This is a genomic window from Actinoplanes sp. HUAS TT8 (assembly GCF_051380535.1).
Lineage (GTDB): Bacteria > Actinomycetota > Actinomycetes > Mycobacteriales > Micromonosporaceae > Actinoplanes.
Window position 1 is genome coordinate 807,714 of the sequence record NZ_CP195646.1, and the last position, 56,695, is coordinate 864,408.

At 70.9% G+C, this 56,695-nt stretch carries 53 protein-coding genes (2 of these 53 only partly in view); 30 read left to right on the top strand and 23 right to left on the bottom strand.

Annotated features, from left to right (window positions below; all coding sequences use genetic code 11):
- The 4 genes from ACSHV8_RS03575 to ACSHV8_RS03590 all read left to right on the top strand — a co-directional run.
- On the top strand, positions 1-676 hold the 3' portion of the coding sequence (locus ACSHV8_RS03575; protein WP_436529311.1) for a carbohydrate ABC transporter permease. 191 nt of this gene lie to the left of the window's left edge; the window shows 676 of its 867 coding nt (coding positions 192-867); the start codon falls outside the window, past its left edge; it ends in the stop codon at positions 674-676.
- Complete coding sequence (locus ACSHV8_RS03580; RefSeq protein WP_436529313.1) at positions 676-1,584, top strand: carbohydrate ABC transporter permease; 909 nt, start codon at positions 676-678, stop codon at positions 1,582-1,584. The genes ACSHV8_RS03575 and ACSHV8_RS03580 overlap by 1 nt, the downstream gene beginning before the upstream one ends.
- A gap of 194 nt (positions 1,585-1,778) precedes the next feature.
- Entirely contained in the window at positions 1,779-2,954 is a 1,176-nt protein-coding gene (locus ACSHV8_RS03585) for an ABC transporter substrate-binding protein (RefSeq protein WP_436529315.1), read from the top strand.
- A complete protein-coding gene (locus ACSHV8_RS03590) occupies positions 2,951-4,924 on the top strand; it encodes a beta-galactosidase (protein ID WP_436529317.1) in 1,974 nt (657 codons plus the stop codon). The genes ACSHV8_RS03585 and ACSHV8_RS03590 overlap by 4 nt, the downstream gene beginning before the upstream one ends.
- Positions 4,925-4,999: 75 nt before the next feature.
- On the opposite strand, the gene ACSHV8_RS03595 is transcribed toward ACSHV8_RS03590, so the two are convergent.
- Positions 5,000-5,929, bottom strand: a complete 930-nt coding sequence (locus tag ACSHV8_RS03595) for an AbfB domain-containing protein (RefSeq protein ID WP_436529319.1) — start codon at positions 5,927-5,929, stop codon at positions 5,000-5,002.
- Between the two features lie 183 nt (positions 5,930-6,112).
- On the opposite strand from ACSHV8_RS03595, the gene ACSHV8_RS03600 reads away from it, so the two are divergent.
- Positions 6,113-7,198 (top strand): hypothetical protein, encoded by a 1,086-nt coding sequence (locus tag ACSHV8_RS03600; protein ID WP_436529320.1) that lies wholly within the window; start codon positions 6,113-6,115, stop codon positions 7,196-7,198.
- A gap of 20 nt (positions 7,199-7,218) precedes the next feature.
- Entirely contained in the window at positions 7,219-7,821 is a 603-nt protein-coding gene (locus ACSHV8_RS03605) for an SAM-dependent methyltransferase (protein ID WP_436529322.1), read from the top strand.
- 3 nt (positions 7,822-7,824) lie between these two features.
- On the opposite strand, the gene ACSHV8_RS03610 is transcribed toward ACSHV8_RS03605, so the two are convergent.
- Together ACSHV8_RS03610 and ACSHV8_RS03615 are read right to left on the bottom strand one after the other, a co-directional pair.
- Entirely contained in the window at positions 7,825-8,742 is a 918-nt protein-coding gene (locus ACSHV8_RS03610; RefSeq protein WP_436529324.1) for a hypothetical protein, read from the bottom strand.
- Positions 8,739-9,272 (bottom strand): SigE family RNA polymerase sigma factor, encoded by a 534-nt coding sequence (locus tag ACSHV8_RS03615; RefSeq protein ID WP_436529325.1) that lies wholly within the window; start codon positions 9,270-9,272, stop codon positions 8,739-8,741. The genes ACSHV8_RS03610 and ACSHV8_RS03615 overlap by 4 nt, the downstream gene beginning before the upstream one ends.
- Before the next feature lie 85 nt (positions 9,273-9,357).
- Here ACSHV8_RS03615 and ACSHV8_RS03620 point away from each other — a divergent pair, with 85 nt between their 5' ends.
- Together ACSHV8_RS03620 and ACSHV8_RS03625 are read left to right on the top strand one after the other, a co-directional pair.
- Positions 9,358-9,897, top strand: a complete 540-nt coding sequence (locus tag ACSHV8_RS03620) for a GNAT family N-acetyltransferase (protein WP_436529327.1) — start codon at positions 9,358-9,360, stop codon at positions 9,895-9,897.
- Positions 9,898-9,972: 75 nt separating this feature from the next.
- A complete protein-coding gene (locus ACSHV8_RS03625) occupies positions 9,973-10,419 on the top strand; it encodes a hypothetical protein (protein ID WP_436529329.1) in 447 nt (148 codons plus the stop codon).
- Here ACSHV8_RS03625 and ACSHV8_RS03630 read toward each other — a convergent pair.
- From ACSHV8_RS03630 to ACSHV8_RS03640, 3 genes are read right to left on the bottom strand one after another with little or no spacing between them, the layout of a single operon-like run.
- Positions 10,416-11,705: a hypothetical protein gene (locus ACSHV8_RS03630; protein WP_436529331.1), complete on the bottom strand. Its 1,290-nt coding sequence runs from the start codon at positions 11,703-11,705 to the stop codon at positions 10,416-10,418. The two genes, ACSHV8_RS03625 and ACSHV8_RS03630, sit on opposite strands and share 4 nt — an antisense overlap.
- Positions 11,706-11,745: 40 nt before the next feature.
- Positions 11,746-13,161: a diguanylate cyclase domain-containing protein gene (locus ACSHV8_RS03635; protein ID WP_436529333.1), complete on the bottom strand. Its 1,416-nt coding sequence runs from the start codon at positions 13,159-13,161 to the stop codon at positions 11,746-11,748.
- A gap of 40 nt (positions 13,162-13,201) precedes the next feature.
- On the bottom strand, positions 13,202-14,398 hold the full coding sequence (locus ACSHV8_RS03640) for a YncE family protein (protein WP_436529335.1): 1,197 nt from the start codon (positions 14,396-14,398) through the stop codon (positions 13,202-13,204).
- Between the two features lie 57 nt (positions 14,399-14,455).
- Between ACSHV8_RS03640 and ACSHV8_RS03645 the strand changes: the two genes are divergently transcribed.
- Genes ACSHV8_RS03645 through ACSHV8_RS03655 form a run of 3 tightly spaced genes read left to right on the top strand, consistent with a single transcriptional unit; the run spans position 14,456 to position 16,740 of the window.
- Positions 14,456-15,013, top strand: a complete 558-nt coding sequence (locus ACSHV8_RS03645; protein ID WP_436529337.1) for an RNA polymerase sigma factor — start codon at positions 14,456-14,458, stop codon at positions 15,011-15,013.
- Entirely contained in the window at positions 15,006-15,728 is a 723-nt protein-coding gene (locus ACSHV8_RS03650) for a hypothetical protein (RefSeq protein ID WP_436529339.1), read from the top strand. Before ACSHV8_RS03645 ends, ACSHV8_RS03650 begins: the two co-directional genes overlap by 8 nt.
- A gap of 16 nt (positions 15,729-15,744) precedes the next feature.
- On the top strand, positions 15,745-16,740 hold the full coding sequence (locus tag ACSHV8_RS03655) for a glycoside hydrolase family 6 protein (RefSeq protein ID WP_436529340.1): 996 nt from the start codon (positions 15,745-15,747) through the stop codon (positions 16,738-16,740).
- 4 nt (positions 16,741-16,744) lie between these two features.
- Here ACSHV8_RS03655 and ACSHV8_RS03660 read toward each other — a convergent pair whose 3' ends face one another.
- The gene (locus tag ACSHV8_RS03660; RefSeq protein ID WP_436529342.1) at positions 16,745-17,281 is read right to left on the bottom strand and encodes a DUF4240 domain-containing protein; all 537 of its coding nucleotides are present in this window, start codon (positions 17,279-17,281) and stop codon (positions 16,745-16,747) included.
- Between the two features lie 85 nt (positions 17,282-17,366).
- On the opposite strand from ACSHV8_RS03660, the gene ACSHV8_RS03665 reads away from it, so the two are divergent.
- On the top strand, positions 17,367-17,621 hold the full coding sequence (locus ACSHV8_RS03665) for a hypothetical protein (protein ID WP_436529344.1): 255 nt from the start codon (positions 17,367-17,369) through the stop codon (positions 17,619-17,621).
- A 3-nt stretch (positions 17,622-17,624) separates the two neighbouring features.
- Here ACSHV8_RS03665 and ACSHV8_RS03670 read toward each other — a convergent pair whose 3' ends face one another.
- From ACSHV8_RS03670 to ACSHV8_RS03680, 3 genes are all read right to left on the bottom strand, one after another.
- Positions 17,625-18,449, bottom strand: a complete 825-nt coding sequence (locus ACSHV8_RS03670) for an SCO6745 family protein (protein ID WP_436529346.1) — start codon at positions 18,447-18,449, stop codon at positions 17,625-17,627.
- A 146-nt stretch (positions 18,450-18,595) separates the two neighbouring features.
- A complete protein-coding gene (locus ACSHV8_RS03675) occupies positions 18,596-20,545 on the bottom strand; it encodes a galactose oxidase-like domain-containing protein (protein WP_436529348.1) in 1,950 nt (649 codons plus the stop codon).
- On the bottom strand, positions 20,542-22,230 hold the full coding sequence (locus tag ACSHV8_RS03680) for a glycosyltransferase family 2 protein (protein WP_436529350.1): 1,689 nt from the start codon (positions 22,228-22,230) through the stop codon (positions 20,542-20,544). The genes ACSHV8_RS03675 and ACSHV8_RS03680 overlap by 4 nt, the downstream gene beginning before the upstream one ends.
- A 262-nt stretch (positions 22,231-22,492) precedes the next feature.
- Here ACSHV8_RS03680 and ACSHV8_RS03685 point away from each other — a divergent pair, with 262 nt between their 5' ends.
- The gene (locus tag ACSHV8_RS03685) at positions 22,493-22,768 is read left to right on the top strand and encodes a hypothetical protein (protein WP_436529352.1); all 276 of its coding nucleotides are present in this window, start codon (positions 22,493-22,495) and stop codon (positions 22,766-22,768) included.
- 127 nt (positions 22,769-22,895) lie between these two features.
- Positions 22,896-23,849 (top strand): alpha/beta hydrolase, encoded by a 954-nt coding sequence (locus ACSHV8_RS03690; protein WP_436529354.1) that lies wholly within the window; start codon positions 22,896-22,898, stop codon positions 23,847-23,849.
- Positions 23,850-24,497: 648 nt separating this feature from the next.
- Here ACSHV8_RS03690 and ACSHV8_RS03695 read toward each other — a convergent pair.
- On the bottom strand, positions 24,498-25,127 hold the full coding sequence (locus tag ACSHV8_RS03695) for an isochorismatase family protein (RefSeq protein ID WP_436529356.1): 630 nt from the start codon (positions 25,125-25,127) through the stop codon (positions 24,498-24,500).
- Complete coding sequence (locus tag ACSHV8_RS03700; protein WP_436529358.1) at positions 25,127-26,320, bottom strand: CaiB/BaiF CoA transferase family protein; 1,194 nt, start codon at positions 26,318-26,320, stop codon at positions 25,127-25,129. Before ACSHV8_RS03700 ends, ACSHV8_RS03695 begins: the two co-directional genes overlap by 1 nt.
- A gap of 56 nt (positions 26,321-26,376) precedes the next feature.
- Here ACSHV8_RS03700 and ACSHV8_RS03705 point away from each other — a divergent pair, with 56 nt between their 5' ends.
- The 5 genes from ACSHV8_RS03705 (at position 26,377) to ACSHV8_RS03725 (ending at position 31,243) form a co-directional block, all read left to right on the top strand.
- The gene (locus ACSHV8_RS03705; RefSeq protein ID WP_436529360.1) at positions 26,377-27,522 is read left to right on the top strand and encodes a hydroxymethylglutaryl-CoA lyase; all 1,146 of its coding nucleotides are present in this window, start codon (positions 26,377-26,379) and stop codon (positions 27,520-27,522) included.
- Positions 27,523-27,697: 175 nt separating this feature from the next.
- Complete coding sequence (locus ACSHV8_RS03710) at positions 27,698-29,185, top strand: class I adenylate-forming enzyme family protein (protein WP_436529362.1); 1,488 nt, start codon at positions 27,698-27,700, stop codon at positions 29,183-29,185.
- On the top strand, positions 29,182-30,027 hold the full coding sequence (locus ACSHV8_RS03715; RefSeq protein ID WP_436529363.1) for a DUF4437 domain-containing protein: 846 nt from the start codon (positions 29,182-29,184) through the stop codon (positions 30,025-30,027). Before ACSHV8_RS03710 ends, ACSHV8_RS03715 begins: the two co-directional genes overlap by 4 nt.
- A gap of 68 nt (positions 30,028-30,095) precedes the next feature.
- Positions 30,096-30,617 carry an RNA polymerase sigma factor gene (locus ACSHV8_RS03720; protein WP_436529365.1) on the top strand — a complete coding sequence of 174 codons (522 nt, stop codon included), beginning with the start codon at positions 30,096-30,098 and terminating at the stop codon, positions 30,615-30,617.
- Positions 30,614-31,243 (top strand): hypothetical protein, encoded by a 630-nt coding sequence (locus ACSHV8_RS03725; protein WP_436529367.1) that lies wholly within the window; start codon positions 30,614-30,616, stop codon positions 31,241-31,243. Before ACSHV8_RS03720 ends, ACSHV8_RS03725 begins: the two co-directional genes overlap by 4 nt.
- 178 nt (positions 31,244-31,421) lie before the next feature.
- On the opposite strand, the gene ACSHV8_RS03730 is transcribed toward ACSHV8_RS03725, so the two are convergent.
- The 4 genes from ACSHV8_RS03730 to ACSHV8_RS03745 all read right to left on the bottom strand — a co-directional run bounded on the left by ACSHV8_RS03730 (position 31,422) and on the right by ACSHV8_RS03745 (position 36,728).
- Positions 31,422-32,318, bottom strand: coding sequence for an endonuclease/exonuclease/phosphatase family protein (locus ACSHV8_RS03730; RefSeq protein ID WP_436529369.1), 897 nt, complete (start codon positions 32,316-32,318; stop codon positions 31,422-31,424).
- Between the two features lie 153 nt (positions 32,319-32,471).
- The gene (locus ACSHV8_RS03735; RefSeq protein ID WP_436529371.1) at positions 32,472-33,044 is read right to left on the bottom strand and encodes a histidine phosphatase family protein; all 573 of its coding nucleotides are present in this window, start codon (positions 33,042-33,044) and stop codon (positions 32,472-32,474) included.
- Positions 33,045-33,177: 133 nt separating this feature from the next.
- Positions 33,178-35,166, bottom strand: coding sequence for an acyl-CoA dehydrogenase family protein (locus tag ACSHV8_RS03740; RefSeq protein WP_436529373.1), 1,989 nt, complete (start codon positions 35,164-35,166; stop codon positions 33,178-33,180).
- A 128-nt stretch (positions 35,167-35,294) separates the two neighbouring features.
- Positions 35,295-36,728: a dihydroorotase gene (locus tag ACSHV8_RS03745; protein ID WP_436529375.1), complete on the bottom strand. Its 1,434-nt coding sequence runs from the start codon at positions 36,726-36,728 to the stop codon at positions 35,295-35,297.
- Between the two features lie 78 nt (positions 36,729-36,806).
- Between ACSHV8_RS03745 and ACSHV8_RS03750 the strand changes: the two genes are divergently transcribed.
- From ACSHV8_RS03750 to ACSHV8_RS03795, 10 genes are all read left to right on the top strand, one after another.
- Positions 36,807-37,994: a CaiB/BaiF CoA transferase family protein gene (locus ACSHV8_RS03750; RefSeq protein ID WP_436529377.1), complete on the top strand. Its 1,188-nt coding sequence runs from the start codon at positions 36,807-36,809 to the stop codon at positions 37,992-37,994.
- Positions 37,991-38,758, top strand: a complete 768-nt coding sequence (locus ACSHV8_RS03755) for a cyclase family protein (RefSeq protein WP_436529379.1) — start codon at positions 37,991-37,993, stop codon at positions 38,756-38,758. Before ACSHV8_RS03750 ends, ACSHV8_RS03755 begins: the two co-directional genes overlap by 4 nt.
- On the top strand, positions 38,755-40,158 hold the full coding sequence (locus ACSHV8_RS03760; protein ID WP_436529381.1) for an MmgE/PrpD family protein: 1,404 nt from the start codon (positions 38,755-38,757) through the stop codon (positions 40,156-40,158). Before ACSHV8_RS03755 ends, ACSHV8_RS03760 begins: the two co-directional genes overlap by 4 nt.
- A 211-nt stretch (positions 40,159-40,369) precedes the next feature.
- Positions 40,370-42,013, top strand: coding sequence for a WxL domain-containing protein (locus ACSHV8_RS03765; protein WP_436529383.1), 1,644 nt, complete (start codon positions 40,370-40,372; stop codon positions 42,011-42,013).
- Positions 42,014-42,134: 121 nt separating this feature from the next.
- Entirely contained in the window at positions 42,135-43,109 is a 975-nt protein-coding gene (locus tag ACSHV8_RS03770) for a WxL protein peptidoglycan domain-containing protein (protein WP_436529385.1), read from the top strand.
- Entirely contained in the window at positions 43,106-44,194 is a 1,089-nt protein-coding gene (locus ACSHV8_RS03775; protein WP_436529387.1) for an LEA type 2 family protein, read from the top strand. The genes ACSHV8_RS03770 and ACSHV8_RS03775 overlap by 4 nt, the downstream gene beginning before the upstream one ends.
- A complete protein-coding gene (locus tag ACSHV8_RS03780) occupies positions 44,191-45,513 on the top strand; it encodes an ABC transporter substrate-binding protein (RefSeq protein ID WP_436529388.1) in 1,323 nt (440 codons plus the stop codon). Before ACSHV8_RS03775 ends, ACSHV8_RS03780 begins: the two co-directional genes overlap by 4 nt.
- Positions 45,503-46,228 carry an ABC transporter ATP-binding protein gene (locus ACSHV8_RS03785; protein WP_436529390.1) on the top strand — a complete coding sequence of 242 codons (726 nt, stop codon included), beginning with the start codon at positions 45,503-45,505 and terminating at the stop codon, positions 46,226-46,228. Before ACSHV8_RS03780 ends, ACSHV8_RS03785 begins: the two co-directional genes overlap by 11 nt.
- The gene (locus tag ACSHV8_RS03790; protein WP_436529392.1) at positions 46,225-48,996 is read left to right on the top strand and encodes an ABC transporter permease subunit; all 2,772 of its coding nucleotides are present in this window, start codon (positions 46,225-46,227) and stop codon (positions 48,994-48,996) included. The genes ACSHV8_RS03785 and ACSHV8_RS03790 overlap by 4 nt, the downstream gene beginning before the upstream one ends.
- Positions 48,996-49,640 (top strand): neocarzinostatin apoprotein domain-containing protein, encoded by a 645-nt coding sequence (locus tag ACSHV8_RS03795; RefSeq protein ID WP_436529394.1) that lies wholly within the window; start codon positions 48,996-48,998, stop codon positions 49,638-49,640. Before ACSHV8_RS03790 ends, ACSHV8_RS03795 begins: the two co-directional genes overlap by 1 nt.
- Positions 49,641-49,802: 162 nt before the next feature.
- Here the strand turns inward: ACSHV8_RS03795 and ACSHV8_RS03800 are convergent, their stop codons facing one another.
- On the bottom strand, positions 49,803-51,239 hold the full coding sequence (locus tag ACSHV8_RS03800) for a septum formation family protein (protein ID WP_436529396.1): 1,437 nt from the start codon (positions 51,237-51,239) through the stop codon (positions 49,803-49,805).
- A gap of 323 nt (positions 51,240-51,562) precedes the next feature.
- Here ACSHV8_RS03800 and ACSHV8_RS03805 point away from each other — a divergent pair, with 323 nt between their 5' ends.
- Positions 51,563-52,093 carry a macro domain-containing protein gene (locus tag ACSHV8_RS03805; protein ID WP_436529397.1) on the top strand — a complete coding sequence of 177 codons (531 nt, stop codon included), beginning with the start codon at positions 51,563-51,565 and terminating at the stop codon, positions 52,091-52,093.
- Here the strand turns inward: ACSHV8_RS03805 and ACSHV8_RS03810 are convergent.
- The 6 genes in view from ACSHV8_RS03810 to ACSHV8_RS03835 are tightly spaced (at most 1 nt apart) and all read right to left on the bottom strand, a layout consistent with a single transcriptional unit that may run on beyond the window.
- Positions 52,073-52,816 carry a maleate cis-trans isomerase family protein gene (locus ACSHV8_RS03810; protein WP_436529399.1) on the bottom strand — a complete coding sequence of 248 codons (744 nt, stop codon included), beginning with the start codon at positions 52,814-52,816 and terminating at the stop codon, positions 52,073-52,075. The two genes, ACSHV8_RS03805 and ACSHV8_RS03810, sit on opposite strands and share 21 nt — an antisense overlap.
- Positions 52,813-53,499, bottom strand: coding sequence for a hypothetical protein (locus ACSHV8_RS03815; RefSeq protein ID WP_436529401.1), 687 nt, complete (start codon positions 53,497-53,499; stop codon positions 52,813-52,815). The genes ACSHV8_RS03810 and ACSHV8_RS03815 overlap by 4 nt, the downstream gene beginning before the upstream one ends.
- Before the next feature lies 1 nt (position 53,500).
- A complete protein-coding gene (locus ACSHV8_RS03820; protein ID WP_436529403.1) occupies positions 53,501-54,274 on the bottom strand; it encodes an SDR family NAD(P)-dependent oxidoreductase in 774 nt (257 codons plus the stop codon).
- Positions 54,271-55,191, bottom strand: coding sequence for a hypothetical protein (locus ACSHV8_RS03825; protein ID WP_436529405.1), 921 nt, complete (start codon positions 55,189-55,191; stop codon positions 54,271-54,273). Before ACSHV8_RS03825 ends, ACSHV8_RS03820 begins: the two co-directional genes overlap by 4 nt.
- A complete protein-coding gene (locus ACSHV8_RS03830; RefSeq protein WP_436529407.1) occupies positions 55,191-55,880 on the bottom strand; it encodes a hypothetical protein in 690 nt (229 codons plus the stop codon). Before ACSHV8_RS03830 ends, ACSHV8_RS03825 begins: the two co-directional genes overlap by 1 nt.
- Positions 55,877-56,695 carry the 3' portion of an aromatic ring-hydroxylating dioxygenase subunit alpha gene (locus ACSHV8_RS03835; protein ID WP_436529409.1) on the bottom strand. The gene runs 384 nt beyond the window's last position, so only the last 819 of its 1,203 coding nucleotides appear in the window; its start codon lies off the right edge, out of view — the gene reads right to left on this strand; it ends in the stop codon at positions 55,877-55,879. Before ACSHV8_RS03835 ends, ACSHV8_RS03830 begins: the two co-directional genes overlap by 4 nt.

The following is a 56,695-nucleotide window of genomic DNA, read 5'->3' on the forward strand; positions in this document are numbered from 1 at the left end:
GGTCGGCCGGGTGAGCCTCTTCCTGGTCGTGCAGGTGCCGATCATGCTGTTCCTGGCGCTGCTGGTGGCGCTCGCGATCGACAGCGGACGGCTCTACGGCTCGTCCTTCTTCCGAGTCTCGATCTTCCTGCCCTATGCGGTGCCGGCCGTGGTGGCCACCCTGATGTGGGGCTTCATGTACGGCAACCAGTTCGGGCTGATCCGCTACTTCAACGACTGGTTCGGGCTCTCGCTGCCCGACCCGCTCGCCCCGAACCTGGTCCTGGCCGCCATCGGCAACATCAACACCTGGGAATTCGTCGGCTACAACATGATCATCCTGTACGCGGCGCTGCGGGTCGTCGACCCCTCGCTCTACGAGGCGGCGGCGATCGACGGAGCCGGCCAGCTCCGGATCATCCGGGCGATCAAGCTGCCCGCCCTGCGCGGCCCGCTGCTGATCACCACGATGTTCTCGATCATCGGCAGCTTCCAGCTCTTCACCGAGCCGGTGGTGCTGCGGACGATCGCCCCCAACGCGATCCTCACCTACTTCACGCCGAACTACTACGCCTGGCAGCTGTCGGTCGGCGGCCAGCAGTTCAACTACTCCGCCACTGTCGCGGTCGTGATGGGGCTGCTCACCATGCTCGTGGCCTACCTGGTGCAGGCCCGTGCCGTACGAAAGGCGGGGTGATGGTCTCCGCACCCACGATCCGCCCGCAGGCGCGCCGCAAGGCGCAACCGGCCGCGGCCTCGCGGAAGTCGACCAAGAGCTGGTCGCTCACCGCGATCACCACCGTCATGCTGATCTACACGTTGCTGCCGCTGGCCTGGCTGGTGATCAGTGCGACCAAGACCCAGGACAGTCTGCTCGGCACGTTCGGGCTGTGGTTCGGGGGCGACTTCGCGCTGTTCGACAACATCGGCAAGGTCTTCACCTACCAGGACGGCATCTACCTGCGCTGGCTCGGCAACACGGTCTTCTACGTGGTGGTCGGGGCCGGCGGCGCCACCCTGCTCTCCACCCTGGCCGGGTACGGCCTGGCCAAGTTCGCCTTCCCCGGTCGCCGGGCCGTCTTCGCCGTGATCCTCGGCGCGGTCGCGGTTCCGCCGACCGCCCTCGCCGTGCCGACGTTCCTGCTGTTCGCGAAGGCCGGCATCACCGACACGGTGTGGGCGGTGATCATCCCGTCCCTGATGGTCCCGTTCAGCCTCTACCTGATGTGGGTGTTCGCCCGGGACGCGGTGCCGGACGAGATCCTCGAATCGGCCCGGGTCGACGGCGCCGGCGAGTTCCGCATCTTCTTCAAGCTGGCCGTCCCGCTGCTCTCGCCCGGCCTGGTCACCGCGTTGCTGTTCAACATCGTGGTGACCTGGAACAACCTCTTCCTTCCGCTGATCATGCTGAAGGACCGCAACCTCTACCCGATCACGCTGGGTATCTACAGCTGGAACCAGCAGGCGCAAACGGTCGGCGGCGACGTCGTCTTCAACCTGGTCATCACCGGGTCCCTGCTGGCCATCGTCCCGCTCATCGCCGCCTTCCTGCTGCTCCAGCGTTACTGGCAGTCGGGCCTCGCGGTGGGCAGCGTCAAACAGTGAATCCCCTCGGAGAAAAAGGAAAGCGCATGGAAATCTCCCGCCGGCGCCTGCTTCTCGGCGCCGCCTCGTCCTTGGCCCTTCTCGCCGCCGGTTGTAGCTCCTCCGACGACAGCGGCGACGACACGAAGGCGGCCTCCACCACGGTCTCCGACGCCGACGTCGAATCGGCGCTGCAGGCCGGAGGCAGCATCACGGTGTGGGCCTGGGAGCCCACGCTGACCAAGGTGGTCGCCGACTTCCAGGTCAAGTACCCGAAGGTCAAGGTCAACCTGATCAAGAACGGCAGCGGCAACGACCAGTACACCGCGCTGCAGAACGCCATCAAGGCCGGCACCGGCGTGCCCGACCTGGCGCAGATCGAGTACTTCGCGCTGCCGCAGTTCGCGCTCTCCAAGGCGGTCACCGACCTGAACACGTTCGGCGCCAAGTCGCTGGACGGCACGTTCACCCCCGGCCCGTGGAGCTCGGTGCACTCGGGCGACAAGATCTACGGCCTGCCGATGGACTCCGGCCCGATGGCGCTGTTCTACAACAAAGAGGTCTTCGACAAGTACGGCATCCAGGTGCCGACCACGTGGGAGGAGTACGCCGCCGCGGCCGAGAAGCTGCACACGGCCAACCCGAAGTCGTGGATCACCAGTGACAGCGGCGACGCCGGCTTCACCACCAGCATGATCTGGCAGGCGGGCGGGCGGCCGTACAAGGTCGACGGGACGAACGTCGGGGTCAACTTCGCCGACGCCGGCACCCAGAAGTTCACCGGCCTCTGGCAGGGCCTGATCGACAAGAAGCTGCTCGCGCCGATCGCCGGCTGGAGCGACGCCTGGTACAAGGGTCTCGGCGACGGCACCATCGCCAGCCTGGTCATCGGCGCCTGGATGCCGCCGAACCTGGAGTCCGGCGTCAAGGCCGCCTCCGGCAAGTGGCGGGTCGCGCCGATGCCGCAGTGGGCGTCCGGCGAGAAGGTCACCTCGGAGAACGGCGGCAGTTCCCTCGCGGTCACCGAGGCCAGCCAGAACAAGACCATCGCGTACGGCTTCATGAAGTACGCCACGGTCACCGACGGCGCGCAGAGCCGCACCGACCAGGGCGCCTTCCCGGCGACCACCGCGCAGCTCAACGCCGACGCCTTCAAGAGCAAGGAGTTCCCGTACCTGGGCGGTCAGAAGGCCAACGAGGTCCTGGCCGAGGCCGCCGCCGAGGTGGCCACCGGCTGGTCCTACCTGCCGTTCCAGGTCTACGCGAACAACGTCTTCAACGACTCCGTCGGTAAGGCCTACACCGGCGGCAGCACACTCCAGGACGGCTTGAAGGCCTGGGGAGACGCCTCCGTCAAGTACGGCCAGGAACAGGGCTTCACGATTTCATGACAACGGACAACACGCCCCGGCGCTGGCTGCGCCGCGCCGGGGCGCCCCGCCTGGAGTACGGTGCCGACTACAACCCGGAGCAGTGGCCGCGCGAGGTCTGGGCCGAGGACGTCCGCGCGATGCGCGAGGCCGGAGTCACCATCGTCTCGCTGGCGATCTTCTCCTGGGCCAGGATCCAACCCCGGCCCGAGGTGTACGACTTCGCCTGGCTGGACGAGGTCATCGACCTGCTGCACGCCGGTGGCATCGCGGTCGACCTGGCCACCGCCACCGCGTCCCCGCCGCCGTGGCTGACCGCCCGGCACCCGGAGATCCTGCCGGTCGACAAGTTCGGCAACACGGTCTGGCCGGGCGGCCGTCAGCACTGGCGGCCGACCTCACCGGTCTTCCGGGCGCACGCGCTGCGCCTGGTCCGGGCCCTGGCCACCCGGTACGGCAAGCACCCGGCCGTGGTCGCCTGGCACGTCAACAACGAGCTGGGCTGCCACAACGTCTACGACTACTCGGACGACGCCGCGACCGCGTTCCGCACCTGGCTGCGCGACCGCTACGTCACGCTGGACGGGCTGAACGAGGCCTGGGGCACCGACTTCTGGTCGCAGCGCTACTCCGACTGGGACCAGATCATCCCGCCCCGGCAGGCCGCCACCCACCCCAACCCGACCCAGAACCTGGACTTCAAGCGGTTCTCCTCGGACGCGCTCAAGGACCACCTGCGGGCCGAGCGGGACCTGCTGCGCGAGCTCAGCCCGGACGTGCCGGTCACCACCAACTTCATGGTGATGGGCCTGATGAACACCATGAACTACGCGGACTGGGCCGCCGAGGTGGACTTCGTCTCCAACGACCACTACGTGCTGCCCGGCCCGCAGTCCCGCGACGAGCTGTCCTTCTCGGCCAACCTGACCGGTGGGCTGGCCGGCGGCAAGCCGTGGTTCCTGATGGAGCACTCCACCAGCGCGGTCAACTGGCAGCCCATCAACGTGGCCAAGAAGCCCGGTGAGCTGCACCGGGACTCGCTCACGCACGTGGCCCACGGCGCCGACGCGGTCTGCTTCTTCCAGTGGCGGCAGTCCCGGGCCGGTGCCGAGAAGTACCACTCGGCGATGCTGCCGCACGCGGGGGAGGACACCGCGCTGTTCCGCTCGGTCGCCGAGCTGGGCGGGCGGCTCCGCGACCTGGCCGATCTGGCCGGCCGCGACCGGGTGCCGGCCGACGTGGCGATCCTGTTCGACTGGGAGTCGTGGTGGGTGTCCGAGCACGACTCGCACCCGACCGATCGGCTGCGTTACCGGCAGGAGGCGCTCGACTGGTACACCGCGCTGCTCGACCTCGGCATCCGGGCCGACGTCGTGCCGGTCGGGGCGGCCTGGGAGAGCTATCGGATGGTGATCGCGCCGGTCCTGCACGTGGTGCCGGGCGAGCTGGCCGAGCGGGTCCGGTCCTACGCGGCGACGGGACATCTGGTCACCACGTACTTCTCCGGAATCGTGGATCACAACGATCAGATCTGGCTGGGCGGTTACCCGGGCGCGTTCCGCGACGTGCTGGGCATCCGGATCGAGGAGTTCGCCCCGCTGCTCGACGGGGAGGACGTCGAGCTGGACAACGGGCTGACCGGCACGCTGTGGACCGATCGGATCGAGGTGACCGACCCGCAGGTCGAGATCATCGCCCGGTACAAGACCGGTGACCAGGCCGAACGTGCGGCGATCACCCGGCGCGCGGTGGGCGCCGGATCCGCGGCGTACGTCTCCACCCGGCTCGGCCCGGACGGCCTGACCACGGTGCTGCCCGCACTGCTGGACGCCGCGGGGGTGACCAGTGAGCTGCCGTCCCCGCTGCGCGGGCGGGTGGAGCTGGCCCGGCGCGGTGACCACCGGTTCCTGATCAACCGCACGTCCGAGCCGGTCGACCTCGGCCCGGACGGGATTCTCGAACCCCGCGGCGTGGTGATCCTGCGCTCCTGAACGGGACGGGACAGGCGCTGGGTGCTGCTTCGGGGGCCTTGAAGCAGCACCCAGCGCGGTCTTGTCGCGGTCAGCTCAGGCGACACCCGGCACGAGCGCGAGCGCCCGGTCCGCGGTGGTCTCGCTCAGATACAACCGGCCGTCGGATTCGGTGACGAACCGTTTCGGATAATTGGTGGAACGCAACACGAGTGCGGCCCCCGAGCGAATCGTGACCGGACAGAAAGTGGCGTCCTGCGCGTACAGATCCGACGGATCCTGCCGGTTCAGCTTTATTACGAAGTTCTGGTGCCGTAAGAAATAGCCGGGATAGTTTACAGATTCGAACGACACGCATCCGGAATTCCCTAGCCCGGTACGCACGGTGAACACCGAGTCGGCTCGGTCGGCGGCGTTGCTGGAGGCCCCGATGGCGTCTATCCGCCCGAGAAAATTGCGGTGCCGGACCCGGTGGTCGGGGTGGTCGGCCAGGGGCAGAGTGACCTGTGTGCCGACACGCAGGGTGACGGCCGGTGGCGTTGTGGTGGTCGTCGAGGGGGACGGGGTCGGCTTGGCCGCCGGCTGGTGCCGGACGTGAGTCGTGGTGGGAGCGCTCCCGGTAAATGGTGGGCGTGAACTGGGGGAAAGGGAACCGACACTGGGGATCGGGGCGACCACGACGGTCTGGGCGGGTGGTGGTGCTGGCGGGACACCACCGGCCAGGAAAGTCGGATCGCCCTCTTTCTCGGCGCTGCCGAGAGAAGCGGCGGTCACGCCGGCCACCCCGAGGGTGGCGATCGCGACGGCCACCAGGGCGGCCCGCCGGCGGAACGGCCCGGACCTGCGATTCCAGCCCGGGAAGCCGGGGATCGGCGCGGGTGGGAAGGAGGCGGGCGGGGTGGACCGGACCGGCGCTTTGCGGGAGTTCGCATCGGGGGAATACGGCGGCAACCAGCCGCCGACCCGCAACCCCTCTGGGGAGTCGTCTTCCGGCATGTAATTCGCTTCCTGCAGAACCTGACGCAAACGAACTTAATGAAGCGATAAGGATCTTTGTCGGACGGGTGCCGGATATCAAGGGTTTCACTGCAAACCGCGTACAAATCTTTTCTCCCGCCGGCCGAACCGAACCAGCGATCGTTGCGTATACCTCAGCGGACCACCCGGCGTGGACATGGGGTGCCGGCTGGCCGCAGCGAGGAGACGTGCGTGGAAAGTCCAGTTCCGAAGACCGGCGACCCGTCGGCCACTCCACCGGGGTGGTGGCCCCGGATCTCCGACTACTGGCCCGAGGCCCCGCACCGGTTCGGGCCGCCCGCCGACCACTACGAGCTGCCCGGGGTGGACGCCACCCGCACCGGACCGGCCCTGCACACCGGGCCCCCGGCCGAACCGGCGCCCGACGGGGCCGACCCGGCCGGTACCCGATGGATCGGGGACCCGGACCGCCGTACGGGAATGGATTGGAAGCCTGTCGTCCTGTTGGCGGCAGTCGCTGTCCTGGCCGGTGGCGCCGTCTTCGCCGCGGTCTCCTACGCCCGTTCCGACCGGGGGAGCCCGGCCGCCCTGCCCGCACCCCCGATCTCGGTCCCGACCGCCGTGCAGACCCCACCGGCCACCCCACCGGTCTTCGTCGGCACCTCCCCGCCGGCCGCCCCCTCCTCGGCCCCGCCCACCACCACGGCCGCCGCCCCACCGGCCCCGCCCACCACCGCGCCGGCGATCCCGGACACGGCCACCCTGGAGCTCGTCAACGGCGTCAGCCAGCTGCGGGTCACGATCGGCGACGTCGGCAGCGGCTTCTTCAAGGTCGGCGTCGCCGACGACAGCACGATCACCGCCAAGGCCGCGTTCACCGACGGAACGCTCAAGGTGAGCGTCGCCCCGAACGGGAAGAAGAACGGCTCGGCCCGGGTCGACGTGCTGCTCAGCGACGACGTCAAGTGGTCGTTCCGGATGCGCGGCGGCGTCAGCGAGGCCGGTCTCGACTTCACCGGCGGCCGGATCGGCGCGATCGAGCTGATCGGCGGCGCCGCAACCGTCGACATGTCCGTTCCCGATCAGATGGAGACCATCCCGATCACCGAACGCGGCGGCATCGGCACCTGGCGGATCGTCACCGACGGGAAGGAGAAGGTCCGCGCGTTCTTCCGCAAGGGCGCCGGCACGGTCACCCTCTACGGCGACACCGACAAGACCGTCGACAAGGGCGACACCCTGCGCAACGGCGACGACGCCGACATCAAGATCGACTCCGAGGGCGGGGTCGGTGCCCTGACCGTCCAGTCCGGCTGAGCGCGGGGGACAATCGGCGGGTGACACGTACCCAGGGTGACGCCCAGCCGCCGGAGGCGTCCTTCTCGCTCGACCATTTCATCGGCCTCTACGAGGCCAAGGACGACCCCTGGGACAACGAGACCAAGTGGAGCGACCAGCGTAAATACGCGGTCGCCATGGCCAGTCTGCCCCGGGAACGCTACCGCCGCGCCTACGAGCCGGGCTGCGCCGTGGGCGTGCTCAGCGTGATGCTGGCGGCCCGCTGCGACTCGCTGCTGGCCGTCGACTGCGTCGACGAAGCGGTGGTCCAGGCCCGCTCGGCGGTCGCGGAGCTTCCTGACGTACGGGTCGAACGCGCGCTGCTGCCCGTCGAACTCCCCGACGGCACGTTCGACCTGATCGTCATCGGCGACCTGCTGTACTACCTGTCCGCCGCCGACCTGGACCTCATGCTCGACGGTGTCCTCACCCGCCTGGAGCCGGGCGGCGACCTGCTCGTCACCCACTTCCGCGACCGGGAGAACCCGGGCGGCTACGACGGTTTCAACGTGCACGCCGAGGTCGCCGCCCGGTCCGGTCTCGACCGTCTCATCCACCACGAGGACGAGTGGTTCGTCCTCGACGTGTTCCGCAAGCGGTGACCGTCACTCGGTCGGCAGGCCGTTGTCCTTCAGGATCAGGTCGTACAACTGCTTGACGAGCCCGGCCGGGACCCGCACGCGCCCGCCGTGGTTGGAGACCGCCTGCGGGCAGGTCGCGTTCCCGAGCACCACGATGACGTCGTCGTCCAGCACGAACCCTTCCGAGCCGGGCTTGCGCAGCGTGCACTCCTGCCCGGCCGGCACCTGCTCGTGCAGCCCGGTGAGGGCCGTGCGGACCTGGGCGATCGTCGCGGCCTTGGTCGCGGTCGGAATGCCCGGCCCGTCCACGGTGACAGTGGTGATCTTCGCGGGCAGTGCCAAGGGCCCGGCGGGCGGCCCGGCCGGCCAGGTGACCCGCGCGAGCAGCCGCTCGCGGTTCTTCTCGTCACCGGAGACGGTCACCACCGGCTTCGTCTCCTGGCCGTCGAAGGCCCGGTAGTTCCAGATCCCCGGCAGCGACTCGTCGCCCTGGATGACGTTGTCGTCCTTGACCGTCAGCAGGCTCGGGGAGATCGCCCCGCCGAACGTCTCCGGCGCGATCCCGATCCAGTCCGAGCTCCTGGGCGTGCACGGGTCCGGCACGATCTGCTTCCCGGCCAGGTAGACGGTGTTCGGCTCGGCCGTGCACGGATCGAAGGTCGCGACCTGGACCGACTTCCAGCCCTCGGGCACCGCGACCCGCAGCCCGTCGAAGGTGACCGCCGCCGGTGATGCCGGGGCCGGCGGCGCCGCGCCCGGCCGCGACAGCGCGAACGGCACCGCCGTGGCCACGACCAGGGTCGCGAGTGCGGCCCCCCAGGCACGGCGGCGCTGCACGCTGCGCCGCCCGAGCCGGACCATCCGGGAGACCGGGTCCGGCCGGGCCGGCGTGACCGTGACGGCCGCGCGATCGAGCAGTTCACGGACCTCGTTCGGGTTCACGGCGTCTCCTTCCGGGCCGGGCCGGCCTCGGTGAACAGGCCACCGGCGCGCAACGCGGCCAGCGCCCGATGTGTACGACTCTTGACCGTCCCCACCGCGATGCCCAGGATCTGCGCCGCCTCGGCCTCCGAGGCGTCCGCCCAGAACCGCAGCACCAGGACCACCCGTTGATCCACCGGCAGTTGCCGCAGCACGGCGAAGACCTGCACGCTCAGCTCGGACCCGTCGGCGAAATCCGGCGGCCCGGCCGTGTCCGGCAGGTCCGCGGTCGGCACCTCACCCCGCCAGCGCCGGCGCCGGGCCCGCATCGCGGCATTGATCATCACCCGGCGTACGTAGGCCTCGGGCTGCCCGTCCGGCCGGCTCAGCCGATGCCACGACCGGTAGGCCGCGATCAGGCCTTCCTGCGCGAGATCCTCGCCGAGCAGGCCGTCCCCGGCCAGCAGCGCGCCGAAACGCACGATCCCGAGGTAACGATCGGCCACGAACTCCTCGTAGCCGGCAAGCTCACCCCGTCGTATCAACCCCATGCCCCATCAAGGTTCCTGGACCCCGCGTTCGGTTCCCTCGTTTCATTCATCGGTACGAATTCTGACCTTCGCGTACGGTGGCGGGGTGGTGACATGGTCCTTCCGGCGCGTGGTGGCCGCCGACTTCGGCCTGCTCGCCCGCTGGTTGTCGCAGCCGCACGTCGCCCGCTGGTGGAACCACGAGTGGTCCCCCGAGGCGGTGGACCGCGACTTCGGCCCGTCCGCGCGCGGCGAGGAGCCGAACCAGGACTGGCTGGCGTCACTGTCCGGCCGCCCGGCCGGGCTGCTGCAGCGCTGCTGGTGGACCGACTATCCGGAGTACCTGGCCGAGATGGCCCCGGTCTACCCGGTCCCGGCGGGCGCGGTCAGCCTCGACTACCTCCTGGGCGAACCGGGCGACGTCGGCCGCGGCCTGGGCCCGTCCATGATCGCGGCGTTCACCGCCCGCACCTGGACCGACCTGCCCGGCGCGACGTGCGTCGTGGTCCCGGTCGTCGCGGCCAACCGGGCGTCGTGGCGCGCACTGGAGAAGGCCGGTTTCGTCCCGGTCGCCGAGGGCGATCTGGAACCCGACAACCCCCGCGACGATCCCCGCCACCGGGTGTTACGGCTGGACCGCCCGTGACCGCCGGGGCCATTGATCGACATCCCGGCCGGACGGCCGAGCGCGGCCACAGGGATTTGTCTCTACCGTGCCCCCATGCGGCCTGTGCAGATCCTTACGATGACGATCGCCCTGATGTCCGTTTCCGCCTGCGGCCCGGCCGATCCCGATCCCGCCGCGGCACCGGCGTCACCGGCGGCCGTCGCAACGCCCGCGGCCACGGCTGAAGCGGCCACGTCGGAACCGGCCGCGTCCGAGGTGGCCACGCCCGAGGCCGGCCAGGCCTGCAAGCTCGCCGCCGCGGCGCCCCGGGCGGGGGAGGCGATCGACGTCGACGAGCCGGCGATCAAGGCCATCATCGACAAGGCCGGGAAGTCCGGCGTGGCCGGCATCGAGCAGGCCGGCACGCAGGTGCGGGCCCGCTACGACGCCTGGCTCACCGCGACGATCGGCGACGAGTCGGCGCAGGCCATGGACGAACTGCTGAACGCGGTCGGCCAGGTCGGCCGGGCCTGCACCGCCGCCGGTGTCCCGGCCGCCTAGAAGTGCACCTTGAGCCAGGCGCGGTAGCGTTCGGTCGCCGTCCGGTTCCGGGGCGGGCGCAGGTTGGCGAGGATCTCGCGGTCGGTCGCCGGGCGGGCGGCCAGCACCGTACGGTGCAGGAGCTGCCGGTCCACGGCCTCGCCACCGGTGACCATGACCTGCCCCTGGGCGACCGGCCGCAGATAGGTCTGCGGCTGATCACCGTCGGCCGGGCGGTAGATGCTGCCGTCCGTCTCGGTCTCGCACCTGGCGGCCCCGCAGAAGTCCTGGACGGTCCCGTACAGACCGGCCATCAGCTGGATCCGGTACGCGTCCGGGCCCCCGTTGGGACCGATCGGAAGGTACTGCATCCCCCGGCCGCCCTCGATCGGCTTGCCGTGGAACCCGGCCAGGTCGGCGCTGAAGACGGGCTGGCCGACGGAGTCGACCTGGCCGGTCCGGTGCAGGGTCTTGGCGCCGCCGCGCAGCACGTCACGCTCGGCCCCGGCCGTCCCCATGATCACCACGTGATCGTGGCCGAGGTCCACCTCGTAGCCGAGCTCGGAGTAGCCCTGGAAGAACGTCAGACCGCCCGGCTCGGCCGAGCAGGTGAAGTTGGCCAGCGTCACGGTCTTGGTCGGCCGGCACGGCGTCGCCTCGTCATCGCCCGGCCCGTGCCCCTCGACGTTGATGAACACGTACGGCTTGATCGCGGACGCCTCGGCGGGCAGGTAGGAGTCCTGACCGGGGGCGCTGTCGACGCTCCGCCCGTACCCGGGAATGTCGACCAGGTAGTAGGTGGTCCGCCTCAGGTTCGCGGCCTGCAGCCGCTCCTCGACCTCGTCCGGGCCGCTGGCCCGCAGCAGCGCCGACCCGGCGACGACGAGCGCCAGCAGCACCCCGGCGGTGACTGCGCGGGGCCGCCAGCCGCGCAGCAGCAGCCCGGCCACCAGCGCGAACGGCAATCCGGCGAGCAGGGTCAGGGACGGCCGCGAGTCCAGCGAGTCGACCACCGACCACCCGACCCGCAGCAGCACCGCGCCGCCGCCCAGCACCAGCAGTGTCCACCCCCAGCGGCCGGTGCCGGTCTCGCCGAGCGGCATGGCGCTCTTGGTGGCGCCCGCGATCACCCGGAACAGGACGGCCACGACGACGAGCGCGGCGACCATCACCAGTGCGATCGCCACGCCCGGGGCCTGCGCGAACGCGGCCGCGATGACCAGGACGACCGCACCGTACGGGACGATCGAGCCGACGAGCCACACGAGCAGCAACTGGGACACGGCCTGGACACGGGGTGAACTCACGGCGGAAGTGTGCCCGAACCGGGCAACCCGCGCGACCCGGTCAGGCGGCCAGGACCAGGGTCAGGGCGCCGACCCGCTTGGACTTCTTGGCCTCGTACATGGCCAGGTCGGCCCGGCGGATCACGGTGTCGACGGTGTCGTCCGGGCGGGCCTCGGCGGCGCCGACGCTGACGCCGATGCGGACCTGCTCGCCACCGGCGGTGAACGGTTCGGCGGTCATCGCGGCGATCCGGGTGGTCACCGCCTCGATCGCGTCCGGGCCCTGGCAGATCAGTACGAACTCGTCGCCGCCGAAGCGGCTGACCAGGTCGTTCTCCCGGACGCAGCCGCGTAGCCGGTCGGCCACGGCGATCAGCAGCTCGTCGCCGGCGGCGTGGCCGAGACGGTCGTTGACCGGTTTGAACCCGTCGAGGTCACAGAACAGCACGGCGGGCCCGTCCGGTTGCAGGGCGGCGCTCAGGTGGTCGAGGCAGGCGGCCCGGTTCGGCAGGCCGGTGAGGGAGTCCCGCGTCGCCAGCCGGTGCAGCGCCTGCTCGGCCGCGCGGCGCTGATCGGCCAGGCGGGCGATGCGGACCATGACCAGCGGGACCACGGCGGCCGAGGAGAGCGCGATCAGGGTGCCGTCGACCGGCCGCCCGAGCATGGCCCGGCCGCCGCCGACCAGCGGGGTCAGCGCGAGCATCGCCCCCAGGAACGTCATGCGCCCGCGGCTCAGGTCGTCCTGCGGGGCCTGACCGGGAGCGATCGCCGAGCCGACCGAGGGGTGCACGGCCGCGCAGCCGACGGCCGCGTAGGCCGCCAGGTACACCATGTTCGTCCAGTCGGCGCGCTCCCCGGCGGCGTTCACCGCCAGCACCGACACCACGTCGCCGACCAGGGTCAGGGCGACCCCGCCGGTGAACAGCCACACCGACACCGACCGACCGGCCGACAGCGAGATCCGCAGCATCGCGCCGAGCGCACCGCTGACCACCATGACGCCGACGAACATCGACACCTGGCGGGCCGCGGGCTCCTGGTGGTGGGTCATCACCGGCCACAGCAGCGCGTCCCACAGCACCCCGCCGAACGCGACCGCGGTGATCACCGAGTCGATCACGCCGCCGACGTCCCCGCGACCGCGCAGGCGGACCAGCGCGACCGCGGCGATCAGCAGGAACAGGCCGCCGCCGGAGTAGAAGAGCTCGGCCAGACTGCCGTCGCCGGTGTTCTGTTGGCCGACCGTGGCCAGCCAGATCCAGATGACGTTGCCGGTGTTGTAGAGCGTCATCGCGACCAGCATCAGCCACCACGGCGCGCGGGCGCCGACCGGTGCGCGGCGCAGCGCGTGGACCACGGCGGGCTGCACCGCGCCGAGCGTCACCAGCAGGAACGGCCACTGCCGCAGGTCGTACGGCCACGCCAGGTACGTCGCCACCAGCACGGTGGTGACGAGGGCGTAGCAGCGGAGCAGCACGTGCGCCCTGATCGGCCGGCCGGGCCCGATCCTGACCGCATCAGCCGACCGATCTCAGACCGGTCAGGTCCGGGACCGCCCGCGACCCCAGCGCGCGACCGTCGGCGGCCGAGAACCAGTGCACCGCGCCCGGCGTCCCCGCGTACAGCCGCGCGCCGTCCCGGCTCAGCCCCAGCCCCCGCACCACGCCCGGGACCGGCCGGCTGGCCTCGACCACGTCGGTGTCCCGGTTCAGCACGGTGATCCGATCGCCCGCCCCGGCGTAGATCCGCCGGTCCGGTCCCATCACCAGCGCCGACGACGCCCCGGCCGGGATCGGCGCCGCCACCACCCGGTCCACGGCCAGGGACTCCAGGTTCGCGTAGGCCATCCGCCCGCTCGCGCTGTCCACCACCGCGGCGCCCCACGAGTCGGCCGCGATCGCGTGCCCCTCGGGCGGACCCTCGCCGAACGGGTGCGGCAGGTCCACGCAGTAGGCCCAGCCCTCGGCCAGGTTGAGCACGTGCACGAACGCGTGGGCGTTGCCCGGCCGCCCGGAGAGCAGGTCACGCGTGTGCTGATGTCCGGGCTGATGCGTGTAGAGCGTGAGCAGCAGCCGCCCGTCCGCGCTGGGCACCGCCTGCCGTCCCTCGCCGCGCATCTCCTCCTCGGCCCCGTTCGGCACCGGTGACTTGTCCCGGGTGAACAGCGGCTGCAGCGTTCCGTCGGCCAGGTCGAGCCGTCGCACGCGATAGTGGTCGGGCGCGGCCGCCGGCAGCCAGTCCAGGACGAACAGTCCGGTCGCGTCCAGGGTGAACGCGTCCGGCTCGATCGCGCCCGGGAGGTCGTACACCCGCGGGTTCTTGTCGATGACGACGAGCAGTTCGGTGCGGGCGCGACCGGACGGGATCACCGACGGCGGGGTGCGGGTCAGGGCGCCGGCGCGCCCGTCCGGTGAGATCACCCGGGGCAGCCATCCGGCGGGCAGGCGGGTGGTCCCGGTCGCCACGCCGGTCCCGGTCGCGATCTGCGTCAAACTTCCCTCCCGTACGGTCATGATCCGCGCGTTGTCGCTGCTCAGCACCGCCTCTGTCCCGTACGCCAGCTCGCCCTGCGGCGTCAGCCGCACCAACCCCCGGCCGGTCCCGGCCAGCAGCAGATCGGGCGCGGCCGTCGATTCCGGGGTCTCGCGGCAACCGGCCAGCGCGAGCCCGGACGCCGCTGCGGCGAGGGTGAGGAAGTTCCGGCGAGTCGTCATGCCCCGATGACACCGCTCGATGCGGAACCGGTTCCCGATCGGTGGTGTCCTATCTGTGTGGCAGCAGACGAGGCGGCCGTCGTGGCGCGAGCGCGCGCGGGGGACCTGGACGCCTACGAGATCCTGGTCGAACGCTGCACCGCGCCCGCACACCGGGCGGCCGTGCTGCTCGGCGCCGGCGCGGACGCGGACGACGTGGTGCAGGAGGCGTTCGTGAAGGCGTACCGGCAGCTCGGCCGTTATCGCGGCGACGCCGGGTTCAAGGCGTGGCTGCTGGCGATCGTCGCCAACGAGACCCGCAACCTGGTGCGCTCGCGGCGACGCCGGGACGGGCTGCTGCAGCGGGCCGGGGTGCGGGCCGGCCCGGAACCGCACGAACCCGATCCGGCCGAGTCGGCGGTCGCCGGGGAGCGGCGGCGGTTCCTGCTCGACCGGTTGCGCGCGCTCGACGCCCGCGACCGGGACGTGCTGGTCTGCCGATACCTGCTCGATCTGTCCGAGGCGGAGACCGCGATGACCCTCGGGCTGCCCCGCGGCACCGTCAAGTCGCGGACCGCGCGGGCCCTGGGCAAGCTGCGCGACCGGATGTCGGTGGAGGAGGTGCCCGGTGTCTGACCACGAGTTCAACGAGCTTGTCGCGGAGCTTCGTGAGCTGGGGCGTTCCTACCCCGTACCCGAGGCGATGGATCAGCGGGAAGCGGTCCGGCGGCGCCTGGCCAGGCCGGCCCCGCGCCGTCATCGCGCCCGTTTCTATCTGTCCGCGATCGTCGCGGCGCTGGTCATCGCCGTGGCGGCGATCTCGCCGGCCCGGGCCACGGTGGTCGGCGCGATCCTGCGACTCGCCGGGGTCGAGGTGCGGCAGGACCAGCCGCGCGGGCCGCTGCCGGCCACGCCCAGTCCGATTCCGTCCGTCCGGAGCGCGGATCTCGACGAGGCCCGTCGGGTGGCTCTCTTCCCGGTCGGGGTGCCGGACGCGCTGGGGTCGCCCGACCGGGTGCTTCTCGCCGATTCGGACAAAAACGGCGGGCCGCGTGTGGTCTCGCTGCTCTATCGGGACGGTACGGTGCGTTTTGACCAGTTCGACGGGGCGCTGGACCCAGTGTTCCTGAAGGCGACGACGAACGCGGAGTGGGTGACTCTCGGTGATGGCGCGCTCTGGCTGTCCGAGCCGCACCCGGTCACCTACGTCGGGCGCGACGGCGTGAGCCGGACCGAGACCGCCCACCTGGCCGGGCCGACGCTGATCTGGGTGAACGGGAGCGTCACCTACCGGCTGGAGGGACTGACGACGCTCGAGGAGGCGCTGACGGTGGCCCGCTCGGTGCGCTGACAGGCTTGAAGGGGATATGAGAGTTCGTTTTGTGGTTCTGGCCGTCGTCGCCTGCACGGTGCTCGTGGCCTGCTCCGACGACCCGGAACCCAAGCCCGCCCCGACGACGGCCAGCCCGTCCGCGTCCGTCGAGCAGTTCTACGCCGAACCGTCCGGGCCGGCCGTCGCCCAGGTCCAGCAGTGGACCGCGGAAGGCCGGACCGCGGACGCCACCGCGGTGAAACGCATCGCCGACGCGCCGACCGCGGTCTGGTTCGCCGACGCCGACCCCGGCTTCGCCGACAAGGCCCGCGACCTGGTCACCTCGGCCCAGGTCGCCGGGCGGACGCCGGTGCTGGTCGCCTACTACGTCCCGCAGCGCGACTGCGGCGGCCACTCGGGCGGCGGCGCGCCCGACGCGGACGCCTACCGCCAGTGGATCGCGCAGCTGGCCGCCGCAGTCAACGGCTCCCCGGCGCTGGTCGTCCTGGAACCGGACGCGGTCACGCACGTACTGCAGAATTGTCTTTCCCCGGAAGCGACGCAGGAACGCTATCAACTCCTCGGGGAGGCCATCCGGGCGTTCAAGGCCGACCCGTGGGTGCGCGTCTACCTCGACGGCGGCAATCCGGGCTGGGTCAAGGACGTCGACCGCGTCGTCGATTCCCTGCGCAAAGCGGGCGTCAGCGACGCCGACGGGTTCAGCCTCAACGTCGCCAACTTCGAAACCACCCAAGCCAACATCGATTACGGTACGGCCATCTCCGACCGTCTCGCCGGAAAGCACTTCGTCATCGACACCAGTCGCAACGGCAACGGCCCGGCCGAGACCGCGGGGTCCGGGGACGGCCACTGGTGCAACCCGCCCGGCCGCGCCCTCGGCCCGGCCCCGACCACCCAGACCGGCCACGCCCGCGTCGACGCCTACCTGTGGGTCAAACGCCCCGGCGAATCCGACGGCGCCTGCGGCGGCGGCGCCCCCGAGGCCGGCCGGTGGTGGCCCGAGTACGCCCTCTCCCTGGCCACCAGCTGAGGCGTCAACGCAGTTCGGGGCGGCCGAGTTCGGGGTGCCGCTCCCGGAAGGCGGTCAACCTCGGGAACCGCTGCCGGGCGACGTCCTGATCGGCGACGTCCACATGCTCGCCGGCCCGGTCGTCGGGCTCATCCGGGTCGTAGCCCAGCGGCCAGGTGCCGCTGACGACGATGTGCGCCTCGGTGGTGAACTCGCCGAACCACTGCGCGCGGGCGTTACCCGCATCCGCGGCGAGCTCGACGAGGCTGTCCGGGTCCGCGACCACGCGCCCGGCCACGGTCTGGCCGTACGAGATGATCCAGTCCAGAATCGGGTCCAGGTCCTCCTCCTCGACGGCACCGAGCAGCAGGCAGACCGCGTCGGTCACCGGCCAGGTGTCCAGGCGGGTTCTGATCCGTTCCCAGATCCGGACGAACTCCACGACCTCGGGTGCGTTCAGCACGCGGAGGCGGCGGAACAGGAGACGCGAGGTCAGCTCGGTGTCGTCGCCGCTCTCCCGCCGGCTGTCGGCGACGAGTTCCCAGAACCGTTCCTCGTCCATCGCCGGACCGCTCCTGCCGTGACGGTGAATCAGGGTCGAACGGATGATCCTCCATGGTTGATCGTGGCGCCTAGCCTCGGCTGTCATGGGATGGATCAAGGATGCCAAGGCGAACACGCTCGGCGCGGAAGCGCAGAAGGCGTTCGCGAACGGGGACTGGTATTTCGCGCCGCGGCTCAACTCACCGGCCACTGGTCACCAACTGTCCGGGAACATCAGCGACTGGACCATCATGCTTGAGGCGATCACCAAGGCGGGCTGGGTGCTGCAGCACTGGAGTGTCGCCCAGGACAAGGGCGGCCGCCCCGAGGCGTACCCGCTGTTCGTGCGCCGTCAGTGACGGTCAGTCCTCGGCGGCGCGCAGGGCGGCGGCGATCGGTTCGAGGCCGGCGATCAGCTCGTCCAGCTCGTCCGGGGTGAGCACGTCGTAGGCCGGCGCCGCGAGATCGTCGGTCAGGGACTCGATGCGTTCGCGGGTCTCGCGGCCCACGTCGGTGAAGCCGCCGTCGGCGTTCACCAGGCCGCGGGCGCGCAGGCCGTCGATGACCGCGGCCAGCTGTTTCTTCGGCAGGTGGTGGATGCGGCCGAACTTCTCGGCCCGCATGCCCATGGTGAGCGCGAGCAGGACGTGCGATTCGGTGCCGCTGATGCCGTGGGCCAGCAGGACGGCGTTGTGGCCGTCCCCGCGGTGTTCGCGCAGCAGCGTCGCCGAGTGCCAGAGCCGGGCCAGGGGCTCCTCGGGCACGGCGAGCGCCCGCAGCCCGGCGTAGAGCGCGCGGCCCTCGGTCGGCGCGCTGAGTCCGGCCCGGGTGGTCAGGTCGGCGAGCCGGGTCAGGTTCGGTGCGTCGGCGAGTTCGCCGATCCGCCGGCGCATCGCGTCGGTGCTGCCCCGCTCGCGGACGGCGATCGCCTCCTGCGGGGTGGTCTTGCCCCACACCCACGGGATGTGCCGGGCCACCTCGCCCTCGGCGAAGTTGTAGAAGACCGCGTGCACGACCTCGGCCGGCGCCGTCCCGAGCGGCGCGGCGCGACCGGCGAAGTAGCCGTCCCAGTAGTTGCGCATGCCGATGGCCAGGAACGCCTCGTTCGGCACGTCGGAGAAGGTGACCGTGCCGATCGGCTCGACCAGCTCGGACATCCGGTGGATCTTGGACTGCGGGTGCGGCATCGGTCTCTCCCTCGGTGGTGGCTTTACCCGACCTACGAACGGCGAACCCCGGATCCGACAGCCGTGCCCGAACTGATTGCCGGGACGCGGGCCGGCCGGTGGAGATCCCGGCCGGCCCGCGTATGTCCGTACCGAATAATCGTGTTTCAAGAAACGTGGACCCACTTGGCGGGGGAGGGGACGCCGCCGGTGTCGGTGAGGAACAGCATGTACCAGCCGGGCGGGATCAGGCCGCGCTCCTTCGGGATCTGGACCATGACCCCGCCGGTCGTGCGGCGCAGGGCGAGCGCCACCGACCGCTGATCCACATCGGTCGCGTGGGTGACCGCGGCCGGCCGGATCAGGCGGGCCGTCTCGATGCGGGCGGCGTCCGGGGTCGCGTACTGGACGACGGCGCCGCGGGCGACCTCGGACGGGCCGCCGACGATGGACGGGCGGGCGCCCTTGAACAGATACGGCGGGCTGTAGATCTCGATGCGCTGCTCGAAGACTCCCGGATTCTTTCCCGTACGGTCGTAGATCGGATCACTGCCCATGGTGATCACCCGACCGTCCGGCAGCAGCAGCGCCTCCGAGTGGTAGTCGCGGCCGACGGTCGGCGCGGCGGCGGTCCGGAACGCGTTGGCCCCCACGTCGTAGATCTGGGCGGTGAGCAGGTCGCTGCGCATCTGCCCGTGGTACGGCCCGCCGCGATATCCCTCCGAACCGCCGCTGGTGAAGACCGTGTCGTCGGGCAGGATGACGGCGTTCAGGTAGCGCGTCGGGTTGGGCAGGTCCGGCCCGGGTTCGTAGACCGGGTGTTTGGCCGACAGGTCGGCGATCGCGGTCCGGGCGGTGGAGACCGGGGAGTCGCCGACCGCGCCGCCGCCCAGGATCATGACGCGCTGCTTCTGGGCCGGGGGCAGCAGGACGGACGCGCTGGTCTCGGTCATCGTGCCGTCGCGCAGGCCGGGCACCGGCTGGAAGTCGTTGTTGCGCATGTTCCAGAGGCCGGGGGTGCGGCCCTCGGTGGCCGAGCCGTACCCGGCGTTGGACCCGGAGAAGAACAGCCGCTCGTCGCGGGTGACGAACAGCGCCGGATACGTCGGGAACATCCGGGTCAGTTTGGGGGCGGCGACCCAGCGTTTGTCCTTGGCGTAGTAGACCTCGTTGCGTCCGGGCAGCATCCGGCCGAACTGATCGAGACCGGACACGGCGATCACGTTGCCGCCGGACAGGGGAGCCAGGGTCGGGTACCACCGGTGGTCGGTGAGGTTCCCGGTCCGGACGTACTGCTCGGTCTTCGGGTCGAACTCGTAGGACGTGTTGTCCCCGCCGTACTCCTGCTTGTCCCGGCTGATCTTGTCGGCGACCCCGTACAGGTTGCGCCCGGCCACCCCGGTCAGCCCGGCGATCCGGTACTGGGCCGGCTGCTCGATGACCTGGCTGTTGCCGGCGATCAGGGCGTCGACCCAGACCTCGACCTCGCCGGCGTGCACCATGGTCTGCCCGGCGTGGACCATCTTCATGGCGGCCGGCACGCTCACGTCGGCCCGGGTGGCGTACTGCTTGCCGTCCGGGGCGAGGAAGACCGTGCCCTTCTTGACCGGCCGCGGCCCGCCGTCCGGCGACTCGTTCTTGATCTTCATGACGCCGGCCGCGAACTTGATGTTCTCGGGCAGCACCTCGTACGACTTGGTGCCCCCGGCCACCAGCAGTTTGCCGTCGGCCAGGAACGTGTGCCCGCCGCAGAACATGTCGGTCGGCGTCGGGACCAGCGAGTACTTGTCGGTGGCGGGGTCCCAGAGGATCGTCTTGAACGTGCCGGCCTCGAAGTTCTGCCGGTTGTTGCCGGAGCCGGCGACGATCAGGACCTTGCCGGTGCTGAGCAGAGCGGCGTGGATTGCGTTGATCTTGAAGGCGTCCGGCACGGTCAGCATCGACCAGTGGCCGTAGGTCTCCTTGTAGGCCGGTCGATCGATCTTGTACTCGTGGTACTCGTCGGCGGCGAAGACCACGATCGGGCGGTTGGCGATGGCGACCGCGGCGACGGCCGGGAGCACGGCGGCGCCCCGGAGCAGGCGGCGGGCCAGCGTGGGTTTGGGTCGGGGGATCATGCGTACGTCCTAATCGGCTCTTTTGTTCGTTGTTGTGGGATGCGCGCGGGCGTGGGCGATGGGCCGCGCCCGCACGCCCAGAGGACCGGCGGGGCCAGGCAGAGCGCCAGGTTGAGGCTCGGCCAGAGCCACATCAGTCCGTGTGTGCGACCGGTGACGACCGCCGTGACCAGCAGGAACGCGAAGAACGCGGCCCAGTTGAGGTGCGACCGGAACGTGGCGATCCGATCGGGGCTGGCCGAGTCGCCCTTCGGGGTGACGACAAAACCGGCCCGTTTGCGCAGCAGCGTCTGCCGGAACGAGGCGACGTAGACCGGCGCGCACAGCGTCGACAGCAGCATCCCGGTCAGCCCGGAGGAGCCGGCCTCCTCGTGCGGGCTGACGTTGTGCCGCCGATTCCACAGGTAGAGGCCGACCTGGAAGAGCGCCGCGTCGACGTAGAGCATCGACCACACCTGCTGCGGCACCTGCACGCCGCGGAAACCGAGCACGATGTGCCCGAACGCGGTCGCGGTGCCGAGCAGCCAGGCCACCGCGGTCAGCGGGTAGTAGGCCATCAGCAGCCCGTAGTGCAGCGACCGGCGGAAACCGAGCCCGCGGATCCGCTTCCAGAACCCGGCCACACACACCTCGTCGGTGCCACGGGACCAGCGGTGCTGCTGGCTGAACAGGTCGGTCCAGGACGACGGGCCCTCGCCGACCGCCAGCACGTCCGGCGTGTAGACCGAACTCCAGCGCCGCCCGGTCGCCGGGTTACGCGCCGAGTGGATCGCCAGGCTGGTCGCCATGTCCTCGGTGATCGAGTCCTGAAGACCACCCACACTGCGAAGAGCCTTGATGCGTACGGCGTTGTTGGTCCCCACCAGCATCGGCGCGCCCAGCTTGTTCCCGGCCCGCTGCAGCAGCGAGTGGAACAGGTACTGCTGTGATTCCGCCCAGCGGGTGACCAGGTTGTCGTAGTTGCCGTAGATCTGCGGCCCGACCACGAACGCCACGTCCGGGTCCCGGAAGTAGCCGAGCAGCCGCTCGCAGAACGACGGCAGCGGCACGTGATCCGGGTCGACCGAGACGAACACGTCGTACTCGTCGCCGTGCGCGTCCATCCAGGCGTTGTAGTTCCCGTGCTTGGTCTTCGCCTTGAAAGCACCGCCCTCGGCGTTCCATTTGAGTACGCCCTTACGGCTGAAGTGGTTGGCCCCGACCCGCTTGCACATCTGTTTGACCTGGTCGTCGTCCCCCTCGTCGAGCAACCAGACGTCCGGGCCCTCGTAGATCCGGCGGGCCGCCCGCAGAGTGCCCTCGACCATCTCGATCGGCTCCTTGCCGGGCACGATCGTGGTGAGGAAGGCGACCCGCAGCCGCCGGTCCGGCGGGACCGGCACCGGGTCACGCGCCCGCAGCGTGGCCAGACACAGGGTCACCACGTTGACCAGGCGGAACAGTTCGATCAGGGCGATCGCGGCGACCATGATCATGGTCGGGACGGTGAGCCCGCCGGCCAGGTCGGCCGAGGTGAGCAGCCAGCCGAAGAACGTCGCCTCCAGCGTGAACGCGAATCCCGCGATCAGGAGGCTGCGCACCGGGCGATGGCGGGTCAGGCGCTTGAGCCGGACCCGGTAGTCGCCCTCGGGGGCCGGATCCGGGGACCCGGCCAGGCGGCTGAAGCTGTCGTAGTCGTAGGGCATCGTGCTCCCTGAGCAATGTGGACAGACGGCCCGGTCGCGCACAGCACGCATTTACTGTTATTTCAGAGGTGAACCGGATTTTCCGGGCACAACTGGACAGTAGTCAGTGATCACCGGCCGTGGACATCCCCGCTACCCGATCGTGGGAGGGAGCGACCCCGTGGAGATCGTCGGGAAACCGTCGAACCGATACGCCCTGTGATCCGTTTTCACTGACAGGCGGACGAATTCAGCCCGCTTCTGATCCGACAAGGCGGTGGCGATGCTGATCCTGTTCCTGCTCATCCTGGTCCTGGTCGCCGCCTGCGTGCTCGCAGTGCGGGGGGTCCGTGCCGAGGCGCGGAAAACGGAAGAACCGCTGCTGGTGCCCGAGGCCTTCTTCGCTCCGCAGAGCCTGGAAGGCGTCCTCTGCACCCAGCTGATGGAGGGCGAGATCACTCGCCGCCAATACGCGCGATCGATGGAGGGCATCGCCGCGCGGGACGAGGAGCGTCACCCGCTCGTCGTCCCGTGGCATCTCGGCGCCGGCGAGGAGTGACGCAGCGCGACGAAGCCCGGCGCCTCAGGCGCCGGGCTTTTTTGTGCCCGGCCTTGACACTCGAACATCGAAACACGTTAATGGAAACACTGTTTCGGAGAGTGTGACGGCTGACCCTGGAGGTCTCGTGTCCCTGTCCCGCCTGCTCGCCGCCGTGGTCCTGACCTCGGCGGCACTGCTCACCGTCCCAACGCCCGCGTCCGCGGCCGCGACCGTCGTCACCAACACGGTCGACGTCCCCTGCGGCAGCGGGACGCTGCACCCGGCCGCCGACTGGTACTTCCCGGCCACCACCAGCCCGAAGGCGCTGGTCTACCTGCAGCACGGCTTCTCCCGCTCCAAGAGCAACATGGCCGCACTGGCCGGCAAGTACCAGGCCGACGGATTCCTGGTCTTCGCGCCGACCCTGCCCTCGTCCAACTCCTCCGGCTGCACGGTCAACAACACCGGCAGCAACCCGGCCTTCCTGGCCGGCGTCGCCGCCTGGTTCGGCAGCCCCACCAGCAACCTCGCCACCAGCTACGCCGCCGCCGCGACCACCGCCGGGCGCACCGGAAGCACCCTGCCCACCAAGTTCGTCCTGGCCGGGCACTCGGCCGGCGGCGACGCGGTCACCTACGTGGCCGGGCTCATCAAGACGACCTACCCGGCCGCGTTCACCAACCTGCGCTACCTGCAGCTGCTCGACCCGGTGAAATCCCCGTCCGGCACCAACATGGCGACCGGGCTGGCCGCGCTGGCGAGCACCTCGCTGCCGATCTACACGATCTCGTCGCCGCCCTACACCGCCAACAGCAACGCCAGCGGCACCGCCCAGCTGATCACGTCCCTGCCGTCCCGCACCTTCCTCGGCGTCCGCCTGACCACCGGCAGCCATTGCGACGCCGAAGGATCCAGCACCAACTTCCTGTGCACGCTGACCGCCGGCTCGTCCAAGGCGGCCAACGTGACCGCCCTGCAGACCCTGGCCGTCGCCTGGACCAACGACGCGGTGGCCGGCACCATGACGTCCTCGTACTACCCCGGCGGCACCTACTACCAGTCCCTGCTCACCGCCAACACGATCGTCACCCTCCCTTAAAACCCCTTTCCGGTACGTCCGTGAGCCGCCCGTGGGGATGGGCGGCTCACGCCCCACCCTCACCCCAGCCGCAACGCGCTCTCCCGGCGGGGCCCGCCAGCCTGCGGCCCACTCCCGCCCCCGTCCGCGACCCACTCTCCCGGCGGGGCACGCCAGCCTGCGGCCCACTCCCGCCCCCGTCCGCGACCCACTCTCCCGGCGGGGCACGCCAGCCTGCGGCCCACTCCCGCCTCCGGCCGCGACCCACTCTCCCAGCTGGCGCTCACGGTTGCTTCCCGGGCCGTGAGACAGCCCTGGCGACCAGCCGACGGCTCGCGGCTGGTCGCCAGGGCTGCCTCGGGCCTGGGGAAGCAACCGTGAGAACCAGCTGCGAGGCCTAGCGGTGAGGCTGCGGGTCCCGGCTGGCGCTGAGGGTTGTCTCCCGGCGCCGGAGGCAGCCATGGGCGCCAGCTGCGTGCCGGCGGCTGGTGCTGGTGGTTGTGTTGGGGGCCTGGAAGCAGCCATGGGTGCCAGCTGCGTGCCGGCGGCTGGTGCTGGTGGTTGTGTCGGGGGTCCGGAGGCAGCGGTGGGCGCCGGCTGCGGGAGGCTGGCTGGTGCTGAGGGCTGTTTCCCGGGGTCCGGGACAGCCGTGAGCACCAGCTGGAAGGGTCAGCGAGCGGCGAGTTCGGTGAGGGCGTCGTCGAGGGAGAGGACGTCGGCGTACTTGGCGTCGAGGTCGAACAGGTTGGACTCGTGCGGGCCAGGCGCGCGGTCGGCGCAGGCCTCGCGGACGACCATCGGGCGGAAGCCGTGCTGCAGCGCGTCCAGGGCCGACGCCCGGACGCAGCCGCTCGTCGAATACCCGCCGATGACCAGGGTGTCGATGTGGTGCGAGGCCAGCCAGGCGGCCAGGGACGTGCCCGCGAACGCGCTCGCGTAATGCTTGACCACCACGAGCTCGCCCGGCGCGGGGGCGAGCGGCGGGGTGAACCCGGCGAACTCGCTGCCCTCGGCGAACGCCTTGAGCGCGGGCACCTTGGCCGCGAACAGCGGTGCTTCGGAGCAGGACGCGTCGGCGAAGTGGACCCGGGTCCAGATCACCGGGACGCCGGACGCGCGGGCCGACGCCGCCAGCGCGGACATGGCCTGCGCGGCGATCTCCCCGGTGCCCAGGTAGAGCGGCGAGTCGGGGTGGGTGTACGCGACCGCCGGGTCCACGAGTAGCACCGCGGGCCGGTCTCCCCAGCCCAGCCTGCGGGCGAACCCGGCGGTCGCGTAGTCCTCGTCGAGCCCGGCCATCAGATGATGCCGCGCTCGCGCAGCCCGGCCAGGTCGTCGTCGCCGAGGCCGAGAATGCCCCGGTAGATCTCGTCGTTACTGGCTCCCAGGGCCGGCCCGGGCCACTTCACCGCGCCCGGCGTCTCGGACAGTTTCGGGGCGACGTTCTGCATCTTCAGCGGCCCGAGTTCCGGATGGTCGACGGTCACCACCGCCTCGCGGGCCTGCACGTGCGGGTCGGCCAGGATGTCCTCGGCGGTGTAGATGCCGCCGGCCGGCACACCCGATTCGTGCAGCAGCGCGAGCAGTTTGGCCGCCGGAACGGTCACGGTCCACTCGCTGATCAACTGATCGAGTTCGGTCTGGTGTTCGCCGCGGGCGCCGTGCGTCGCATACCGTGGGTCGGCCGCCAGGTCGGGGCGGCCCATCACGTCGGCCAGGCGTCGGAACACCGTGTCCTGGTTGGCCGCGATCAGCACGTCGGAGCCGTCGGCGCTCGGGTAGACGTTGCTCGGCGCGACGTTGGGCAGGATCGGGCCGGTGCGCTCGCGACGATATCCGGCGACGTTCCACTCCGGGATCAGCGACTCCATCATGGCGAGGACCGCCTCGTAGATCGCCGAGTCGACGACCTGCCCGCGGCCGGTGCGCTCGCGGGCGTGCAGGGCGGCCAGGGTGCCGAAAGCCGCATAGGTCGCGGCGAGGGAGTCGCCGATCGAGATGCCGCTGCGTGACGGCGGCCGGTCGGCCTCGCCGGTCACATACCGCAGACCGCCCATCGCCTCACCGATCGACCCGAACCCGGCGCGAGGCGAGTACGGCCCGGTCTGACCGTAACCGGTCACCCGTACGAGAATGAGCCTGGGATTGATCTTGGAAAGCTCGTCGTAGGACAGGCCCCAGCGCTCCAGCGTGCCGGGGCGGAAGTTCTCCAGAAGCACGTCGGCGTGCTCGACCAGTCGCCGGACCAGCGCCTGCCCCTCGGGCTCGCGCAGGTTGCAGGTGACCGACTTCTTGTTCCGCGCGACGACCGGCCACCACAGCGACTGGCCGTGCGGCTTCTCCCGCCCCCACTGGCGCATCGGGTCGCCACGACCCGGATCCTCCAGCTTGATCACCTCGGCGCCGAAATCCCCGAGGAGCTGGCCGCAGAACGGGCCGGCGAGCAGGGTTCCGGTTTCCAGGACGCGAATGTCGGCGAGCGGCGCGGTCATGACAGCACCCTATCCTTGTGAAACGATGTTTCGCTAGACGGAACAGGGGGTGTCGGGTGGAGATCGTCGAGGTCGGTCCCCGGGACGGGTTGCAGAACGAGAAGAAAGTTCTTTCAACCAAGACCAAAATTGCTTACGTACGGCGGGCAGTCGCGGCCGGCCTGCGCAGACTTGAGGTGGCGGCGTTCGCACGCCCGGACCGCGTGCCGCAGATGGCCGACGCGGAGGACGTGCTGCGGGGCGTCCCGCGGTCCCACGACGTACGTTATGTCGCTCTGGTGTTGAACAACCGCGGCCTGGACCGCGCCTTGGCGCTGGGGGACGCCCGGCCCGACGAACTCAACTACGTCGTCGTCGCCACCGACGAATTCTCCCGCCGCAACCAGGGCGTGTCGACCATGCAGTCCCTCGCGGCGTTTCGCGACGTGGCCGCCCGTGCCCACGACGCCGGATTTTTCGTGACACTGACGGTGGCGGCGGCGTTCGGCTGCCCGTTCACCGGCGAGGTCCCGATCGACCGGGTCCGGTCGATCGTCGACGAGGCCGGCCCGCTCGACGAACTGTGCCTGGCCGACACCATCGGCGTAGGCGTCCCGCCCCAGGTCACCGACCTGGCCCACGCCGTCCGCGACACGTCACCATTCCGAGCCGCCACCGCCGCTGCCACTGCCGCCGGCCCCACCGCCGCTGCCACTGCCGCCGGCGCCACCGCTGCCGCCACCGCTGCCGCCACCGCCACCGCCACCGCCGCCACCGCCGCGGCCAGCGCCGCCGCTGGTGGCCCGTCGTCGCCCGGCGCGCCCGCAGGTGCTGGTCGTGACGCGGCACGGCCGCTGGTGCCGCACGGTGTCGCGTCGGTTCGGGCGCCTGCCGGGGTGACTGTGGTGGTTCCGCGACTGAGGGCGCACTTCCATAACACCCGTAATACCGGTTACGCGAACGCGATGGCCGCCGTCGCCGCGGGCTTCACCGCACTGGACAGCAGTATCGGCGGCATCGGGGGTTGCCCGTTCGCCCCCGCGGCCACCGGCAACATCGCGACCGAGGACCTGGCGTATCTGCTGGACCGTTCCGGCCTGGAAACCGGAGTCTCGGCGCCGGCCGCCGCGGAAGTCGGCTCCTGGATCGGCGCCGAACTAGGCATTAGCCCCGTTCCCGCCCAACTCGGGCGTGCCGGAAATTTCCCTTCTAAGGGGTTTTAGGGTATTGGTCGGCCCAACTGAACATGACCCACCCACCCTGAGGGGGGCCACCTCCACAGCCGTCAGTGTGGCGTGGATGGCCAAGATCGTGCTCGCGGGCTGTGGATAAGTCGCTGCTGTGGAAAACCTCCGCAGACCTTGCGCCCAGAATGGAAACGGTGTTTCCATTCTGGGCATGCTACGGGCGGGTGGGGCGGATCTGACGATCGCCGGCGGGATTCGGGAGTTCGGGCGGGCCACCCCGGGTGTGGTCGCGGTGCGCGACGGCGATCGGGACATCACCTACGCGGCGTTGGACGAGCGGTCGAGCCGGGTCGCCTGCGGCCTGCTGGCGATGGGTCTGCGGCCGGGCGAGCGGGTGGCTCTGCTCTGCGGGAACCGGTTGGAGTATCCGGAGGTCGCGGCCGGGGTCGCCAAGGCCGGGCTGGTGCTGGTGCCGGTCAATCCGCGGCTGGCCGGGCCCGAGGTCCGGTTCATCCTGGAGCATGCGGGGGCGCGGGCGCTGCTGGTGGACGAGGCGCTGGACGGGGCGGTTCACGACGTACGCATCAATAAGGTGTTGATCGGTCCTTCTTATGAGGCGTGGCTGGACGCGTCGGCGAGTGTGGATCCGTGGATCGCGGTGGATGAGCGGGATCCGTTCTGCATCGCCTACACCGCGGGGACGACCGGGGATCCGAAGGGTGTGCTGATCTCGCACCGGTCGCGCTGTCTGACGTTCTACGCGACGGCGCTGGAGTGGGGGATCGGGCCGGGGCGGCGGACGATCGCGGTGGCGCCGATGTATCACGGGGCCGGGTTCGCGTTCGCGTATGCGGCGGTCTACTGCGGTGGCACGGTCAGCATGTTGCGGTCGTTCGATCCGCACCGGCTGCTCGACGTGATCGAGCGGGACGGCGCGCAGTCGGTGTTCCTGGTCCCGACGCACGCGCAGCTGATCAGGCAGAACGTGCCCGAGGTGAAGCAGCTCAAGACGCTCGACACGCTCTACTTCAACGCCGCGGCCCTGCCGAAGGTGCTCAAGGAGTGGGTGTTCGAGGCGTTCCCCGGGGTCGGCGTGCACGAGCTGTACGGCTCGACCGAGGCCGGCGTGGTCACGAATCTGCGGCCGCCGGACGCACGGCGCAAGGCCGGTTCGGTCGGGCACCCGTGGTTCGCGACCGAGGTGCGGGTGGTGGGCGAGAACGGTCAGCCGGTCGAGGCGGGCGTCCCGGGCGAACTGTTCAGCCGATCGCCGTACCTGATGAATGGTTATCACGAGAATCCGGAGGCGACCGCGGCCTGTGTGACCGCGGACGGCTTCCTCACGTCGGGCGACATCGTGATCCGCGACGAGGAGGGCTTCATCTCCGTCGTGGACCGGGTCAAGGACGTGATCATCACGGGCGGGGTGAACGTGTACCCGCGCGACGTCGAGGAGGTCCTCCTCGCGCATCCGTCCGTGACCGAGTGTGCGGTGGTCGGCGAGCCCGACGACCGTTGGGGGGAAAGGGTTGTCGCTTACCTGGTCGGTCAGGGCCCGATCGAGCCCGACGTACTCGAGGCGTATCTGCGCGAACGGCTGGCCGGTTTCAAAGTCCCCAAGCAGTACCGGGCCGTCGCGGCGCTGCCCCGCAACGCCGCCGGCAAGATCCTGAAACGCGAGCTGAGGAGTACGCCGTGAGGGCACACGTCGAGCTGATCCACGAGGACGACTACATCTTCCACACCGGGGAGTTGCCGTTCGGCGAGGGCAGGATCCTGGAGCGTCGGCTGTCGACCGACGAGGAGGACGGCTCCTCGTCGCTGTCCCTGCACGCGACCGCCGACTGGGGTCGCAGCGCCGGGATCCCGCACGCCGACACCGAGTTCTACGTGGTCGAGGGGTCGCTGATCTATGGCGGTCAGGAGCTGGGCCCGGGTGGGTACATCCAGGTCCCGAAGGGCGCCCCGATGGACTGGATCAAGGTGCGGGAGGGGTCGCGGATCCTGCACTGGCGCGAATACGGAGATGCCGGATTCGACCCGCTGGTCTCGGTGAAGGAGACCGACGCCGAAGGAACCGCGACGGTGATCGACGCCACCACCATGGACTGGGTCGAGGCGCCGTCGGTCGGACCGCTCACCCCGCTCTACATCAAGCTGCTGCACCGCGACCCGAAGACCGGCTTCTACACCCGCCTGATCCGCGCCAAGAAGGGCTGGACCGACCACCGGCTGGCCCATCACCCCTGCTACGAGGAGTTCTACACGCTCGGCGGGAAGATGGCCTACAACTTCGGCGACATCGACGAGGGCACCTACTGCTTCCGCCCGGCCGGCGTGAAGCACGGCCACTTCATCGCCGAGACCGACATCGACTGGATCATCCGCTCGGACGGTGAGCTGATCAACTGGTACACCACCGAGGAGTGGGTCAAGTGGGGCGGCCACGCCGAGAACTACCCGCACGAGCACGCGCCGGTGATCTCGACGATGCCGGTCCGGTCCCGTTCGCGAGGTGAGTGGTCCGGCGACGGCATGTAAAAAAACCAATTATTCGGTACGGGGTGAAAGCTCCGCCCCCGTGCCGGACATGACGCAGGGTGGAGCTCGTGAACGTGGATCACCGCCGGGCGCGGTTCGAGGCGATCGCCCCGGCGGTGATCGACGCCGTCCGCCGTTACCTGGCCCGGCGCACCGACCCGGCGACCGCCGACGACGTGCTCTCCGAGACCTTGCTGATCTGCTGGCGTCGCCTCGACGAAATACCCGACGAGCACCTGCCCTGGGCGTACGGCGTGGCCCGCAACTGCCTGGCCAACGCCGAACGGGGCCGCCGCCGTCAGGCCCGGCTGGCCGCCCGGATCGCGATCCTGGACCCGCCCCCGGAGACGGCCGCCGAACCCGCGCCGACCGACAGTGATCTGACCGCGGTGCTGGCCGCGATGCGCCCCGAGGACGCCGAGTTGCTGCGCCTGTGGGCCTGGGAGGACCTCACCCCGCCGCAGATCGCCCTGGTCCTGGGCGTCTCCCCGAACGCGGCGACGATCCGCCTGCACCGGGCCAAACAGAAGCTGCGAAAGCTGATCGAGGCTGCCGGACATGAGGAGTCGAACGAAGGGAGCCGGCCGTGACCGACGACGATCTGCGCACCGAGCTGCGCCGCGCCGATCCGGCGGCGTCGCTGCCGCCGCTGCCTCCCGCCCGCGTCGACCACCTCCTGGAGCAGACCATGGCCACCCCGTACGCCGAAGCCCCCGTCAAGTCCGTGACCCCGGCGCGGTGGCGCCGCCCGGCTCTCCTCGCCGCCGCGGCCCTCGTCCTGATCGTCGGGGCCGGGTTCGGCTGGCTGGCCCTGCGGCCGTCCGACCCGGCGCCCACCACGGCCGGGGCACCGTCGGCACCGGCCGGAGCGCCGTCGGTCACCCGGCTCACCGGCGCCGGGATCGCGGCGAAATGCGTGGAGCCGACCGCGCCGGTCCTGGCCTCCCGGGCCGACCTGGCCGTCGCCGCGACCGTGCGCGACATCGCCGGGGACACCGTGACGCTGCAGGTCACGCACGTCTACAAGGGCACCGCGACCGACCTGATCGAGGTGCCGCAGGCCCCCGGCGCGTCCGAGGGGCTGATGGGCAGCGGCTCGTTCGAGAGCGGCAAGAGCTACCTGGTCGCGGCCTCCCAGGGCGGGATCATCACCTGCGGTTACAGCGGCGAGGCGGACGTGCCGGGCCTGCAGGCCCTCTACGACGCGGCGTTCTAGCCCGGATCGATCCTGGCGGCCCACGCCCCGGGCCGCCAGGATCCGCGGCATGCGAGCTACAGGTGCCCGACGTCAGTGAAGCTGACCAGGGCCGGCGGCCGCTCGGAATCCCACTGCCGGCGGCGCGGTCGTCGCCGACGTGCTGCTCCTGCCGCGCCGCCCGGTTTCCAGCTCCAGCTCAAGAGATCTTCATGCTGTAGATGACGGCGGCGTGGTCCGAGTACGCGTTGTTGTCGACCACGCACCAGCGCCACGGCTGGGTGCTGAAGACGTGGTCCAACTTGACGTTCCACACCGTCGTCGACCGGCCGGTGCGCACCGGGTTCGCGGCGTCCGACTGGTCACACTCGCGGTATCCGGTGGTGCCGTTCCAGTACAGCCCGGCCGGCCACACCCAGGCGCGGGTGTTGCCCGGCCAGTCCGGCGGCGTCACGTTGAGGTCGCCGCCGAACGCCACGTGCTCGTACTTGTCGACCTCGGCCTTGACCTCGGCCAGCTGGTCGTCGGCGTAGTCCCAGTCCGGGTGATCCTCGTTCACCCCGAATCGGGAGATGTGCAGGTCGCAGAGCCGGATGTCGTTGAAGTACGTCGCCGTGGCGCACTGCTGCACGGTGTTCTGCCCGACCCACGGCTGCGTGGTCGGGAGGATCTTCGGGTTGGCCAGCCCGGCGTGGATCACGATGGCCGTGCCGTACCGGTCCTGCCGGCTGCTGTCGTCCTCACCGCACTTGCTGTTGGACAGCACGCCGTAGTTCGACCACTGGTACGGCGCGAAGCTCCTGCTCCACCCGGAGCCGAGCCGGCTCATCAGCGTGGTCAGGTCGTTCTCGCAGATCTCCTGCAGCAGCATGGCCTGCACGTAGTTGACGTCCACGTGGTGCTGGATGACGGCGAGCTTGTCGGCGAACGTGCCGTACTTGCCGCAGTTCCAGCTGGCGCGCTGCGAGTCGCACATGTTCCAGGACATCAGCTGCAGGTTGGTGCCGGCCGGTGCGGCCGCGGCGGCCGGACCGGCCGGCAGCAGGGTGGCCAGCAGAAGCAGGGCGCCGGTCAGGGCGGCGCGAAGCTTTCTCAAGAGTCTCTCCCCGTGACAGTGGATCTTCGTCTGTGGATCTGATCGACCACGATAGATCAACCGCGGTGGCGCTCCCGGAGGGCGGTGGTACGGGCCCGGTTCTGGCCGGTGAGCGAGCACACGCCCCGGCCGCCAGGATCCGCGACACGCGAGCTACAGGTGCCCGACGTCGTTGAAGCTGACCAGGGCCGGCGGCCGCTCGGAATCCCACTGCACGACGGTGATCCCGCAGTTGGCCTGGTTGAGGCCGAGCCAGCGCCACTCGGGAGCGTCGAGCACGTGACGGACGAACCAGCCGATCACGAAGTTGTGCGTGATCAGCAGCTCGTGACGGTCCCGCTCGCCGGTGACCCCCAGGCCGTCCACCGCGGCGCGCAGGGCCACCGCGTCCTCGTCGCGCTCGTCGGCCGGCACACCGTCGAACCAGGCGTGCCACCGCTGCGGGTACACCCCGAGCCGCTCGGGCGACGGCACCGGCGTGCGGTCGACCACGAGATCACAGCCGTGCCTCGGCACCAGCGGCAGGTGACCGCCGACGATCTCGGCGGTCTCGGCCGCCCGGGCCGACGGGCTGTGGTGGACGACGTCGAACGGCACGGTGCTGAGCCGCTTGCCCAGCCGGTCGGCCTGCTCACGACCGAGCGGCGACAGGCCACCGTCCGGGTCGTGATCGGCCGCCGGGTCCTGCTCGCCGTGGCGCACCAGGTACAGCAGCGTTCGAGCCATCGACACACACCTCCGGATCGGTTCGGAGCCGTGCACGGTAGATCACCCGAGCCAGCGCCGGACACCACGTGACCCCGGACCGTGGCAAGGTCCACTGCGCGCCCTCGTCCGGCGGCTGACCGGGCCGCCGGCTTCACCCGTGCGAAGACAGCGTGTCGGTGACCCGCGCGTCCTCCTCGGCCATCGCCTGCTGGCGGCCCGGCTCCTCGCGCAGGATCGCCGCGTTGAGCCATTCGTCGGGGATCGCGAACGCGTCGACCAGCGTCGACAGGTGCGGGCGCAGCTCACGCAGCAGGTCGTTGACGACCGCGGTGACCGCTTTGGAGCGGGCCGGGGTGAGACGGCCGTGTTCCAGGAACCAGCCCTTGTCGGCTTCGATGGTGGTCAGCGCGTACAGGTCGCAGACCCGGTTGAGCAGGGCTTTCGCGCCCGGGTCGGTGGCCCGGTCGATGCCGGCGACGAATGCTTCCAGGGTGATCCGGTCGATGTGGGCGGTGGCCGTCTTCAGGACGTGGTCCTGCACGTCGTTGAAGATGTCGAACGGGTGGTCCTTCTTGGTCGCGGCGCCGTTGCGCAGGCGGCGGATCGCGCCTTCGAGGACGTGTTTCTCGCGGTCCTCGAACATGGTCAGGTGCCAGCCGCGGTCGGTGACCGCGACTTCCTCGTCGCGGCCGGGGACGGCGCTGATCAGGCGCTGGATGAGCCCGCGGGCGGCGGTGCGTTCCAGGACCATCTCGCGGACCTGCTCGGCGACGAAGGTGGCGCGGCCCCAGCCGTCGAGCGAGCCGAACGCGTCGCGATAACCGGTGAGCAGGCCCTTGGCGACGAGCTGCAGCAGTACCGTGTTGTCGCCCTCGAACGTGGTGAACACGTCGGTGTCGGCCTTCAGCGCGGGCAGCCGGTTCTCCGACAGGTAGCCGGCGCCGCCGCAGGCCTCGCGGCACATCTGGATGGTGTGGGTGGCGTGCCAGGTCTGCATGGCCTTCAGGCCGGCCGCGCGGGACTCCAGTTCGCGCTGGCGGTGCTCGTCGACCGGGCCGGGACCGGACTGCACGTCGGCCAGGGTGCCGACCAGCTCCTCCTGGGCGAAGACGTAGGCGTACGACGTGGCCAGTGCCGGAAGCAGTTTCCGCTGGTGGGCGAGGTAGTCGTTGAGGACCACCTCACGGTCGTCGCCGGGCACCCCGAACTGGCGGCGGCTGTCGCCGTACCGGATCGCGATGGTCAGGGCGGCGCGGGTGGCCGCCGACGCCGCGCCGCCGACCGTGACCCGGCCCCGGACCAGCGTGCCCAGCATCGTGAAGAAGCGCCGCGTGTCGTTCTCGATCGGGCTGGTGTACGTGCCGTCCTCGGCGACCTGGCCGTACCGGTCGAGCAGCATCGCCCGGGGCACGGTCACGTGGTCGAAGCTGATCCGGCCGTTGTCCACGCCGAGCAGCCCGGCCTTGTGCCCGGCGTCGCCCAGGGTCACGCCGGGCATCGGGTTGCCGTCGGCGTCGCGGATCGGGACGAGCCACGCGTGGACCCCGCGGCTGCGCCCACCGGTGATCAGTTGTGCGAAGACGACCGCCATTCGGCCGTCCCGGGCCGCGTTGCCGATGTAGTCCTTGCGGGCCGCCTCATGGGGCGTGTGCAGGTCGAACGTTCCGGTCGCGGGGTCGTACGCGCAAGTGGTCCTAAGTTTTTGAACGTCGGAGCCGTGACCGGTCTCGGTCATCGCGAAGCAGCCCATGATGTCGGTCGAGATGATCCCGCGCAGGAACTCCTCGTGGTGACGCTCGGTGCCGAGGGCGACGACGGCGCCGCCGAACAGCCCCCACTGCACGCCCGCCTTCACCATCAGGGACAGATCCGCGTAGGCCAGCATCTCGGCCGCGACCACGGAACCGCCCGGGTCGCCGGACCCGCCGTACTCCTTCGGGAACGCCGAGGCGACGCCGACGTCGGTCGGGATCTGCCGGATCAGCGTGGAGATCCGGGCCCGGGCCTGCTCGCCGGTCTCGCCGTGGACGGCCGCGAAACCCTGCTTGCCGAGCTCGTCGCGGACCGCTTGCCGGATGCCGGCCCACCGCCCGTCGAGGACTTCCTGCAGGCGGGCCGGGTCGATGGAGTCGCCGATCATGACTCCCAGCTAATCACGCGCCCGGTTCCGGCGCCCCGCGGGCAAGGGGTTGATCATGCGGTCTCTCGCTGTGAAGATCAAAATCATCTGCGCGTACGGCGGTCGAGCGCGCTTCCGGCCGGCCGGGATCAGCGCGCGAGGAAACGGCCCTGCGGGGTGCCGTGGACCTGGCCGTTCTCGTAGGCCAGGTGACCGCGGACGATGGTGGCGACCGGCCAGCCGCGGACCTTGCGGCCCTCGAACGGGCAGTGGTCCTGGCCGGACAGGAGCAGGTCGGTGGTGACCTCCTGTTCCAGGTCGGGGTCGACGATCGTCAGGTCGGCGTCGTAGCCGACCAGCAGGTTGCCCTTGCGTCCGTCCAGGCCGTAGGCCCGGGCCGGGTTGGCCGAGGCCAGTTCGGCGACGCGGACCGGGGAGAGGCCGCGCTTGTGCATGCCCTCGCTGAGCAGGATCGGGTAGAGCAGGGCGGTGCCGCCGAAGCCGGGGAGGGCCGGCCACAGGGCGTCGCCTTTCTCCTCCTCCAGGCAACAGGCGTGGTCGGAGGCGACCCAGTTGACCGTGCCGTCGAGGACCCCGGCCCACAGGGCCTCGGTGTCGGCCCGGCCGCGGATCGGCGGGTTGACCTTGCCGCCCAGACCGCCGAGGTCGTCGAGCTCGTCGTGATTCAGGCACAGGTGGTGCAGGGTGACCTCGAAGCGCATGTCGACCGACGGCATCGCCTGGCGGGCCTCGCGGGCGGCGGCCAGAGCCTCGCCGGAGGACAGGTGCAGCAGGTTGACGGCGCAGCCGGTGGCGTTGGCCAGGGCGGTGGCCTCGCCGATGGCGACCCGCTCGGTCAGCGGCGGGCGGGCGTCCGAGTAGGCCTTCAGGGTCTGCGGGTCGCCGGCAGCCCGGACCCGGTCGATGAACAGGCGCATCAGCTCGGCCTGCTCGCAGTGCAGCGACAGGGAGACGCGACGGCCGGGGTCGGTGCCGGCCGCGGAGACCGCTTCCATCAGCTGGTAGAGGTGGCCGAGGTCGTACTCGTCGCTCATGGTGAACGCCTTGGCGTCGCGCGAGTCGGCCGACAGGTTGAAGCCCTTGTAGAACATGTAGTACTTGAACGAGCTGATGCCCCGGTCGGCGACCAGCGACGGGATCTCGTGGACCTGGGCGGTGTCCATCGGGGCCAGGTGGAAGCCGTAGTCGGTCCACGCGTGACCGCCGACCGCGTCCAGGACCTCGGGCAGGATCTCGGCGTAGGGCCCGGTCTTGTTCAGGTAGTGCTGACCGGTGCGGAAGTAGGACAGCACCGTGGTCGCCCCGCCGACCAGTGACGAGCGGGTCTCCTCGGCCGCGTCGACGTCCAGGGGGCGGTAGATGCCGAGGTGGAAGTGGGCGTCGACGGCGCCGGGGAAGACCAGTTTGCCGGTGGCGTCGACGACCCGCTCGGCCTCGGCGGCCGGGATCTCGGTGGCGATGGCGGCCACCCTCCCGTCCGACACGGCGAGGTCGGCGCGCATCGTGCCGACGTAGGGGACGACAAGTGTGCCGCCGCGAACCAACAGGTCATACCGGCTCATCGGAACCTCCGGGGAAAGCTGCGTTTCGCACACAGTAACGGGGTTTCCTTCATTGGAACAGAGCGGTTAGTGTGGGGCATGACCGCCCTGACAGGCTTGACCGTGGTCGACGCCTCCACCCTCTTCGCCGGTCCGCTGGCCGCCACGATCCTCGGGGACTACGGCGCCGACGTCGTGAAGATCGAGCATCCGGCCAAGGCGGACCCGGCTCGCGGGCACGGCCCGGCCAAGGACGGCGTGCCGCTCTGGTGGACGATGCTCGGCCGCAACAAGCGCACGATCACCCTGGATCTCGGCCGCCCGGCGGGGGCCGAGGTGGCCCGGAGAATCCTGGGGAACGCCGACGTCCTGATCGAGAACTTCCGGCCGGGAACCCTGGAGCGCTGGGGTCTCGCCCCGGCGGCGCTGCACGAGATCAATCCCAAGTTGATCATCGCCCGGGTGACGACCTACGGCCAGTTCGGCCCCTACGCGGGGCGGCCCGGCTTCGGCACCCTGGCCGAGGCGATGAGCGGCTTCGCGGCCATCACCGGCGAGCCCGACGGGCCGCCGACCCTGCCGCCGTTCGGCCTGGCCGACGGCATCAGTGCGCTGACCTGCGCGCAGGCGATCATGACGGCGCTCTACCACCGGGACGTGCACGGCGCCAACGGGCAGGTGATCGACCTGGCCATCGTCGAGCCGATGCTGACCGTGCTCGGCATGCAGGCCATGGTCTACGACCAGCTCGGCACCGTCCAGAAGCGGACCGGGAACCGCTCGGTCAACAACGCGCCGCGCAACACCTACCTGACCGCCGACGGCCGCTGGGTCGCGGTCTCGACCAGCGCGCAGGCGATCGCCGAGCGCGTCCTGAAGCTCGTCGGCCGGGCCGACCTGATCGGCGAGCCGTGGTTCGCGACCGGCGCCGGGCGGGCCGCGCACGCCGACGTCCTGGACGAGGCGGTCGGCACCTGGATCGGGCAGCGCGATCTCGCCGACGTGAAGGACGCGTTCGAGGCCGCGCAGGCCGCCGTCGCCCCGGTCTACGACATCGCCGACGTCTTCGCCGACCCGCAGTTCCAGGCCCGCGACTCGGTGACGACCGCGCACGACCCGATCCTCGGCCCGGTGCGCATGCCCGGCCCGCTCTACCGCCTCTCCGGGACGCCCGGCCGGATCCGCTGGACCGGCCGCGAGCACGGCGCCGACACCGACGACGTGCTCACCGCCCTCGGTTACGACCAGAACGAGCTGGACGAGCTTCGATCCCAAGGAGTCATATGAAGGTCTTCGACCTGGCCCAGCCCATGCGGCGGGGCATGCCGCAGTCGCCCAACCATCCGATCTATCAGCACGCGCTGGTCCGGCGGCACGGGGACATGATCCGCGCCGGGGGCGGGTCGGCCGCCAACGACATCCTCGTCCTCGGGACGCACGTGGGGACGCACGTGGACGCGCTGGCCCACGTCTCCCAGGACGGGCTGCTGCACGGTGGCGTGGTCGCGGCCGACGTGCAGTCCGACTCCGGGTTCGCGCGGCTGGGCATCGACGAGTTCCCGCCGTACGTCGGACGCGGTGTTCTTCTCGACGTCGCGGCGTTGCACGGTGTCGAGACTCTGCCGGCCGGATACGAGGTGACCGGCGGGGATCTTGCCGCGGCCGCCGGCGATCTGGAGATCAACCCCGGGGACGCGGTGCTCGTGGGCACCGGATGGTCCCGCCTCTTCGGCAATGCAGAACAATTCGTGGGTACGTCGGAAGGGGTCCCCGGGCCCGGCCTGGAAGCCGCCCGCTGGCTGGTCGACAAGGGGGTGGCCGTCACCGGGGCGGAGACCATCGCCTACGAGCGGATCGCGCCGGGCGCGGGCCACGCGACCCTGCCCGTGCATCGGATCCTGCTGGTCGAGGCCGGCATCAACATCGTCGAGACGATGCTGCTCAGTGAGCTGGCCGACGCCGGGGTGAAGGAGTTCCAGCTGATCCTGGCCCCGCTGCGTCTCGTCGGCGCGACCGGCTCGCCCGTCCGGCCCCTGGCGGTGGTGCCGTGACCCGCCCCGGCGATCCGGCCGGCGGTGAGGGCGGGCGGGTGCCGCTGGCGCACGTGCTCGGAGAGTTCGCGGCGAGCGTCGACCCGCCGGAACGGGTGCGCGCGGACGTGCCGGCGCGGGTGCTCGACGTGCTCGGGAACGCCCTGGCCGCCTACGCCGAGGAGGGCAAGGACGCCGCACCGGCCGCCCTCGCCGTGATGCGCCGCTGGGGTGGGACCCCGGAGGCGACCGTGCTCGGATCGGGGGAGCGGCTGCCCGCGCCGTCGGCCGCCTTCGTCAACGGGGTGCTCGCGCACTCGCTCGACTTCGACGACACGCATCTGCCGTCGGTGCTGCACCCGAGCGCCTCGGTGGTGCCCGCCGCCCTGGCCGCGGCCCAGGCCGGCGCGCCCGGCGACCTGATCGCCGCGATCGCGGCCGGGATCGAGGTCACCAACCGCCTGGGCATGGCCGGATGCGACCCGGAGACCGGCACGAACCTCTACTTCGAACGGGGTCAACACGCCACCTCCATCTGCGGCACGATCGGCGCTGCCGTCGCGGTGGCCCGACTCTACGGACTGGGTCCGACAAGAATCGCCGACGCGATCGGCATCGCCGCGTCGATGGGCGCGGGCGTGCTGGAGGCGAACCGCACCGGCGGCTCGGTCAAGCGCACGCACTGCGGCTGGGCCGCGCACGCCGGCGTGGTCGCGGCCACCCTGGCCGCCGAGGGGCTGACCGGGCCGCCGACGGTCCTGGAGGGACGGTTCGGGTTCTTCACGGCGCACACCGGCCGCTTCGACCGGCGGGCCCTGGACGGGCTCGGCGAGGACTGGGAGCTGCTGCGGACGGTGTTCAAGCCGTACCCGTCGAACCACTTCACGCACCCGGGTATCGACTGTGCGCTGGCGCTGCGCGCGGCCGGACTGGATCCGGGGGAGATCGCCGCGATCGAGCTGGGCGTGGCCGAGCCGGTGCTGCGCACGATCGCCGAACCGCCGGCCGAGAAGGCGCGTCCGCGCAGCGGCTACCACGCGAAGTTCTCCGGCCCGTACACCCTGGCGGTGGCCCTGACCGGCGGAAGTGGGCTGGGCGTGGGCCTGGACGACTTCGTCGAGCTGACCCCGGAACGTCTGGCGCTGGCGGCCCGGGTGACGGTCTGCGCCGATCCGGCGGCGACCGCCGCGTTCCCCCGCGCGTTCGCCGCTGTCGTAAAAATCCGGACAAAGGGTGGTGCGGTGGTCGAACACCGCGTGGCCAGTTCCCGCGGTGGCCCGGGGCATCCGCTGAGCGGGGACGAGGTGCGGGCCAAGTTCACCGGCAACGCCGGCCGGGCGCTGGACAAGCCGGACGAGCTCGCCGAGGCGGTCGGGGCGCTGCGCGACGGTGGGCCGGTTTCCGCGTTGTTTCCGTCCTGACGCCACTTCGGGAAACGGTGTATCGCCTGGCGAAATATGGCTGGCCGGAGGCTTGACATCACCGGTCTGTGACTGAGTTTATAGATCCCACGCAGAAGTAAAACGCCGTTTCCCGATGGGAAACACGAATCGGATGCGTACCGCGCGCCAGCGCACCGCCACTGGGGACAGCGGCGGTGCACCCACCCGAGAGAGGGGACGCGGCACCACGATGAAACGCATTGCCCGCAAGGCACTGATCGCCACGGTGGCACTGGGGGCCGTCCTGGTCGTCCAGGCGCCCGCCGAGGCCTACGGGCCGACCGCCAACTCCCTGGGGTGCCGGATCTACTTCACCGACACCGGCACCGGATCCTCGCCGAGCACGTGGGCCGACACGTTCACCCTGACCCAGTCGCCGGCCAAGCCGGCGCCGGGCGCCAAGGTGACCGTGTCGCTCACCGCCGCCGCGGGGACCACCAACGGCCCGGTCCCGCTCGACGCGGGATCGGTGCCGGTGATCGCGACGGTCGGGATCTCCGGGTCCCAGACCGGCACGGTCACCCTCAACCAGCCCACCTACCCGGCCGCGGCCACCGCGGCCTACGCCAAGCTCGGCGGGTTCACCGCGACCGGCTCGTTCACCGCCGGATCCGCGGGCGACCTGACCCTCACCGTCAAGCAGGTCAAGTTCGCCAACACCACGGCGTCCACCTACTGCTCGGCCGAGGGCGACCGGGACCACAAGGCCGGCCCCGTCGACACCACGATCGTGCAGGCGGTCTCGGTCGTCGACTCGGGCATCGCGGTCACCGGGATCTCCGGGCAGACCGTGACCGACTCGGCCCGGGCCGGCAACACGATCAGCTGGAAGGTGTCCGGCCTGGCCGCCGGCGCCACGCTGACGGCGCAGCTGAAGGACGGCAGCGCCGGCGGCACGGGTGAGGGCGCGGGCACCGGCACGACCGACGCCACCGGCGCCGGAACCGGCACCCTCGCGGTGCCGGCCGGGGCCACCACCGGCAAACGGACCCTCGTCGTCTCCGACGGCGCGGACACCCTGTCGGTGCCGATCACGATCCTCGGAACCCCGAAGATCACCCTTTCGCCCGCGGCGGGCGGCGCCGGCACGACGACGACCGTCAAGGGCACCGACTTCAACCCCGGAAGCACCATCGCCGTACGGGGCTACCAGGCCCTGACCGGGGCGCCGCCGCCCCCGGCGACCACGGACGCGGCGGTCTCGGCCACGGCCGGGACGGACGGTACGTTCTCGGCCGCGTTCACGGTCAACGACAAGGCGACCGCGTACATCGGTGCCCTGTCCGGCAGCCTCTATGCCCTGTCGGCCTGGAGCATGTCCGCGGACGCCTGCACGGCGCCCACGGGCAGCACCTGCAACCTGACGTTCCAGCTCTCGCAGACCGTGAACGCCGGTTCGCTGTCGATGTCCCGGGGCAGCGGCGCCAGCACCATCACGTTCTCCGGGATCACGCTGAACGGCTCGGCCCAGACCGCCACGGCGGCCCTGCCGGCGATCAACGTGACCGACTTCCGCGGCAGCACCCTGCCGTGGAGTCTCACCGCGAAGGTCACCGACTTCACCGGTGTCCCGGGCGGCACCATCGCGGGGAGCGCGCTCACCGTGACGCCGTCCTGCGCCGCCCACGCCGGGGCGACCAACCCGGTCACGGCGGTGGCCGGCGACGCCGGGGTCTCCCTCGGCGGCGACGGCGCGACGATCTGCTCCGGCCCGGACGGCAAGACCGCCCTGACCGGCGGGTCGTTCGACGCGGCCGGGGACCTGTCCCTGGCCGTGCCGGCGAACCTGTTCGCCGGTACGTACGCGGCCACGCTCACCCTCACCCTGGGCTGAGCGCCGGGTGGGGGCGGCCGCCACCGCCCCCACCCACCGCGGCCGCCACCGCCTCCACCGGCCGCCACCGCCCCACCCGCCGCGGCCGTCACCGCCCACCCACCACAAGGGAAGGACGACCATGCGAATCCGTGCGAGCGTGCTCGCCCTCTCGATCCTCGCCGTGCTGATCCCGGCCACGCCCGCCGCGGCCGCCGGGAACGGCGAATGGTCGGTGACGCCCACCCCGGCCAAGAATCCGGGCCCCACGCCCCGGCTGATGTTCTTCCTGGACGCCCCGGGCGGCCAGACCGTCAAGGAGTCGGTCCGGGTCAGCAACCTCACCACGAAGCCCAAGTCGTTCCTGGTCTATGGCGCGGACGCGTACAACACGCCGCACAACGGCGGATTCGCCTTCCGGTCCCGCGACGAGAAGCAGGCCGACCTCGGCTCCTGGGTGGTCTCTCCGGTCTCCTCGGTCGAGATTCCGGCGCGGACGAGCGCGGACATCCCGTTCACGATCGCCGTCCCGTCGAATGCGACCCCGGGCGACCACGTGGGCGGCATCGTCGCCATGGAGGCCGAGCCGGGGGCGACCGCCGACGCGGACGGTGCCGCGGTCCGGGTGCAGCGCGCCGTCGCCGCCCGGATCTACCTGCGGGTGGCCGGCACGATCCGGCCCGGCCTGAGCGTCGCCGACCTGACCGTCGACATCGACGCGCCACTGCTGCCGATCGGCACGGACGGGGCGATGGCCTACCGGGTCAGCAACATCGGCAACGTGCACCTGGTCCCGGGCGCGACGGTGAAGGTGACCGGCCTCTTCGGGCATCGGATCACGGCCGAGGGGTCGGAGCCGTCGAGCGACATGGTGCCCGGCGCGGACGGCACGTTCACCGCGCGGACCCGGGGGATCTGGCCGCTCGACGTGGTCACGACGCGGGTGACGGTGCGGGCCGAGGGAGACGTCTACGCCGCCCGGTCGAAGCGGACCGTGGTCGTGTCGTGGAGCGCGCTGGCCCTGCTCGCCCTTCTGGTCCTGGCGATCTGGTGGCGGATCCGCCGCCGGGTCCGTAGCCGGGTGGCGAAACCCCGCGGCTTGGTGGCCACCGGATGAATCGCCTATGTCCGAAAATAGCCGCGCTGGCCCTGCTGCTGATCCTGCTGCCGGCCAAAGCCGACGCCAGCGGCCAGGTCGCGCGTCTGTCGACCGGCAGCGCGAAACCCGGCGAGACCGTCCGGGTCACCGGCGAGGGCTGGGCGGCCGGCAAGCTGCTGCAGTTCGTCACCTGCGGCGAGGGCGGCCTGACCGGCTCGGCCGCCTGCGACATGCGCGCGGCGCTGGCCACCCCGGTCCGGGCCGACGGCACGTTCGTGGTCGATCTGCAGGTCGGCGACCCGCCGAAGGCGTGCCCGTGCGTCGTGCACATCGCCGGCGTGCAGGGCGAGACCGACGAGCCGGTCAACCTGCTGCTGGCCCTCTCCGGTCACAACAGCGCCGCGCTGCCGGCCGCCGCGACCGTCGCGCACCAGCTGGAGGTGCAGGACTACCACCTGAGCGGGCAGACCGCGGCCGCCTGGTTCGGCGCCCCGGAACACCTGAAGCTGACGTTCACGGTCCGCAACCCGACCGACTCCACGCTCGTCGACGCGACCCTGCAGGCCCGTCTCGGCGGTGGCGGCAGCGACAACGTCTTCCATCAGGAGAAGGTCACCGGTCTCGGACCCGGGCAGAGCCGCACGTTCACGGTGCCGGTCGACATTCCACTGTTCGCTTTCGGACGGTACGTCGTGACCGCCGACGTCGGTGGACTCGCCGGTGTGCGGATGCGTTACAACGCGTACCCCTGGGGCCTGATCTTGATCAATGTGGCCGGAGTGCTGCTGATCGCCTGGGGAGTGCTCCGACGGCTGCTCCGGCGGCGGGAGTTGCGGCACGTCAACCCGGCCGACGCGATGCTGCCGGCGGTGGTCCGGCTCGGCGGGCTCGGCGCCTACCTGGTCTTCGACGACGCCCCGGGCGCTCGCCGGCTGCACGGGCGGGCCGGCGCCCAGCTCAGCCTGGACGGCCTGCGCCATCTGATCGGTCCCGGACAGGGACAGCAACGCGGTGACTCGGTCCTCGACGTCGACGCGCTCGGTCATGTGCTGGCCCGGCGCTACCCGCGAGGACTCTCGGTGATGGAAGAGGACGACGCATGAAACCCGACTGGCCGCTGCTGTTCCGCGTCGGCGTGGTGCTGCTCGCGACCACCCTGGCCTACACCAGCTGCGGCGCGCTGATGCCCGGGCAGACCGGGCCGGTGTCGACCGGCGGCACCGGCCCGGGGGTGACCGCGGACGCCGTCAAGGTCGTGTTCATCGGCACCGACCTGGGCAAGACGGCCTCGATGACCGGGTTCAAGCAGCCCGACGTCGGTAAGCCGGCCGAGCAGGTCAAGGCCCTGGAGACGTACGTCAACGCGCACGGCGGGATCGCCGGCCGGCAACTCCAGGCGGTCTACCGGGAGTACGAGGCGAGCAACGACTCCCCGGCCGCCGAGACCACCCTGTGCAGCCAGATCACCCAGGACGACAAGGCGTTCGCGGTCGTGCTCACCGGCCAGCTGCAGTCCAACGCCCGGCCCTGTTACGCCCAGCGGCAGACGCTGATGCTCGACGCGACGCTCATCGCCGACGACCAGGCGACGTTCACGCGGCTGCAGCCGTACCTGTGGACCGCGTCGTTCGTCGAGTACGACGCGTTCGCCACCTCGTTCCTGTCGGTGCTGCGCAAACAGAAGTTCTTCGACGGCCGGGACCGGGCCGGGCTGGTCGCCGCCGACACGCCGGCCAACCACGCCGTCTACGACGACATCGTGGTGCCGACGCTGCGGCCGGCCGGTGTCACGGTCACCGTCTCGTGGATCGACACCACGTCGCTGAGCAGCCTCAACACCGGTCTCAGCCAGGCTGCGGTGAACTTCCGGGGTAAGAAGATCGACCGGGTGTTCTTCCTCGGCGGTGCCCGGATCGCACCGTTCTTCATGACCGCCGCGGTCGCGCAGAGCTTCACCGCCCGCTACGGGATCTCGACGTTCGACAGCCCGAGCTTCATGGTCGCCAACCCCGGGCTGATCCCGGCCGAGGCACTCAAGGACATGGTCGGGGTCGGGTTCGCGCCCGGCTACGACGTGCCGGACAGCAAGCTGTCATTTCCGGACACGGACGCGGAGAAGAACTGCCAGAAGATCTACGCCGACGCCGGCATCACCTTTCCCGAGCGACAGAACGCGCGGGTGGCGTTCGGGTACTGCGACGCGGCGCTGCTGCTCCAGGCCGGTGCGAAGGATCTCGGCGACAACCTGAACGCGGCCGCCTGGGCCGAGAACGCGCAGAAGGCCGCGTTCACCACCGCGGCCGGGTTCGGCGGGGAAACGGCGAGCCGCTTCGCCAAGGGCACCGGCTACCGGGTCCTCAAGTACGACGCCGCCTGCCCCTGCTTCACCTACGAGGGCCCGGTGACCGGCCTTGGCGACTGACGCCCTCGAGGTGACCGGCCTGACCGGCGGATACGGCGCGATCCAGGTCCTGTTCGGCATCGACCTGACGGTGAGCCGGGGCGAGACCGTCGCGCTGTGCGGCCCGAACGGGGTCGGGAAGTCCACCCTGGTCCGCATGCTGGCCGGCCTGAACCGGCCGGATTCCGGCACGATCCGGCTCGGCGGGCACGACATCACCGCCGTCCCCGGGCCCAAGCGGGTCAGACTCGGCCTGTCCACGGTGATCGGGCAGCAGGCGTTCGGATCGCTGTCGGTCCGGGACAACCTGCGCGTGCACGCCTACCCGAACACGCGCGACGACGACCGGGTGGAGACCGTCGTCGACGGCGCGCTCGCGGTCTTCCCGCGGCTGGCCGCCCGCGCCGACCAGCCGGCGTCCCACCTGTCCGGCGGCGAGCGGCAGATGCTGGTCCTGGCCAAGACCCTGATCCAGCGGCCGGCCGTGCTGCTGATCGACGAGTTCTCGCTCGGCCTGGCCCCGGTCGTGGTCGGCGGCCTGCTCGAACTGGTCCGGCGGCTGGCCGCGGCCGGCGTCGCCACGCTGCTCATCGAGCAGTCGGTGAACGTGGCCATGGCGGTCGCCGACCGGCTGCTCTTCATGGAGCACGGCACGATCATCGCCGAGCACACGCCGGACGAGCTGCGTGCCGCGCCCGACCTCGCCCGCCGCCTGGTTCTGGGAGGTCACGCGTGACGCTCGGGGGCTTCGATCTCGGGTTCGACCGGCTGGCGGTCGGGCTTTTCACCGGGCTCACCTACGGACTGCTCGCGGTCGGCCTGGTCCTGGTCTACCGGTCGAGCCGCTTCGTCAACTTCGCCCACGGCGCGATCGGCGTCTTCGGTGCCGCCGTCCTCGCGCGCCTCACCGACGGCGTGAACTTCTGGATCGCGTTCCCGATCGCCATCGCGGTCGCCGGTGCGCTCGCCGCCGGCACCGAGATGACCGTCGTCCGGCGACTCAGCGGACGCCCCCGGGTGATCGGCATGATCGCCACGCTCGGCCTGTCCCAGTTCATCCTGGTGCTGGCGCTGCTCGTGGACCGGGACAGCTTCTCCGGCAGCACCTATCCGCGCCCGCCCGGGCTGCCCGCGTTCACCATCGGCACGACCGCGGTGGGCTCGTCGCTGACCGCCATGCTGGTGCTCACGCCCGTACTGCTGGGGATCCTCGCCTTTTTCCTGCGGCGCACCCGGTACGGCATCGCGATCCGGGCCGCCGCCGACCACCCCGACGCGGCGACCGTGAACGGCGTCCCGGCACCCCGGATGACCAGCCTGGCCTGGGCGGTCGCCGGTGGCGTGGCGGCGTTCTCGTCGATCCTGCTCACCCCGACGCAGGGCGTGCAGTCGATCGAGTCGCTCGGGCCGGAACTGCTGCTGCGCGGGCTGGCCGGTGCGGTGATCGCCCGGATGACGTCGCTGCCGATCGCGTTCACCGCCTCGGTCGCCGTCGGCGTGCTCGAACAGGTGCTGCTCTCCCGGGAGACCGCCGGGTTCGTGGACGTCGTGCTGGGCGTGGCGATCCTGATCTCGCTGCTGCGCCAGCGGTCGGGCGGACGGCGTTCCGAGCAGTCGCTCTGGCCGCGCTCGCGGACCACCGCGTTTCCGCGCTCGGTGCTGATCGTTCTCGGACTGGCCGGCGTCGGGCTGGCGTACGTGGTCAGCAACTCGACCGCCTCGGTCCTGACCACGATCTGCGGATACGCGCTGGTCGGCATGTCGGTCGTGCTGGTCACCGGCATCGCCGGCGAACTGTCCCTGGGCCAGTTCGGTTTCGCCGGCATCGGCGCCGCCGTCGCCGTCCACGTGGCCGCGCTCAGCGGCAACCTGTTCCTCGGCACGATCGCCGGCTGCGCGTCCGCCGCGGTCGCGTCGATCCTGATCGGCATCCCGGCCCTGCGACTACGCGGGGTGGCGCTCGGCGTCACCACGCTCGCCTTCGCGCTCGCCACCAGCGGCTGGCTGCTTCGGCAGGATTGGCTGCTCGGGGACGGTCTGACCACGCCCTATCCGGTCTGGCACGACTACGTCGTCAGCGTCTCCACCGACTACTACCTGTTCGCGCTGATGCTGCTCGGTCTCGGCTGGTGGATCACCGCGCGGCTGCGCCGCGGCGGCTTCGGCCGCCTGCTCATCGCACTCCGCGACAACGAGGAGGCCGGCCGGGCCCTCACGGTCCCGGCGGCACTGCGCAAACTGCAGGTGTACGGCGTGGCCGGCGCGCTCGCCGGCCTCGGCGGCGTGGTGATCGGATTCGGGCAGTCGCAGCTCGGCATCAACACGTTCCCGGCCTCCGCCAGCATCGACGTGGTCGCCCTGGCCGTTGTCGGCGGTCTCTCCCGCCCCGGCGGCGCGCTGCTCGGATCACTGGTGATCGTGGGCCTGCCGGCGCTCATCCCGATGGGCATTCCCGGTCAGGCCGCGCTCACCCTGGCCTGGCTCCTGATCGTCGTCCTCCTCCCCGACGGCCTCAGCGGCCTGCCCCGCACGCTGCGCTCCCGGCTCGTTCTCCGGGCCGAGGCCGCGGCCGGTCCGGGAAGGCTGCGCCGGTTGCGGTCCCGGCCGGCTTTCAGGGCTCTTCCCGTACGTCCGGAGCAGCCCTCAGCACCAGCCGGGACAGGGGAGCGGTGGCGCGTCCGGGAACTGCCGGCCGACCGGCTCGAACCGGACGGCGGCGGCGGGCCGCTCCTCGAAGTGGCCGGGATCCGGCGATCGTTCGGCGGCGTGCGGGCCGTGCAGGACGCCACCTTCACCGTGGCCGAAGGCGAGATCGTCGGGATCATCGGGCCGAACGGGGCCGGCAAGACCACCCTGTTCGAGATCCTGGCCGGGTTCACCGGCTCCGACAGCGGAGTGGTGCGCTACCGGGGGCGGGCCGTCACCGGCTGGAGCCCGGAACGACGGGCGCGGGCCGGGCTCGTGCGCTCCTTTCAGGACGCTCGGCTGTTCCCGGCCATGTCCGTACGGGAAAATCTCATGATCGCCGCGGAGGGCCGCAGCCCGTCACGTCTCGCCGAAGATCTCCTCGGTGGTGAGCGGCCGGAGGCCGCGAAGGCCGGACAGGCCGGCGCCGCCCTGGCCGCGATGGGGCTCGACGCGATCGCCGACCGGCCGGTGGGCGAACTGTCCACCGGAACCCGGCGGCTCGTCGAACTCGGCTGCCTGCTCACGCTGCGCCCGCGGCTGCTGCTGCTCGACGAGCCGTCGTCCGGGCTCACCCAGGCCGACGGCGCCGCCCTCGGCGACCTGATGCTCCGCGTGCGCGCCGAACTCGGCACCACCGTGCTGGTCATCGAACACGACCTGCCGCTGCTGTCCCGGGTCGCCGACCGGCTGATCGCCATGGACGCCGGGCGGGTCATCGCGGCCGGAACCCCCGACGAGGTCCGCGCGCACCCCGCCGTCGTCCTGTCCTACCTCGGCACCGACGAGGCTGCCGTCACCCGATCTGGAGGCATCTGATGGTCCGGTCCAAGAACCTGATTCTTTCCGTCGCGATCGGCATCCTCGCCGCCACCGGCGTCGTCCTCGTCGACGGCTCACCCGCCTCGGCCAAACCGACCCTGCACGTCTCCAGGACGAGCGGCCTCAAGAGCGGGCAGTCGATCACCGTCTACGGCACCGGATTCACCAAGAACCTGACCAACATCGCGCTCGGGCAGTGCATCAAGAACCCGGCCTCGTCCACCGACTGCAACCTGTCCGGCGGCGCCGAATTCGTCGACTCCGACGCCAGCGGCAAGACCCGGACCGTGACCCTCAAACTGGCCACCACGTTCAGCGGCCACAAGTGCGGGACGACCGGATGCGTGATCGCGGCCCAACTACTGCCGTCGAGCAACCCGGCCGACGTCGTCGCGGCCAACAAGGTGCAGGTGGCCATCACGTTCACCGGCGGAACCGGGACGACCACGGCACCGACGACGGCGGCCACGTCGACCAGCTCGACCAGCGCGGCGGCCACCGGCACCACCGACTCGGACGCGTTGCCCAAGACCGGGCCGGGACTGGAATGGGCGACCATGGGCCTGATCGGGACGGCACTGCTGCTGCCCGGGCTCGGGCTGCTCGCCATGCTGCCGGCGCGGCGGCGGCGGATGCTCTGACCGGGGGCGGTTCAGGGTCGTGGGGACGGCTTTGCGCGGGGCAGTCCCCACGACCCCGATTCGTCCTGGCTGTTCAGCTCGGCCTTTGCTCGTCAGCCTTTGCTCGTCAGCCCGCGCTTGTCAGCTCTCGCTCGTCAGCCTTTGCTGTTCAGCCTTTGCTCGTCAGTCGAAGATCGAACCGGTGCGCGGGTCGTCCTCGGTGACCGCGAGGCAGACCACCCGGAGATCGTCCTCCCAGGCCGTCTCGGTGTCCGGGTAGAGGTAGTCGACCTCGGCGTCCGCGTACTTACCGGTCCGGAAACGGTCGAAGTCACCGTTGCAGGTGGCGTCGACCTCGGAGCGGACCGCTGACTCGCCCGGGAAGCCGCTGCCGTGGTCCGCGAGCCGGAAGACCGAGTACACCTCCGCCTCGTGAGGCGACGAACACGGCACCGTCTCCAGATCGGCGGCCTGGTTGCCGAACATCTGGTCGACGCAGACGCCCGGGGTGAGCGTGGCCATCGCCACCGAATTGCTGAACGGGCTGGAGTAGTCGCCCTCCGCGTTGTCGATGGCGTTGTAACCCTGGATGCCACCGATGATCATGGAAATGATGTACACCCAGATGCCGGCCGCGATCAGACCACCGACGGCGTGGGCCCGGCCGCGCTCACCGGTGCGGTTGATCTTCCGGAGCGCCAGGATCGCGTAGACGGCGGCGACCGGGACGAGACCGACGATGCCGGTGATCAGGGCGACGATCGCGAAGCGGTTCGTCTCCTGGCTCTGGTACGGGTTGGGCGGCGGCGGGAAGCCCGGGGCCTGCTGGTAGTAGCCGGCGGGATATCCGGGCGGGAACTGCCCGGGCGGGGACTGGTAGCCGGCCGGGGAGTAGCCCGAGGCGGGGTAGGCGCCCGGCGGGTAACCCGGGGCCGCATAGCCCGGCGCGGGATAGCCCGGAGCCGGATAGCCGGGGGCCGCGTATCCCGGCGCGGGGTAGCCGGACGCGGCCGGATAGCCCGGCGCGGGGTAGGCGGGCTGCTGCGGGTAGCCCGGCGCGGGATAGGCCGGAGCGGGAGCCGGGCCGGGATAGGCCTGTCCGGGGGCCGGGAACGCCTGGGCCGGCTGACCCGGGTACGGATAGGTGGCCGGAGGCGCGCTCGGCACCGGGTCGGGCGGGACGTAGGCGGGCGGCGGGAAGGCCGGGCCCGCATACGGGGCCGTCGGCTCCGGGGTGGGGTAGGTGGAGGTCGGATCCGGCGCCTTGTAGGCGTAGGTCGCCTGCTCCTCGACCTTCGTCGCGTCGGCGGCCGCGTTGTCGACCTTCGTCACGTCGGCGCGCGCGCCGTCCACCACTGTCGCATCGGCCGCGAAGGGCGTCACCGGGGCCGGGTGCGCAACCGTCGCGCCGGCCAGGTCCGGCCCGGCCGGGGCGGTGTGCACGGCGGCCGGGTCCGGGGCGGCGGGAGCCGGGTGCGCGACGGTGGCATCGGCCGGGCTCGGCGCGGCGTGGGCGACGGTGGCGTCGGCCGGGGCCGGGTGGGCGACCGTCGCGTCGGCCGCGGTCGCATCCGCCGGGGTGGGGCCGGCCGGGAACGCCGGCAGGGTGGGGTCAGCCACGGGGGCCGGATCGGGCGAAGGGGACGTCAGTCCCGGATCGCTCGGCGGCGTTCCCGGGCTCGGCGGGGGTGGCAGCTGCTCGCTCACGCTGGGACGTTAACAACAGTCATGATCATGATCCGCTCCGGGACAATCTCGCTTTGGCAACAAGCTCCGCCGGCGAAGCCTGACAAGCCGAGCCGGTGACGCGCAACCAGCTTTCGCCGGCCGGGCCTGACGAGCCGCGCTGACGAAAATACCGTGGCCCGGCAAGCCTCGCTGCCCCGATGCCGTGGCGCCGGAATCCTCTGATTCTGTCGTACCTCATCGTTAGATTCGCGGTCATGCACGAGATCACCTACGTCGTCGGGGACGCCACCGACCCACCCGGTCCCGGGCCGCGGATCATCGCCCACGTCGGCAACGACATCGGCGCCTGGGGCCGCGGCATCGTCCAGGCCATCACCAGGCGATGGCCCGGCCCCGAGCGGGAGTTCCGCCGCTGGCACGAGACGTCGGCACCCGCCGCCGGCGGTGGCTTCCGGCTCGGGGCGGTGCAACTGGTGGCGGTCGAGCCCACCCTCTGGGTCGCGAACATGGTCGGCCAGCACGGCATCATGACCAGGCGCGGCCTGCGGACCAGCACCGGCTACGAGCCCGGCGCCGGCCCACCGGTCCGCTACGACGCGATCCGCGAGTGCCTGACCACCCTGGTCGCGCACGCGCGGGAGCGTGACGCCGAGGTGCACATGCCGCGGATCGGTTGTGGTCTGGCCGGCGGCGAGTGGGCGCTCGTCGAGCCGCTGATCCTGGAGACGCTGGGCGCGCACGACATCCCCGTGTTCGTGTATGACCTAGTGCTCCCGCAGGAGTGATCCCGCGCCGTAGACCTTGTCCTCGATGCCGTTCTCGCGCAGCGCCATCCACCAGGTCGCCGCGTTGATGGCGATCACCGGTTTGCCGAGCCAGCGTTCGGCCTCGTCGGCCAGGCGGACCATGGACAGGTTGGTGCCGCACTGCACGATCGCGTCCACGTCCGGCCCGTCGACGGCCCGGATGGCCGTGCGCAGTTCGTCCTCGGTGACGTGGGCGATCGCCACCGCTGTCGGGCATTTCAGGCCCTCGATCGCGGTCACCTCGAAGCCGATCTCGCCGAAGAAGCGGACCACGTTGGCGTCCCCGACCGGCTGGTAGGGGGTGACCACGCCGATCTTCCGGGCGCCGTACAGGCGGAGTGCTCGTTCGCACGCCTCGGCCCCGGTCGCCACGTCGAGGCCGGTGATCGCTTTGATCTGTGCCACGAATTCGCGGTTGCCCTCGACACCGCCCCAGAACGTCTCGGCCGACATGCCCATGACCATGTAGTCGGGTTCGCAGGTCAGTACGCGTTCGCAGGCGAAGCCGATCTCGGCCCGGATCTGGGTGAGCAGGTTCTCGAAGTTGGCGTCGTCGGACAGGTCCTGGTTGCGGATGTGGATGCGGGAGAAGTGCGCGGTCACGCCGGGCACGGTCATCGCGTAGAAGTCCGGTTCGACGATGGTGTTGGTCGACGGGGCGATCACGCCGAACTTGCGGCGCCACCCGAGGGCGTCGGTCATGCGTTCTCTCTTTTCTCGAGCGGGGCGTCGGCGTCCACGGACCGGCCCGGCGACGCGGCGCCTCCCTTGGAAGAGGCGCGGAACGTCAGGTAGGCCGCGATCAACAGAAGTGCCTGCGCGGACGTGTTCAGCGACTGTTCGAGCCACTGGTAGGCGAGCGTCTCGTGCTGGGCCGACTGCCGCAGCGGCACCAGCGATGTGACGAGTACCAGCCCGAGCACGAAGAACGAGATCGCCCACCACTGCCGGTACCGCCCGGCCACGATCGCGCCGAGCACGCTGACCGCCGTGACCCCGAACGTCGCCACCACGAACGTCGGGTGCAGGCTGCCGGAGGCGATCGATGCGCCGACCCCGAGGAGATAAAACACGATAAAACCCCAGGATTGGGTACGTCGTCCGCGCCGGATCGTCACCGCGAGCGACCACGCGAGCAGGCAGGCTCCGGCCGCCATGAGCGGGAACAGCGCCTGTTGAAGCACCGCGAAGTCGCCCACGTCGGCCGCGTAGAGCAGCTTCCACAGGCACTTCGACACGCCGCCGAGCCCGATCAGCACCGCCCCGGCCAGGCCCGCCCGGCGGGCCGCGAAGGTCGGCGCGAGCCGCCCGAGCAGCGCGAATCCGAACAGCCCGAGGAATGTCGGCACGAAGTCCTCGACCGCGAGGATGATCGGATACTCCACGTCACGACCCCGCGAAGAGGTCGCGCTTGCGGAATCCCGCGGTGGCGAACCGCAGGGCCGCCTTGCGGTTGGTCAGCCAGGCGACCCGGCCACCGTTCTTGGCCCCGGCCAGCACTTTCGCGGCCAGCCAGGGCGTCACGGTCTCGACCCGGTCGGCCAGGATGTTGAAGACCTTCTTCGCCTTCTCGAACTCCTCCGGCGAGTAGTCCCTGGTCAGCAGGTCGGTGACGACCATCCCGGGCGAGAGCAGCCCGACCTTGACCGGGGTGCCGGCCAGTTCTCTGGCCATCGCCTTGGTCGCGTAGGTCAGTCCGCGTTTGGTCGCCCCGTACGGCGTCAGCCCCACCACGATCTGCCCGTTCGACCCGAGGCCTTCCATGTTCCACAGCGCGCCGTGCCCCTGTGCCAGCATCGCGTCCAGGACGACCGCGCTCGCCTGCAGGGTTCCGCGTAGGTTGACGTCGACGACGGCGTCGATCTCGGCCGCGTCGAGCTCCCACAGCTTGCGCCGTGAGGTGGACAGCCCGGCGTTGTTGACCCAGATGTCGACGCGGCCGAACCGGTCGGTCGTGGCGTCCCAGAGCTTGCGGACGTCCTGACGGCTGGTCACGTCGGCGACGACGCCCAGTGTCCCGTCGGGCGCATCGGAGCCCCGCACCGACGCGTCCGAGCGACCGCAGAAGGCCACCGACGCGCCCTGCCGGGCGAACGCCCGGACGAGTCCTTGACCGATGCCGCGCGTGCCGCCGGTGACCACCACGACCGGCCCGCTCATGATTCCCACTCCAGGACGCCGTGCAGCACCGAGTCCAGGTTGCCGCCTTCGAACAGCTCGTACACGACGGAGAGGCGGCCCCCGGCCGACATGCCGGGCGAGGCGTCGAGCGCGAACTCGCGTCCCTTGATCTTCCAGACGTCGTTCAGGTGCAGCGAGGAGAACGACGCGCGTCCGAAACCGATCGCGTTCCCGTACGCGTCCGGCCCCTCGAAGAACAGCCGGTTGCCGTCCCGCCGGGCGTCCACGGTGAACGCGCGGTCGAGGCTCGGGCCCTGCCAGGTGACGACCCGTCGCGTACGCAAAAGGTCGATGGGTTCCAATCCGAGGGAAACCGTGACCGAACCGCGGAGCTTCTGGTCGGCGCCCCAGTGTTCGAGGTCGCCGGTGAACCGCCCGGCCTGCTTGGTCGGCAGGATGTAGGGCACCGGTCCGTTCCGGGTCTCGGCCTCGATCAGCTCGTCCACGAGCGACGGGACCCGCGTGTAGATGCCGTTGAAGCAGCCCACGACCGCCCAGCCCTGGTAGAGCACGGACGAGTAGACCTGCGTCTCACCGTCCGGCAGCACCTGGTTCCAGGTGTTCAGGTCGACCTGCCAGCCCGGCCCGTAGTAGTGCGAGTCGACGAAGCTGCCGTAGGGCTGCCCGGTGCCGAAGAAGTCCGGCCCGGTGTAGACGCGGTTGGCGTCCGAGTCGATCACACCGAACGAGAACGGGGCGCCGAGCCGGAACTGCCCGGCGAGGGCCCCGCCACCGATCAGACCACCATCCATCTTGTACGTCGTGACGCCGTCCACGAAGTCCGACGACCGCCGGATCTCCTCGAAGCCGCACCAGGTACCGGTGTTGTCGAACAGCGACGGCCGGCCGTGCCACTCGCCGGCGATCCGCTGCTGCCAGACGCTGGGCTCGGACATCAGTTGGTCACCAGTTCGGCGCGGACGGATTCGCTCTGCTCCTCGCCGAGCAGCCGGACGGTCTGCTTCCAGACCGGGTCGATCTCGGGGCTGAACAGCAGCTCCCGGTGTGATCTGTCGCGTTCGGGGGTTCCGTCGGCCTTGACCCCGGTGGTGACCAGTTCGATCCAGTGGGTCAGGTAGGCGTCCACGGCGTCGCCGATCCCGGTGAAGGCCTCGGCCGTGGCCCGATTCACCAGCATCCAGGGCGACATGAGCGCGTACTGCCGAGGGGTCAGGTGGGCCGGGGTGAGTCCCTCGCGTTCCCGGACCGACGAGTAGACCGAGGTCAGCGGCTCGTAGACCTCGTCCAGGTAGGGCAGCGAGGTCGCCAGGTCGATCCGCGGGATCAGGTCGAGGTGGAACGCGTAGTTCTCCCCGTTGGCCACCGAGTCGAGGGTGAAGTGCGGAACCCCCGACTCGGGCGCGGTGAACGCGAAGATCATGTGGCTGTCCAGGCCGATCGGCGGCACGACGAGCGACACGTTGACGATCTTGACGACCGGTCCGGTCCCGAGCCAGACCCGGATCCGGCCGACCGGGGCCGGACTCATCGCCGAGGTCAGGTCGCGGTCCGAGGCGAGGTCGGCCGGGAACCGGTCGAGGATCCTGGCCAGGGTGGTGTCGGACAGTTCGGCGGGCAGGCTCACTTGTCGTCCTCCGTGGATGCGGGCGGGTCGATCATCTGGGCGGCGGCCACGCTGGGGTGCTCGCCGCGGGCCTTGTGCACCCACGCCCGCGCCAGCTCCGGGCTCTCCCGCCGGGCCGGCGAGGGGATCACGGTCGCCGTCCGCTTGGGGACATCGCCGGTGATGAAGTCCTCCTCGTCGAGGAGCCACCCCTTCTCGGCCAGCTCCTGACGTCGCCGCCGGTAGTGCACGGCGATCATGTCGCTCTTGATGTGCAGTTCGGCCCCGAGGTCGAACGGCAGCAGTTCGGGCCGCACCTTGTCGACCACCGCGGCGTCCTCGTAGAAGATCCGCATGGTCCGGTTGATGGCGTCCTTGTCGGCCCACTTGCCGGTGAAGAACGTCCGCAGCGCCACCCACTTGACCAGCGTGTGCGTCTCGTCGATGGGGATGTTGGTGTCGTAGATGACCATGTCACCGATCGGCAGCCGCACGTGCAGCTTGATCATGTTGGGCAGCATCCACCCGGCCGACGTCGTCACCGGCGGGCGCTTCTTCAGGTCGTTGCCGACCAGCCGGCCGAACTTGCCCCAGATCCCGGACGGCTTGGGCGGGTGCAGGTCGACGGTCGCGAACGCCGACCACTCGTCCGGGCTCTGCACCTCGTACTCCGGCACCTCGGGCATCTCCGGGTTGCCGAACCGGCCGGCGTGCACGAACGGTGCGTGCGCGATGTCGCAGCCGTTCTCCAGGATCCGCTCGTAGTTGGCGTTCCACATGAACTCGCCGGTCACGGCCCGGAACTTGCCACCGTTCTCGACCAGTTCGTCGAACTC

Bases quoted from the DNA above. Each gene is read 5' to 3' on its own strand.
- ACSHV8_RS03580 (WP_436529313.1), top strand. From the start codon at position 676: ATGGTCTCCGCACCCACGATCCGCCCGCAGGCGCGCCGCAAGGCGCAA.
- ACSHV8_RS03590 (WP_436529317.1), top strand. From the start codon at position 2,951: ATGACAACGGACAACACGCCCCGGCGCTGGCTGCGCCGCGCCGGGGCG.
- ACSHV8_RS03615 (WP_436529325.1), bottom strand. From the start codon at position 9,272: ATGGGGTTGATACGACGGGGTGAGCTTGCCGGCTACGAGGAGTTCGTG.
- ACSHV8_RS03625 (WP_436529329.1), top strand. From the start codon at position 9,973: ATGCGGCCTGTGCAGATCCTTACGATGACGATCGCCCTGATGTCCGTT.
- ACSHV8_RS03640 (WP_436529335.1), bottom strand. From the start codon at position 14,398: ATGACGACTCGCCGGAACTTCCTCACCCTCGCCGCAGCGGCGTCCGGG.
- ACSHV8_RS03655 (WP_436529340.1), top strand. From the start codon at position 15,745: ATGAGAGTTCGTTTTGTGGTTCTGGCCGTCGTCGCCTGCACGGTGCTC.
- ACSHV8_RS03660 (WP_436529342.1), bottom strand. From the start codon at position 17,281: ATGGACGAGGAACGGTTCTGGGAACTCGTCGCCGACAGCCGGCGGGAG.
- ACSHV8_RS03665 (WP_436529344.1), top strand. From the start codon at position 17,367: ATGGGATGGATCAAGGATGCCAAGGCGAACACGCTCGGCGCGGAAGCG.
- ACSHV8_RS03670 (WP_436529346.1), bottom strand. From the start codon at position 18,449: ATGCCGCACCCGCAGTCCAAGATCCACCGGATGTCCGAGCTGGTCGAG.
- ACSHV8_RS03675 (WP_436529348.1), bottom strand. From the start codon at position 20,545: ATGATCCCCCGACCCAAACCCACGCTGGCCCGCCGCCTGCTCCGGGGC.
- ACSHV8_RS03680 (WP_436529350.1), bottom strand. From the start codon at position 22,230: ATGCCCTACGACTACGACAGCTTCAGCCGCCTGGCCGGGTCCCCGGAT.
- ACSHV8_RS03685 (WP_436529352.1), top strand. From the start codon at position 22,493: ATGCTGATCCTGTTCCTGCTCATCCTGGTCCTGGTCGCCGCCTGCGTG.
- ACSHV8_RS03695 (WP_436529356.1), bottom strand. From the start codon at position 25,127: ATGGCCGGGCTCGACGAGGACTACGCGACCGCCGGGTTCGCCCGCAGG.
- ACSHV8_RS03700 (WP_436529358.1), bottom strand. From the start codon at position 26,320: ATGACCGCGCCGCTCGCCGACATTCGCGTCCTGGAAACCGGAACCCTG.
- ACSHV8_RS03710 (WP_436529362.1), top strand. From the start codon at position 27,698: ATGCTACGGGCGGGTGGGGCGGATCTGACGATCGCCGGCGGGATTCGG.
- ACSHV8_RS03735 (WP_436529371.1), bottom strand. From the start codon at position 33,044: ATGGCTCGAACGCTGCTGTACCTGGTGCGCCACGGCGAGCAGGACCCG.
- ACSHV8_RS03740 (WP_436529373.1), bottom strand. From the start codon at position 35,166: ATGATCGGCGACTCCATCGACCCGGCCCGCCTGCAGGAAGTCCTCGAC.
- ACSHV8_RS03745 (WP_436529375.1), bottom strand. From the start codon at position 36,728: ATGAGCCGGTATGACCTGTTGGTTCGCGGCGGCACACTTGTCGTCCCC.
- ACSHV8_RS03750 (WP_436529377.1), top strand. From the start codon at position 36,807: ATGACCGCCCTGACAGGCTTGACCGTGGTCGACGCCTCCACCCTCTTC.
- ACSHV8_RS03755 (WP_436529379.1), top strand. From the start codon at position 37,991: ATGAAGGTCTTCGACCTGGCCCAGCCCATGCGGCGGGGCATGCCGCAG.
- ACSHV8_RS03765 (WP_436529383.1), top strand. From the start codon at position 40,370: ATGAAACGCATTGCCCGCAAGGCACTGATCGCCACGGTGGCACTGGGG.
- ACSHV8_RS03770 (WP_436529385.1), top strand. From the start codon at position 42,135: ATGCGAATCCGTGCGAGCGTGCTCGCCCTCTCGATCCTCGCCGTGCTG.
- ACSHV8_RS03775 (WP_436529387.1), top strand. From the start codon at position 43,106: ATGAATCGCCTATGTCCGAAAATAGCCGCGCTGGCCCTGCTGCTGATC.
- ACSHV8_RS03780 (WP_436529388.1), top strand. From the start codon at position 44,191: ATGAAACCCGACTGGCCGCTGCTGTTCCGCGTCGGCGTGGTGCTGCTC.
- ACSHV8_RS03795 (WP_436529394.1), top strand. From the start codon at position 48,996: ATGGTCCGGTCCAAGAACCTGATTCTTTCCGTCGCGATCGGCATCCTC.
- ACSHV8_RS03805 (WP_436529397.1), top strand. From the start codon at position 51,563: ATGCACGAGATCACCTACGTCGTCGGGGACGCCACCGACCCACCCGGT.
- ACSHV8_RS03810 (WP_436529399.1), bottom strand. From the start codon at position 52,816: ATGACCGACGCCCTCGGGTGGCGCCGCAAGTTCGGCGTGATCGCCCCG.
- ACSHV8_RS03820 (WP_436529403.1), bottom strand. From the start codon at position 54,274: ATGAGCGGGCCGGTCGTGGTGGTCACCGGCGGCACGCGCGGCATCGGT.
- ACSHV8_RS03825 (WP_436529405.1), bottom strand. From the start codon at position 55,191: ATGTCCGAGCCCAGCGTCTGGCAGCAGCGGATCGCCGGCGAGTGGCAC.